Source organism: Geosporobacter subterraneus DSM 17957, assembly GCF_900142145.1.
Classification (GTDB): domain Bacteria; phylum Bacillota; class Clostridia; order Peptostreptococcales; family Thermotaleaceae; genus Geosporobacter; species Geosporobacter subterraneus.
Genome location: NZ_FQZV01000026.1, coordinates 1 through 57671 on the forward strand (window position 1 = coordinate 1; position 57671 = coordinate 57671).

Genomic DNA, 57671 nt, shown 5'->3' on the forward strand with positions numbered 1-57671 from the left:
AAAGGGTGATGCAATTAACCCTGTGTTGAGAAACTACTATCATAAAAAATGTGAAAACAAGAAGAAAAAAGTGGCTCTTGTAGCCGTTATGCACAAGCTTCTCCATTATATCTTCGCGGTTCTCCGTGATGAAAAGCCATTTGTATTTAGGAGCCCTGAAGATCATCAAGCATGGAGAAAAGACAAAAACTCACATCGAAGCATCGCTGCTTAGGTAGATAAAACTCAACTCTTTAGAGAAGCCATTGTTCGGCTTTTACCAATGGTTAGCTTTGCTGTACACTTTTTAGAAAAACTACTTTTTTAAAAAAATTAAACTAACCTATTGACTTTTATTAGCTGGTCTTTTTGAGGTTGTTTTCTACTGTTAATTCAATTATAATAGGCTCATAATAATAAACATACAATCTATATCACAAATTCCTGTGATTTGTATCACCTTTATATGTATTTTGTGCCAACAAAGGTTGTTTATCCTAAACGGAAATGAGGAATACTATGGTTAAGAATATTGAGCTCATCAAGCATGTACCACTATTTTCACAATTAGATCAAGAGTCCTTAGAAAAAATATCGTCCATCACCCAAGAAAAAAGATATAGAAAGGGAGCCATTATCTTCATGGAAGGAGATAAGGGTGAAGCATTGTATTTTATTAAGTCAGGCAAGGTCAAAATATCAAAACTGTCTAATGACGGAAGAGAACTAATTTTAAATATTTATGGCAGTGGAGATGTATTTGCAGAGGTAACCCTCTTTAATAATGTCATGTACCCTGCAACAGCTGAGGTGATGGAAGATGCTGTAGTAGGTGTTATTATGAATGGGGATTTAGAAGAGTTAGTGAGACAAAACGCTGATCTGGCCTTGCAGATCATTAAGATATTAAACAAGAGGCTATATATGTCTCAAATGAAGCTCAAGCAAATGGCATTAAGTGACACCTATGTAAGAACGGCTCAAATACTGGTCAAGCTGGCCGATGATCACGGAGTAGAGAAGAATGGAGCGATTGATTTAAAGCTAGATTTGTCACGGCAAGAGTTGGCTAACATGATTGGGACAGCTAGGGAAACGGTTAGCCGGGCCCTGAGTCAATTCAAAAAGGAAGGCTCTATTGAAATCAGCGGAAAGAAAATTATCATAAAGAACATGGAGAAGCTAAAGTCATGGCTTCAGTCTTAAGTTGAAATAAACAAAAATCCCTCACAATTGTAACGGTACAATTGTGAGGGATTTTTGTTTAGTATCTGTTATTTACAGGACGAAGCAATGATGCTATAATTGAATTAAAGCAATAGATAACGATACAATTAGAAGGGGGTGCGATACAATTATGAAATTTAGTGTTAGAAAATTAGTCATGACGGGATTAGTAGCTGCTCTTGTAATGGTAGGTACGATGCTGATTCAGGTTCCTACGCCTACAGGGGGATTCATTCATATAGGAGATAGCATGGTTTATCTTAGTGGTATATTATTAGGGCCTCTGGCAGGAAGCATCGCAGCAGCCATGGGATCCATGCTTGCAGATTTATTTTCCGGTTATGGAGTCTATGCTCCCGCTACCTTTGTTATTAAAGGGCTGGATGCCTTAGTAGTAGGCTATATTTATCATAAGCTTTTAACTCAGGAGTCTGCTGTAGTAAAGAAAATGGCAGTATTTGGTGTTGCAGTATTTTTAGGCGGACTCATTATGATTTTTGGTTACCTTGCCTACGAAACAATACTTCGCGGCTTTGCAGCTGCCGTTACAGGGATTCCGGGGAATATCACTCAAGCAGTAGGAGGAGGCGTGCTGGCTGCACCATTGGTATTGGCATTAGAACGTGTAAAGGTATTTGAACATTTTAAAAGTACGATTCATAAGGTATAGACTTTCATTCTGAGAGTCTATTTTTTTTCATATTGCTTAAACTATTATTAATGATACAATGAAAATAAAGGAAGGTGGGGAAAATATGCAGCTAACGATTTTAGGGAATTGGGGACCTTACCCGAATGCCGGCGGTGCATGTTCCGGGTATTTATTTGAAGGGGAAGGTATAAAAATTTTGATCGATTGCGGAAATGGAACCCTAAGCAGATTGCAGCAGCGATTAACTACTTTAGAGGAATTAGATTTGATTATACTAAGTCATCTACATAGTGACCATATATCAGATGCAATGATTTTAAGGTATGCGGTAGGCATTAATAAAATGAAGGGACTTTTTCATAAAACTATACCTTTATATGCACCGGCAACGCCTGAAGAGGATTTTCAAAAGCTCCAATATGAGAATGCTTTTGTATTACAGCCCATTGACGAAAATCTCGTGATTTATGAAAAAGGTTTGAAGATTTGTTTTCGGAAGATGGATCATCCCGTAGAAGCTTATGCGGTTGCTATAGAAAATGATGAGAAAAAATTTGTTTTTTCTGCCGATACCAGGTATTGTTCGCAGCTTGTTGATTTTTCAAAAAATGCAGACCTATTATTGTGTGAGGCAGGTGTACTGGAGCGGGATAAAGCAACTACCACGCCTCATTTATCAGCATTGGAAGCAGGACAGATTGCAACACAAGCACAGGTCAAAAAGCTCGTACTTACCCATTTTTGGCCGGGATATCATTTACAGGAAGTTTTGGAAGAAGCCAGAAATGCATATGATGGAGAGTTGATATTATCAGAAGAGATGCAAAGCTATGAACTCTAATAGGCCATGTTATATAATGGCAGGAGACCCATGGTAAGCTTTCTATCTTCCTGGATATACTAAGAATAAGCGCGTTATAAGGAAGACTTGAAAGGAAGTGTGCCTATGATTGATATTTTGAGTGAACGAAGGGTTAAGCTTGCCGATAAATATAAGTTGTATATTGAAGTGCCGGAAAAAGAGTATCTTATCGCCTATGAAAACAATGTAAATGTAGAAAACGCCAGGGACATCCTATGGCAGTATCTTGACTATTATCAGGATGATGCCAGGATTGAAAATGTGGAGATCAATTATGACAGGGGCAATCACAGCATTAATATAGAAGCAGACTTGATTTATGCAGGAAACGATCATACCTCGACACGATATCGTGCCAATTATTTGAGAGACGAAAAAGAGCTCATGGAATAGACTGTAAGCAGAGGAGGATCTTTAGATATTAAAAGATCCTTCTTTTATTTTCTTCTTTTAGGGCTCCATGTTATAATAGTTGGGGGAGGAGATACAGATGAAAAAAGTTATATTGTTAATATGTATGCTTACATTTTTGATGGCAATTCCTTTAGCCAGTTTTGCAGATGGCATGAACAGTTATACGGAAACAGCTGTCGTAATAGGCGTCGAAGACATGGAGAATTCATCCGATGCCCTATCTGGCTTTGAACACATACAAATCGTACAAGTGAAAATTACCAGTGGGAAATATAAGGGTGAGGTTTTTGAGATTTACAATAATCTCTCAGGCAGTTTTGTTTATGATATTCCAGTAAAGACTGGAGATAAGATTGTAGTGATGGTTGAAGAGTTAGAAAACGGAGAAATTGACGTGTTTATTGCTGACTATATGAGACAGGACTATATTCTCTATCTTTATTTAATTTTTGTCATTCTACTTTTGCTGATTGGAAGAATGAAAGGTTTGAAATCAGTTATCAGTCTGACCATTACGATCCTTGCTGTACTTAAAATTTTGCTTCCACTGATTTTATCAGGTAAAAATCCTGTACCTGTAACCGTATTTGTTTCTATTGCAATAACCATTGTCACCATTTTTATTGTTGCGGGAATCAATAGCAAAAGTATTGCGGCGATTATTGGAACCACTACCGGTGTTATCGTAGCGGGGCTGTTGGCCTATTTTATCGGCAGCAAAATCAGGCTGACGGGGCTTAGCAGCGAAGAAGCAACCATGCTTATGTATATTCCCCAGGGTGTGACCTTTGATTTTAGGGGTCTTCTGTTTTCCGGGATTATCATGGGTGCGCTAGGGGCTGTAATGGATATCGGTATGTCCATTGCTTCTGCTATGGATGAAATCTATCGGGCAAATCCCATGCTTCGAAGAAAAGAGTTATTTATGGCCGGAATGAATGTAGGCAGAGATGTAATGGGTACCATGACCAATACATTGATTCTAGCCTATACAGGCAGTTCAATTCCATTGCTGCTGCTTTTTATGGCTTATGAGACTTCATTAGTTAAGATATTAAATTTAGATATCATTGCAACCGAGGTAGTCCGGGCCTTATCCGGAAGTACGGGTCTGATCCTTACGATCCCCATCACCGCAGCGGTTTCAAGTATGCTGTTAAAGAGGGAAGCCTTGAAGAAGGAAAAAGCATAGACCTATTGAACAGGGATGTATTTCTTTTAAGATATACATTCCTATTTTATTACAAAAAATGACTGTATAAAAAAGGAAACTATGGAAATTTTGTAGAATGTTTTTGAAAACCTGCAAAAGAGGATAGTTTTATGAAAAGACCAATGTTTTGGATGGCTAACTTATATATTGGCGGCATTATCCTGCAGCACTGCAGCGATAACAGCTTTCGTATATTGCTTTTTGCTATCTTTATGATGTTTTTATTGGGGGCATTAACAAAAAAAGTAAGCCTTTATGGGGTCGTGGGACTATTTCTAATTGTAGCCTTCCTAGGAAGTCTAAATTATAGAAGTCATTATGAATATGAAGGAAAATTAGCGGCCTTTGACAATCATGAAATTTATATTATTGGAGATATACTGGAGCAATCTGCTGGAACATCGACTCAGTATACCCTTTTGACACGACAAATTCACTTCGAAGGGAAAAATATAGCTGTAAAAGAAAAGATGCTGATTCGCGTATATACGGAGGAAGAGGCAGCGCTTCCCCAAATAGGCGACCGGATTGCAGCAGCAGGCACTTTACGCATACCGGAGTTGCAAAGGAATCCGAAAATGTTTGATTACCGCTTATACCTAAAGTCAAAGAATATCCAACGAATGATGTATTTAAAGCCTCAGCAGATTCAAAGACTTGGCAAGGCAGATATTCCATTGCATATAAAATGTGCGGCCAAGATAAAAGCTTCTGTAAAAGAAAAATTGCAACAGGTATTTCTGCAGGAAGAAGGGAATATGCTATTAGCTGTTTTGCTAGGCGAAAAAGATCTGTTAGAGGACGAGCAGCAGAGAATCTATAGAAATACAGGGATCGCTCATATTTTTGCGGTTTCCGGTCTGCATGTGGGAATTATCTTTATTTTTTTGAACAAGATTTTTAATGGGCTTAGAACCGCTTTTAGGACACCGATCATTCTGTGCTTACTATGGGGTTATGCTGCTATTACGGGATTTTCACCTTCAGTGATGCGGGCCACGGTGCTCATAGCTGTATTGGCTGCTGCCCCCATTTTAAATAGAAAGTACGATTCCCTATCAGCCATTGGAACGGCTGCTTTTCTATTTCTTGCAGTGAATCCTATCCTTTTGATGCATGTTGGTTTTCAACTTTCTTTCGCAGCAGCGCTATCTATTGCCTTGCTGTATTTGCCGATCTATAAAAGAATCAACAGAATTCCCGAGGTTCCCCGACAACTTTTGGTTGCTTCTGTGGCGGCACAGCTAGGGACTATGCCGGTCATTGCATACCATTTTAATCTAGTTTCTCCTGTAGCCCTCCTATTGAATATTCCAATTGTATGGATTATAGGCTATTTAGTACCCTTTGGATTTGTTGCAATCATTTTATCCTATATCAGTATGCCTATTGCAAGGCTTGCAGGAAAATTCATCCTGTTATTCATAGACTGCATAAACTGCTTATCCCAGTGGGCTCATCAAATTCCTCATGCTTATCTGCAGGTGGTATCTCCCAGTATATTCTTTATGCTTATATACTATTTATTGCTTTATATTTCTGCTGTGAACAGCACTTATTTTTCGAAGGAAAATCATTACATACGAAAAAAAGCCATGCTTCTTCTCATAGGCATCTATATAAGCGGCAGCTTGTTGATAGCTGTGATTCCTAAAGATAAGGAGATTATTTTTGTGGATGTTGGTCAGGGAGACTGTACCTTGATTCGGACTGCACAGGGAAAAAACATTTTGATTGATGGAGGAGGAAATTTCGGAAGAATGATAGAAGGGGAGGAACCAGTAGATCGGTTTCTGGTAGAATTCCTGCTAAAGAATCGTATCTCAAAGATTCATATGATGATCCTATCCCATCCCCATGGGGATCACATGGGTGGTTTAATAGAGGTTGTTAGAAAAATGCCTGTGGAGACTCTAGTGGTCAGCAAGGATGTGCTGCAGCGTAAGGAGTGGATACCTTTGCAAAAAAGTGCACAGGAAAAGCGCATACAAGTAGTTTACGCAGAGCGGGGGGATCAGATGAGGGTTGGAGATGCAGTATTGTTTCATGTTCTTAGCCCAGGTAAAGCGTTGCTTCATGGCAGCAGGGATGACACCAATAACAATTCCCTTGTGGTCATGTTAGAATATGAAGGAAGGAGAATTCTTTTTACGGGGGATATTGAAGAGGCTATGGAAGGGCTTATCCTGCAGCAATACCCGGTTACACCTATAGATGTACTAAAAATAGCTCATCATGGAAGCCGATTTTCTACTACTGAGGATTTTTTGGATCATTTTCTGCCGAAAATCGCTGTGATTCAAGTAGGGAAAAATAGTTTCGGTCATCCTCATCCACTGGTCATAGAAAGATTAAGAAATAGAAATATTGAGATTTACAGAAATGATTGGCAGGGAGCAATAAAGATGAAAATCAAAAAAGGCAGTATAGATATTAAAACCATGCTGGATTAAAATATAGCATTCATAAACTTTGAGAAAAAAATAGCGTACTTATGATAAAATAGTAGGGACAGGGATAGGAGGCGCAGAGATGAACTACAAGGATGTATTAGCGGATTTAAAAAATAAAAATCTATCCAACCTATATTTATTTTGGGGAACAGAGCATTATCTAATGGAAAATACCATTGCCCTTATTCGGGAACAGATGGTCAATCCCTCATTTCAGGATTTAAACTACCAAATACTGGATGGCCGGGAGCTTAGGATTGACGAGATTATCAATGCCTGTGAGACCGTACCCTTTATGGATGAAAAGAGGGTGGTGCTGGTAAGGGAATTGGAATGCTTTTCAACGAAGCGAAAGAATATTACTGAGGAGGAAGAAGAAAGGTTAATCGCCTATCTTTCAAACCTGCCTTCCAGTACGCTGTTAATGTTTTCTATGAGCGATGGTATTGATAAAAGAAAAAAAATCGTTAAAGAAATTGGAAAATCAGGACAGATCGTAGAGTTTGGACGATTAACGGGGAAGGATATTCACAAGTGGGTAACAAAGGTTTTTAACAAGTATAGGAAGAAAATTGGTGAAGCAGAAATCAATGAGCTATTGGAGCTCATTGGATATTCTGATAGAAATTCTGTAAAGACCCTTAAGGATCTGGAAAATGAAATTATCAAGCTGGTGAACTATGTAGGTGAAAGAAGTACCGTTACAAAACAGGATATTGAGTTGCTTGCCCCAAGGTCCTTAGAAAATGATATTTTCAGGCTGGTAGAATCCATAGGGGAAAAAAATGGAAACCAGGCGCTGCAGATTTTAAATGATATGCTGGTAGAGGGGGAACCGGAAATAAGGATTCTACATATGATCACCAGGCAGTTTCGACTTCTTTATCAGGTTAAGCTGATGGAAAACCAGGGTTATACTGCCACAGCCATCGCGCCAAAACTGGGTATTCAACAATTCGTCGTAAAGAAGTATCTGAAGCAGGCAGTTAATTTTGATCTGAAGGTTCTTCGGAAAGCATTAGAAAAATGCCTTCAGACCGATGAAAGCATAAAAAAAGGAACCATGAACCAGAGGTTAGCAGTAGAACTGTTAATCAGCCATTTTACTTGTGCGGTTTAATTAGGTCAAAAAAGCGGAAAAGCGTACCATGTACGCTTTTTATATTTATGGGGAATTTATGACGGTTGTTAATTAAAAATACTATACAGCTTGATTTGTGGCATTGTGAAGCATTTTTGCTAATCTTGCAACTTTTCTAGAAGCAGCATTTTTATGGAATGTTCCTTTTGCTGCAGCTTGGAAGATCTTTTTCTCTGCATAACGGAACTTATCATTTGCTTCTGCAAAATTACCAGCAGCGATTGCTTCCTCAAATCTTCTGATCGCAGTCTTTACGATAGATTTGATTTTTCTGTTTCTAACAGTTTTTACTTGAATTACTTTAATTCTTTTCTTTGCGGATTTAATATTTGCCAACCAATTCACCCCCTTATATCCTGTTCGACAAAAGATATTTTATCATGTCTCATATAAAAAAGCAAGGAAAAAAGTACTACTTCTTTTATTCCCTTTAATTTTCACATTTATACATCAACAAATGAAATACTTCTGAGTATGTTTTCCTATATTATATCAAAAAATAAAAGTAATATGGAGAAAAAAGGAGGATTTTTGATGTTAAAGATTCGTACGGATTTAGCTTTGGAGGCAAGAGAGTTATATCAAGAGAACAATCCTCAGGAGATTCCCGGTGTAGAAGTAGAGCAGAAGGAAGAGGATTTTGCTTTAGTAACACGGGTTAAGGTTTTAGATCAGCAGGGAAGTCGGATCATGGGGAAGGCGGAGGGCAGTTACATTACTATAGAAGCTTCTGGCTTAAAAAAAGCGGATGCTGACCTGAAAGATAGTATCAGTCAATTGCTGGCAAAAGAGTTGGTTCATCTGCTGCCTCAAAAAAAGGATTTAAAAACATTGATTGTTGGTCTCGGAAATTGGGATATAACACCGGATGCTTTGGGGCCCCAAGTAGTATCAAAGGTTCTGGTCACTCGCCAATATTTTGAAACCTATAATAAAACAGAAGATGCAACCATGACATCTGTCAGTGCTATTTCTCCTGGTGTAATGGGGACTACAGGGATAGAGACAGGAGAAATCATCCGGGGAATTGTAGAAAAAACTAAACCAGATTTAATCATTGCCATTGATGCCTTAGCATCAAGAAGGATGGAGAGGGTTCATACAACCATTCAGATATCTACTACGGGGATTAATCCGGGGTCAGGGGTAGGAAATAAGCGCAGAAGCTTAAATCAGGAGACCTTAGGTGTCCCTGTATTGGCGATCGGTGTACCTACAGTAGTTGATGCAGCAACTTTGGCCAATGACACCATTGGGTTAGTTGTTGAAAACCTGTCTAAGCAGGCTACCAAAGGATCAGATTTTTATAAAATGCTTCAGCGAATGTCTGATGAGGATAAATATGGCCTTATTCGTGAAGTGCTAGATCCTTATGGTGCCAATGTAATCGTGACAACAAAGGATATTGATATAATTATTAAAGATGTTTCCCAAATCATTGCCAACGGCATCAACATTGCATTACATCCAGGAATTGAGCTAAAGGATGTAAACCGATACCTTCAATAGTCCTTAAATCTTTTATCATAGTTAACATGTACCCCTCATATAATTTTATAGTATAGTTTTACGACAGCAAAAAGGAGAGAGGTGCATGTTTTGTTTAATATACGGGTAATTTCATTAAGAAAGTATTATAAATATATATCAGCTTTTATTACCTTGCTAATGTGTGTTTACGCACTAAAAATACTGGCATTGGATAATATAGATTTTACAGTACAGGCCAAAGGAATACAAATTCCATCTATGGTGGTACAAGCAGATACACAGGTAAATATTCAGGAGAATCTGTTTGTGCTGGTATTGAATAAAACGATTCCGGTAATGGAAGTGAATTATAAACAACACCAAGGCAACAGCTCCTACACAGAAGTGCTGAAAATAGCTATAAACCGCCTGTTAAATTTTGACTATCAGGATCCAAAAACACTGTTTCGGGCAGAGCTGTCTATATTGAGTGAATTGGATGATATGGCTCTCCATGTAAATGATCCGCATCAGAATGAAGATATGGATACACGGGAAATTCATTTCGTTGGAGGTGTTGAAAATAATATTGATAATGCTATGAAAAACGCATTGGTAGGTGGTGAGGCGGAACAAGGGCTGCCAGCCCTCTCGACAGATGTAACCAAAGAGACAAACGATGCTGCGCTCCCCTCAGTTGCGGGACAGCTTGCAGAGACTATTGAAGTAGTCAGTTCACCTGTACAGGTGCCTAATAAGGTTAAGCTTGATCTAAAAAAACCTGTTATCTTTATATACCATACCCACGGCACAGAATCCTATAGACCTGAGAGCGTTGGAAATTACCATTCTCTAAATAGAAAATATACGGTTGTTAACGTTGGAGAAAAGTTGAAGGATCACCTCACCAGCAAAGGTTATCAGGTAATTCATGACGAAACGATCCATGACCATCCATCCTTTCAGGGATCTTATGTTAGGTCTTTAGAAACCCTCAATCAGAATCTGAAAAAAAATGATTCTTTGAAAATCGTTTTTGATATTCACCGGGATGGAATCGACAGAATCGAGTCTCTTCCAAACTATAACGCACTAAAAGAGGATAGTGTAGTGACAATTAATGGAGAAAGAGTTGCTAAGTTCCTATTTGTCGTCGGAGGCCAAAATGAGAATTATGACAAATTGCTAAAGCTGGCAGAATATATTCGCATTCGAAGTGATGAGATGTATCCTGGATTGGCAAAGAAGACGATCGTAAAGGATTATGCCAAATTTAATCAGTATAAGTCCGACTTTAGCCTGTTGATAGAAGTGGGAAGTAATGCCAATCATATCGATGAAGCCATAAGAACAACAAAATACTTAGCTGAGATCATGGACAGTGTCATCAAAGATATAAAAGAATAGAATCTGTAGGTTATGATGGGACTTTCCTGATACTGTATAAAGCGTTTTTAAGTTGTCAAAAATACCTGTAGGTGATGCCGATGGGTAGAGTGGAAAGGAAAGAACAAGAAAAAAAAGAAAGAAAGCACCCTGTATATCGATATTTTATGATCATCTGTATACTTATTATTATCTTTTATGGAATTATGATTGTAGATGAGGCTGTTCGGTCAATGCTAATGACGGAAGAACCTAGGGCTTTTGGCTATACAAAAATTAACGCCGACGTACATCAAATCTATTTTTGCGGTCAGAAGGTTTTGATTGATGAAAGGAAAGTCCGTACGCAATATAGTCAGTGGAGGAATGATGTACAGGTTTTATGGCAGCAATTCAAAGAACTAACAGAGCAATTTGTGATGAATAATCTATAGGAGCCGAGCGATTCGCTCGGCTTGTTCCAATTATGCCATAGACGCTATATACTAAAAAAGCGAATTATGATATAATGTTTTAGATTACGACAGAGAAGGATATGAGGAGGATGTAGTAGATGACCAGTAATCGACAAAAAAAGATACGGAATTTTTGTATCATTGCTCATATTGATCACGGAAAATCTACCCTTGCTGATAGATTGATTGAAAAAACCGGCCTATTAACGTCAAGAGAGATGAAAGATCAGATACTGGACAGCATGGATTTAGAGCGGGAAAGAGGGATTACCATAAAGCTCCAGACAACGCGTTTGGTTTATAAAGCAAAGGATGGAGAAGAATATATCCTTAATCTGATTGATACACCGGGACATGTAGACTTTACCTATGAAGTATCCAGAAGCTTAGCAGCCTGTGAAGGTGCCATTCTGGTTGTAGATGCAGCCCAGGGGGTAGAAGCGCAGACTTTGGCCAATGTATATCTGGCCATTGATCAAAATCTGGAGGTAGTTCCTGTCATTAATAAAATAGACCTTCCCAGTGCGAGACCAGATGAAATAAAGGCAGAAATCGAAGACATCATCGGCATTGATGCCAGTGATGCGCCATTGATATCAGCAAAGGAAGGCTTGAACATTGAGGATGTACTGGAAGCGGTTGTAAAGCATGTACCGCCCCCCAGTGGAGATGAAGAGACTTCTCTAAAAGCACTGATCTTTGATTCCTATTATGACAGCTACAGAGGGGTTGTAGCTTACGTTCGCGTAAAGGAAGGAACCATTAAGCCCGGAGATAAGATCTTAATGATGGCTACGGGGAAGAAGTTTGAAGTCAACGAAGTAGGCATATTTATTCCGAATCCAATGCAGATAAGTGAGTTAAAGGCTGGTGATGTAGGCTATGTCACAGCGAGTATAAAAAATGTAAAGGACACACGGGTGGGTGATACGATTACCAGTGCCGCTAATCCCGCTGCTGCTCCGCTGCCTGGGTATAAGAAGGTTGTACCTATGGTATATTGTGGGGTCTATCCGGCAGAGGGTGAGAAGTATGAAAACGTACGGGATGCACTGGAGAAGCTTCAAGTAAATGATGCGGCTTTAGAATTTGAACCGGAAACCTCCGTAGCTTTAGGTTTTGGTTTCCGATGTGGTTTCTTAGGACTTCTTCATATGGAAATCATTCAGGAAAGATTAGAAAGAGAGTTCAATTTGGACTTAATTACTACTTCTCCTAGCGTTATTTACAAGGTTGTAAAAACCGATGGAGAGGTTCAGATGATTCAAAATCCGACGAATCTTCCTCCTGCCACAGAGATTGCCTATATGGAGGAGCCTATTGTGAATGCCAATATTATGCTTCCAAATGAGTACGTGGGAAGTGTAATGGAGCTGTGTCAGGAAAGGCGGGGAACCATGAAACATATGGAATATCTTGATGCAAAGCGAGTAGTACTGCATTATGATCTTCCATTAAATGAAGTGATTTATGACTTCTTTGATGCCCTAAAATCCAGGACAAGAGGCTATGGCTCTTTAGATTATGAGTTTAAGGAATATCAGCGGTCTAAGCTGGTAAAGATGGACATTCTCCTGAATAAAGAACTTATTGACGCTTTTTCTATGATCGTCCATGAAAGCAAGGCAGAATCCAGAGGCCGTGCAATCTGTGAGAAGTTGAGAGAAGTAATCCCAAGGCATATGTTTGCAATACCCATACAGGCGGCTATTGGATCAAAGGTTATTGCACGAGAAAATATCAGTGCACTGCGTAAGGATGTACTGGCAAAATGCTACGGCGGTGATATTACCCGAAAGAAAAAGCTTTTAGAGAAACAGAAGGAAGGCAAGAAGAGAATGAGACAGTTAGGCTCCGTAGAAGTTCCTCAGGAGGCCTTCATGGCAGTATTAAAATATGACGACAAATAGTCACCGAAGGGTGGCTATTTTCATAGAGGTGAAAAAGGTGAAAGAGATTGGCATGTATATTCATATTCCCTTTTGTAAGCAAAAATGTGCTTACTGTGATTTTCCATCCTTTGAAGGAAGAGAAGCTGAACTAGATGACTATGTTGCTGCCCTGCTGGTGGAGCTAAAGGAGTGGTACATACCTCTGAAGGACTATCAAATTAAGTCAGTTTTTCTAGGTGGAGGAACGCCTTCCTTGCTAAGTATTTCTCAGCTGAATGCTATCCTTGAAGGAATCTACCGGTGGTTTAGTCTGAAGTCCGCAGCAGAAATCAGTATTGAAGCCAACCCGGGAACCCTGGATAGGGTAAAGCTAGAATATTATCATCATCATGGCATCAATCGTCTAAGTATAGGACTGCAAGCGTGGCAGAATCAACTGTTGAAAGTCTTGGGCAGAATACACACACAGCAGGAATTTATAGATAACTATTATGCTGCAAGGGCGGCCGGATTTAAAAACATTAGCGTAGACTTAATGTTTGGACTCCCTGACCAGACTTTTGAGGATTGGAAAGAAACACTACATCAGGTACTTCAATTAAAACCTGATCATGTCTCCGCATACAGCTTAAAAATCGAAGAGGGGACCCCTTTTGACCGGCTGTATGGACAAGGGAAGCTAATACTGCCGGAAGAAGATCTTGAGCGAGATATGTATCATTATGCCTTGGATTTATTAGAACAGCATAAATACCGGCACTATGAAATTTCTAATTTTGCTTTAGCGGATAAGGAATCGACTCATAACAAGATTTATTGGAACAATGAAGAGTATATTGGCCTTGGTGTAGGAGCTCATTCTTTTTTGAATAAGGTTCGGTTTTCAAACGTAGTCGACATTCGTCAGTATAATGAGCGCTTGCAGCGGCAAAAGTCTCCTGTGGTTGAGCGGCATCAGATTTCTGTTGAGGAAGAAATTTCTGAAACGATATTTTTAGGTTTGCGCATGATGGAAGGAATCGATCGGAACCAATTTTTAAGACGTTTTCAAGTAGATCCTATGGTCAAATATAAAAATCAGATCTTAGAATTTACGGGGCAAGGCCTACTGGTTATAAATGGAGATAGACTGTGTCTTACAAAGAAAGGAATCGATGTATCCAATAGAGTATTCGCTTCCTTTTTACCGGAGTAGAAAATTTTTAAAATCATATTGACAAAATATTTCATTAGTGATAATTTAAAAACATAATAGATTAGCACTCAACGCCATAGAGTGCTAACAAATAGGAGTGGGATTATGGATCTGGCAGACAGAAAAATGAAGATTCTACAGGCCATAATAAGGGATTTTATTACAACCGCCGAGCCTGTAGGATCAAGAACGATAGCAAAAAAATATGACCTAGGCATTAGTTCAGCAACCATTCGTAATGAAATGGCTGATTTGGAGGAGTTGGGTTATCTGCAGCAGCCCCATACTTCTGCAGGAAGAGTCCCGTCAGATAAAGCCTACCGATTGTATGTAGACCGTATCATGATGATGAAGAAGATTGCCCAAATAGAGAAAAATATTATTCAAAAAAGCCTGGCAGAGAAAATCGGAGAACTAGAACAGTTGATTTCTAGTACAGCAAAGATTCTTTCTCAGGTCACAAAGCTTACTTCTGTAGTAATTTCTCCGCAATATCGACATAATAGATTAAAGCATATACAACTCATTCCTATAGACAATCGAAGCATATTGCTAGTGATTGTATTGGATTCTGGGATTGTGAAAAATGCAGTTCTAAGAGTTGCAGAGGAGATGAGTGTGGAGCACCTGGATAAGGTTTCTAAAATGCTGAATCATAGGCTTCAGGGATTGACGGTGGCTGATATCTCAAATAAGCTGATTCAGAGTGTTAAGGATGAAATGCAGATGTTTAGTTCTGTTATATCCGTGATCATGCCTACGGTGATGTCTACCTTAGAGGAAATAGAAGATGTTCACTTATATTTAGATGGTTTAATCAATATGCTAAACCTACCGGAATACAATGATATTCATAAAGCAAGAGAGTTCATCAGTATGCTTGATCAAAAAGATTTGTTAAAGGATCTGCTGATTAATGCACAGGATGATGTAAGCATTACCATTGGGAAAGAAAACAAGCATGAAAATCTTCAGGAATGCAGTATTATTACCGCAACCTACAAATTAAACGGTAGGACTGTTGGGAAAATTGGGGTAATTGGACCCACCAGAATGGATTATGATAATATTGTTTCCGTAGTTGATTTTATGAAAAACAATTTGACCCAGCTTCTGACAGATCATCAAGGAGAGTAATGATTATAGTGCAAAATACAAACAACGTATTTTGCACTATATATATGTCTTTTAGGAATACCTTAAGCATCAGGAAAGGAGAAGAATATTGAATCACATACAGGCTGAAGAAGAAAAAACAATGGAAAAGTATTCGGCACTTGAAAACAATATTCAGGCAATCAAAGCCCTCGTGTCTGCTGTAGAAGGAACCCTGGGTCCCAAGGGAATGGACTGTATGATTGTCAATGAGCAGGGGGATTTTATTATTACAAATGATGGGGTTACGATTCTAACGGAAATGGATGTAAGCCATCCTGCAGCGATTATGCTGATTAACGGTGGGTTTGCCCAGCAAAAAGAAATCGGAGACGGCACGACTACGATGACTATTTTAGCTGGACAATTGCTTGAATCCGCTCTTCATTATATCCAGAAAGGGGTATCCGTCCACCAGATTATTCAGGGGATAAGAACAGGTATCCAAAAATCAGTTCAACATATTCAACAGGCTAAAGTTTCGATTAAAGAGGAAAACTGGGAACTGCTAAGATCCATTGTTAGGATTGCAGGGAGGAATGATGAGACCCTCATCGATTTACTCTATGATGCAGCTGCATACATAGGAAAAGAAAGACTGTTGGCAAAGGATTTTCGGTTTGCAGACATTATTGAAGGAATTGAAGGAATGGAAAATGAATTGGTCAAGGGAGTTGTCATCCATAGGGCTCCAGTAGGGGAGATAGAGGATGTTTGTATTCATGATGGAAAAATACTAATCCTTGACGATGAACTGCGGCCTGAAGTTTTGGCTGATGAACTGATGGGAACTGAGAGTGGATTTAATCAATATATAGAGAATCGGAAGGTGTTTGAGGACGGAATCCAGCGGATTATTGATAAAGAGGTAAATGTTTTATTCACAGCGGGCAGCATAGATCCCTATGGTGAGCAGCGTTTAGCCGATGCAGGTGTTGTTGTTATGTCCAATATATTGAGAGAGCAGCTGAACCGATTGGCCCGATGCACTGGTGCGAAGCTGGTAAAAAAAAGTGTACTGCATAAAAAACACCAGGAGTTGGAGATATATTGCGGCAAAGCTGGGCAAATTATATATGATGCAAAGCTTGACGGTCTAAAGGTGACGAATGGATCAGGTATATTAACGGCTACGCTTTTGGTAAGTGCAGCTACAGGCATTGTTACAAGAGAAAAAGAACGGATAGCCCGTGATGCAGCTGCTGCACTGCAGGCAGCAGTAAAGGAAGGTATCGTTGCAGGCGGCGGTGCTGTGGAATTATCCTGTGCCCTTATGCTGGAGGATCTGAAGTATCATACCGACAGCATGGAGAAGTACGGTATAGATTGCGTGATCGATGCACTAAAAAAACCTATTTACAATATTATTAAGAATGCAGGCTTTAATCCTCTAGAAAAACTGGAACAAACATCTGCGGCTATGAAAAACACAAATTGTCAGAGTCTAGGGGTTTGCTGTGATACGGGATCCATAAGGGATTTACTGCAAGCCCAAGTCATAGATCCTGCAGTCGTTAAGATATATGCCTTAAAAACAGCAGGAGAAATTGCCGAGGCAATTTTAAAGATACATCTAATACTAAAGGGAAGATCATACCAATAAAATATGAATTAGGGCAGGTGAAGAAGATGGAACAAAACTATTCAGAAAAAAATGAGAAGGACTTTACAAAGGATGAAACAGCTGAGAGTGATCTTGAGGCCACAAGAGAAGAACTAAAAGAACAGCAGCAAGCGTATCAGGATGAGGAGTTGAGGGACTTATTGGAGAAAAAAAACGAAGAGATTGAGGAAATCAATAATAAATATTTACGTATTTCTGCAGATTTTCAAAACTACAAAAGAAGAGTTGAAAAAGAAAAAAGTGATATATACAGCTTTGCCAACGAGAAGTTAATCCTAGAACTGCTTCCGGCAGTGGACAATTTGGAGAGGGCTGTAGGTGTCATCGCAGAAGAAGGAAATAAAGATGCAGCGTTGACGAAGGGGATAGAAATGATTCTCCAGCAGTTATTGGATACAATGAAGAATAATGGTCTGGAGGAGATAAAAGCCTTAGGTCAGGATTTTGACCCTAATCTGCATCATGCAGTGATGCAGGAAGCTAGTGATACAGAAGAAGGAAATAAGGTATTAGAGGTTTATCAAAAAGGATATACCTTAAATGGAAAAGTGATCCGTCCAAGCATGGTTAAGGTATCTCATTAAATATTATAGTGTATATAAAGGAGGAAAAGTTTACTATGGGTAAAGTTATCGGTATTGACTTAGGAACAACCAATTCATGTGTTTCAGTTTTAGAAGGTGGAGAACCAGTAGTTATTCCAAATGCAGAAGGTAATAGAACTACGCCTTCTATCGTAGCATTTACAAAAAATGGAGAAAGATTAGTAGGAGAGACTGCCAAGCGACAAGCGATTACAAATCCAGATAGAACGATCATATCCATCAAGCGATATATGGGAACAGATCACAAGGTTTCAATTGATGGTAAAGATTATACCCCTCAGGATATTTCTGCAATGATTCTTATGAAGTTAAAGGCTGATGCAGAGGCTTACCTGGGAGAAAAGGTTACAGAGGCAGTCATTACTGTGCCTGCGTATTTTACAGACAGCCAAAGGCAAGCAACAAAGGATGCCGGAAAAATTGCTGGGTTAGAAGTAAAAAGAATCATCAATGAGCCTACGGCGGCTTCTTTGGCCTATGGCTTGGATAAAGATACAGAGCACCACAAAATTATGGTATTTGACTTAGGAGGAGGTACCTTCGACGTATCCATTCTAGAATTGGGGGATGGAGTATTCGAAGTACTTGCAACAAACGGAAATAACCATCTTGGAGGAGATGACTTTGATCAAGTGGTTATGGACTATTTGGCAGAGGCCTTTAAAAAAGAAAATGGGGTAGATCTAAGACAGGATAAAATGTCACTGCAGCGATTAAAGGAAGCAGCTGAGAAAGCAAAGAAAGAGCTCTCCAGTATGCAGACGACCAACATCAATCTGCCTTTTATTACGGCAACAGCTAACGGACCACTGCACTTAAACATGGATCTTACAAGAGCAAAATTTGACCAGTTAACAGCTCATTTAGTGGAAGCAACAATGGGGCCCTCTAGAAAAGCATTGGAGGATGCAAAGCTAACAGCTGCAGACATTCATAAGGTGATCCTGGTAGGGGGTTCTACAAGAATTCCTGCTGTGCAAGAGGCTGTAAAAAAATTGACAGGTAAAGATCCCCATAAGGGAGTAAACCCAGATGAGTGTGTTGCTATCGGGGCAGCGATCCAAGCAGGCGTATTAACTGGGGAAGTAAAAGACATCCTGTTGTTGGATGTAACACCCCTTTCATTGGGAATAGAAACCTTAGGTGGTGTGTTTACAAAGCTGATCGAGAGAAACACAACCATTCCTACAAGAAAGAGCCAAGTGTTTTCAACAGCTGCTGACAATCAAACAGCGGTTGATATTCATGTGCTGCAGGGTGAAAGACAGATGGCAGCCGACAATATTACATTAGGAAGGTTCCAGTTGGGAGGAATTCTGCCTGCACCAAGAGGAATTCCTCAAATCGAAGTAACCTTTGATATTGATGCAAACGGCATTGTACATGTTAGTGCAAAGGATAAAGGTACAGGCAAAGAGCAAAGCATCGCCATTACTGCATCTACAAACCTTTCAGATGATGAGATCCAGCGAAAGGTTAAAGAAGCAGAACAGTTTGCAGAAGAAGACAAAAAGAAGAAGGAAGCTATAGAGACTAGAAACAAGGCAGATTCCATGGTTTATGAAACGGAAAAAGCACTAAAAGAAGTAGGAGACAAGGTTAGCCCAGAGGATAAAGCTAAGGTGGAATCAGCATTAGAGGCGTTAAAGAAAACCCTTGAAGGTAACGATACAGAGCAGATGAAAAAAGCAACTGAGGATTTGACAAACGCCTTCCATGTATTGTCTCAAAAAATGTATGAGCAGGCAGCACAGCAAGAGGCACCCCATGGCCAGGAACCTCAGGGAGCAGGCAATGCAAACAAGGACAATGTGGTTGATGCCGATTATGAAGTAGTAGACGAAGATAAATAAACTATAGGCACCCCTTTGGGTGCCTTGTAATTGTGAAGAATGGTTGCATATTATCCAAGGATTTCTTATAATAGATAAGGTATGCAACTTTACGCGAATCTTGACTGGAAAGGCGGTGAAAAGAATGGCAAAAAGAGACTACTATGAGGTCTTGGGCCTGGAAAAAGGTGCAAATGAACAGGCTGTTAAAAAGGCCTATAGAAAGCTGGCGATGCAATATCACCCAGATAAGAATCCAGGCAATAAAGAAGCGGAAGAGAAATTTAAAGAAATTAATGAAGCCTATGAAGTATTGAGTGATGCCAATAAAAGATCAAGGTATGACCAATTTGGGCATGCGGGAGTAGGCGGCAATGGTGATGGCGGTTTTGAGGGCTTCTCAGGATACGGTGGATTTGACGATATTTTCGGGGATATTTTTGATATGTTCGGTGGTGGAGGTTTTTCAGGTGGTCGTAGGAGAAATGGACCTCAGAAGGGTGCTGATTTAAAATATGAATTGGGCATTACCTTTGAGGAGGCTGCTTTTGGGGTAGAAAAGGACATTAATGTATCTCGGCATGAGAGTTGTGGTACTTGCGGGGGTACAGGTGCTAAGCCGGGCACTTCCAAAAAGACCTGTTCAAAATGTAATGGGTCCGGTGAAGTTCGTTATGCCCAAAGAACACCCTTGGGACAGTTTGTCAATGTAAAAACCTGTGATGTCTGTCATGGAGAGGGGAGTATTATCGAAACCCCCTGTAAGGATTGTAGCGGTACAGGAAAGGTAATGAAGGACAAGAAAATTCACATAAAAATACCTGCAGGAGTGGATACGGGTTCAGTTATACCACTGAGGGGTCAAGGTGAACCAGGTATCAAGGGTGGCCCAACGGGAGACCTCTATATTGTACTGCGGGTGAAACCTCACGAAATCTTTCAAAGAGATGGTAATGATGTAATCTGTGAGATGCCGATTACTTTTGTTCAGGCAGCCTTAGGAGATGAATTAGTTGTACCTACATTAGATGGGAAGATTAAATACAAAATACCGGAAGGAACACAAAGCGGTACGATTTTTAGGATGAAAGGAAAGGGTATCCCAAGTTTGCGAGGTTATGGCAGAGGAGATCACTATGTTAAAGTAATCGTGGAGATACCGAAAAAGCTAAATGATAAGCAGAAAGAGCTGTTAAAGCGATTCGCCGATGAAATGGGCGAGGATGTACACGAGCAAAGAAAAACATTTTTTGATAAGGTAAAGGATGTTTTCGGCATATAGTTTAAAAGCACCCAGTTATAACTGGGTGCTTACTAGTAGTGAGAGATTGCGAATATACTGGTAAATTTTATTAGGTTAGGGTATAATATATGGGATAAAAAGGTCAAAGCTACGGAGGGTATGGTAATGAAATGGATTGAGGTAAAAATTAAGACAACCACGGAGGCAGTCGAAGCTGTGTCAAACATTCTATATGATGTTGGCGTGGGCGGCGTTGTCATTGAGGACCCTAGTGATCCTATCTTTAAAGAAAAGGATGCAGGGGACTGGGACTATGTAGACGAGTCACTGCTGCAAAATGTATTGGAGGGTGCAATTGTTAAAGGGTATCTTCCTGAAAGTGAAGATCTTATTGACAAAATTGAATGGATAAGGCAAAGTGTGGAAATGATTCCCCAATATAATCTGGATAAAGGCCTTGGAGAGGTGACAACTACTGAAGTCTATGAAGAAGACTGGGCAAATGCATGGAAAAAATATTATAAACCAAAGAAGATTGGCAGTAAGATTGTCATTAAACCTACCTGGGAGCCTTACACACCTCAAGCAGAAGAGATTATCGTAGAACTTGATCCTGGCATGGCCTTTGGAACCGGAACTCATGAGACCACAATGATGTGTGTTCAAAATCTAGAAAAATATGTGACTCCTGAGAGTCTTGTCTTTGATATCGGCTGTGGCAGCGGCATACTGTCCATTACTGCCGCAAAGCTGGGAGCTAAAAAAATTGTAGGCATCGATTTGGACGAGGTTGCAGTAAAGGTATCAAGAAAAAATGTTGAAGACAATCATGTAACAGAACAAGTAGAGATTCGACATGGAAATCTGCTGGATACCTTACATGAGAGAGCCGATGTCATCGTAGCCAATATCATTGCGGACGTAATCATTATCCTGGCCGATGAACTCCGACAATTCCTAAAGGAGGAAAGCATATTTATTGCTTCAGGAATCATATTGGATAAGATTGAGGAAGTTACGGCGGCATTAAGAAAAAACAGATTTGAAATTGTACAGATTGAAACAATGGGAGAATGGGCTGCAATTGTGTCAAAACCAGAAGGTGATCAGAAGGATGAATAGATTTTTCGCAGACAGAAAAAATATCATAGAAGATCAACAGCGGATTTTTATAGATGATCCCGAGGACGTCAAACATATAGGGAAGGTTCTTAGACTTGCGGAAAAAGATATTATTGAGATCTGTGATGGAGAAAATGGGATCTACATAGGAGAGATTTCAACTATCTCTAAAGGGAAAGTAGAAGTGAAAATACAGGAAAAGAAGATTTCTGATACAGAACCCCCTATAGAAGTGACGCTTTTTCAGGGGATTCCAAAGGGTGCTAAAATGGAGATGATCATACAGAAATGTACAGAATTAGGCATTCACAGCATCATTCCATTGAATACAAGCCGTACGGTAGTTCAGTTAAAAGATAGAAAAGATGAAATAAAAAAAATAGAACGATGGCAAAAAATAGCCCAAGAGGCCGCAAAGCAGTCTAAAAGAGGCGTCATACCGAATGTTGGACAGCCTATAGAATTTTCAGATTTGGAAGAGACATTGGCTGCATTTGATTTTGCCATTATTCCCTATGAAAAAGAAACCAGGATTGGGTTAAAGTCTTTATTAAAAAACAAAATAGGACAAAGAAAAATCGCAGTAATTATTGGTCCGGAAGGCGGTTTTGAAGAGGCGGAGATCGAAAAAGCCAAAGAATTTGGAAGCGTGCCCATAACCCTTGGAAAAAGAATCCTCCGGACAGAGACTGCCGGATTCGTGGTGTTAAGTACCCTCATGTATGAACTAGGGGATTTAGGAGGTATATAGGTGAAAAAAGTAGCATTTTATACTCTCGGGTGCAAAGTAAACCAATATGAGACGGAAGCTATGGGGGAATTGTTTGAAAAGGCTGGTTATCAGGTGGTAGACAATGAGACAGGTGCCGATGTCTATGTGATCAATACCTGTACGGTGACTAGTTTGGGAGATAGAAAATCACGACAGCTTATTCGTAGAGCAAAAAAAGAGAATCCCAATGCAATTATCGCTGTAGTTGGGTGTTATTCCCAGACTGCACCTGAGGAAGTTTCAAACATTGAGGGTGTAAATATTATATTAGGTACCAATGATCGAAACATGATTGTAGAATATGTTGAGAAATTTCGGGATGCCAATGAAAGAATCTATGCAGTAAAAGATATTATGCAGATTCGAGAATTTGAAGAAATGACGATTGGTGAAATTAAGGGCAAGACCCGGGCATTTTTAAAGATACAGGAAGGCTGTAACCAGTATTGCACCTATTGCATCATACCCTACGCCAGAGGGCCTATCCGAAGCAGAAAACCTGAGGATATTGTTAAGGAGGTTCACAGATTAGCAGAGAATGGTTTTAAGGAAGTAGTATTAACGGGTATCCATGTAGCTTCCTATGGAAAGGATTTGGACGAGGGATCTCTGCTGGAGGTGCTCAAGGCCATTCACCCTATTGAAGGTATTGAACGGATACGGTTAAGCTCCCTGGAACCTACTTTAATCAGTGAAGATTTTGTGATAGAAATTTCAAAGCTTCGCAAAATGTGTCCACATTTTCATCTTTCACTGCAAAGCGGCTGTGATGAGACGTTAAAGCGTATGAACCGAAAATATACAACCGCAGAGTATAGAGAAAAAGTAGCACTTCTTAGGAAACACCTTCCCGATGTCTCCATAACCACTGATGTTATGGTTGGTTTTCCTGGGGAGACAGGGGAAGAATTTGAAAAAACCTATGAATTTGTAAAAGAAATCTCTTTTAGTCAAATTCATGTGTTTAAATATTCTCCAAGGAAGGGAACTCCAGCTGCAAAATATAAACAGCAGGTTAGGGCAGAAGTAAAAAATCAGAGAAGTGAGAAGCTGATAGCATTAGCTTCTGAGGATGCTCGGAAATATAATGAAAGATTCATAAATACACGGCGACAGGTACTTTTTGAGGTAGCAAGTCATGAATATGAGGAATATTATGAAGGGCTGACAGAGAATTATATCCGTGTATTTTGTAAATTTGAAGAAAGTCCCGAAGGCAAGATAAAGTCAGTTTTACTCACAGAGGTAATGGGAGATGGCTTAAGAGGTTCCTTTGTTGGCGAAAAAGAGAGCTTATAGATAAGAAAAGCAGGATTTTTTCTATTTCTGTTGAATATGTATTTGAACCTATGAGAAAGCTTATTGAAGGAGGTGAACCGCGTGTCTGACTGTATTTTTTGTAAAATTAATTCCAAGGAGATTCCAGCAAAGATTGTGTATGAGGATGAGAGGGTGTTGGCTTTCTATGATATAAGTCCTGCTGCTCCGGTCCATATACTCATCATTCCCAAGGAACATATTGCTTCTATTGATGATGTAGGAGAAGCTCACCGGGATCTTTTGGGACACATTCACCTGATTATAAAGAGAATTGCAGAGGACTTGAATATCAATAGGGATGGGTATCGAATTGTAAATAACTGCGGCGATGCCGGGGGACAGACAGTTCATCACTTACATTTTCACTTATTGGGTGGACGTCAAATGAAATGGCCTCCAGGTTAAAAAAAAGTTGCAGAAATAACAAATTTAATGTATAATGACATAGTATTATACACATTTTCGATCTCTATAGTTGTGTATTTTGCTATAGATACAGCACAAGATTGCTAGCGGAGGGAGGGAGAATTATATGTCACAAATTAAAGTTGGGGAAAATGAAACTCTTGAGAGTGCTCTTCGTAGATTTAAGCGTTCATGTGCCAAAGCTGGTGTTTTATCAGAGGTTAGAAAAAGAGAGCATTATGAGAAGCCAAGTGTAAGACGTAAGAAAAAAGCAGAGGCGGCGAGAAGAAAAAACGCTAAGAAATTTCTAAAAGAGGTGAAATCATGTCCCTCAAAGATAAGTTAATGGAAGATCTAAAAATAGCCATGAAAGAGAAAGACCAACTGAAAAAGTCTGTTATCACATTGGTGAGAGCTTCGATTAAACAGTATGAAGTTGATCATAGAGTAGAACTTGATGATGATGCTGTTTTGGAAATTATGTCCAAGCAGGTGAAGCAGAAAAAGGACGCTATTGAAGAGTTTTCTAAAGGTGGAAGAGAAGACCTGGTCAATGAAGCAAAAGCAGAAATTGAAGTTTTGCTGACCTACTTACCAAAGCAGCTAACAGAAGAAGAAATCTCGGAGATTGTTATTCAGGTACTCAATGAGACCGGTGCAACCACTACCAAGGATATGGGAAAGGTTATGGCTGCTCTCATGCCTAAGGTAAAGGGGCGTGCTGATGGAAAACTGGTAAATCAAGTGGTTAAAAAACATTTACAATAAAAAAAAAAGACCGAAGGGTCTTTTTTTTATTGTAAATGTTTTGCTGCCTGTACAAGAATGCTTTTCGATTTGTAAAAATTATCAACTAAACAAAGGGGGAGGGAATATGGTATAATATAGTCAGAATATTTCAAAAAGGGGGATCTCGATGAAAAAAATTGCTGCAGTTCTGATATTGGCATTGTTGTTTCTGCTAGGATTCTCCTTTTCGGCTACTGTATTTTCTGAAGAGGAAATAGAGATGAGAGTTATTCAGGGCGACGGTGATCATTCTTTAATTAAAATATACACACCTACGAATATTGAGAGCATTTATTTGGAAATCTATCATATGGAGAGTAGATTTTTAGCGGGGATTCATCTAAACTATCATACAGTTGAAAAATCGGATGAGAGTACAAAAAATGTATTTTTGCTGAATACAGGGGTACTAAGTGGCAAAAAACAAATTCATTTTAAACTATTTCCCGGGACACAGAGGGAAGAAATTTTCCGGTTAAGGGATTTAGAAGTGATTGAAGCTGCTGCTGAAGCAGCAATGATACTACAGGAAAGCAAGGGTACGCAAGTGGAGGAGATGAATCGACTCAAGGTAATGAGCTTTAATATTCATCATGGTAGAAGCAGGTTTGGAGCATATAATATCAATGATGTCATAAAAACCATAAGAGACCATGAAATAGATATCGTGGGTCTTCAGGAAGTCGATAGAAATGTGTATCGTTCCCGATTTGAGGATCAGATAAAAAAGCTGTCAGTAGAACTGGATATGTATTATGTTTATGGGCCCAACATCAGAATTCTTGGAGCAGAGTACGGCAATGCAATTCTCAGCAAATATCCGATCGAGGATTTTGAGAATGTTACTTTACCGGGAAACAGAAGAGAAAAAAGGGGATTGCTGATGAGTAAGATCCGTGTAAACGGAGAAGAAATCAGATTTTTAGTTACCCATTTGGGCCTAAATCGAGAAGAAAGAAAAAAGCAAATGCACGCTATTGATCAGTTTGTACGGTTCTTAGGAAAGCGGGTGGTTTTAGTAGGGGATTTTAATACTACTGACAGCAGCATTGATTTCTATGATTTTAAGAAGTATTTAATAGATGCTGCAGAAGTTTTTGAAAATCAGCATCAGCATACTTATGATGGTATTGTCTTTAAATCCAGGATTGATTATATTCTTACGACACAAGACTTTAAAACCATGCACTACGAGGTACTGGATACAGATATATCCGATCATTTTCCTGTGATTGCCCATATAGAGCTAAGTGAATAGGATAAAGGAATGGTCAAATCAGTCTATCTAATAGGATAGACTGATTATTTTTTTGAAAATTTTTTAGTAAAATAAGAAAGTGTTTTAAATAACTGGAGAAAGTGTATTATACTAATATATAGAGGAGGTGAATCATTTGCTAAGACAAAAGGGAAAAATACTGCTGCTTCTTCTAGTATTATTGACGATACTGCCCTATGGACAAGGGAAGGCTGCAGAAGGTGCTACTGTATATGTTATACCGGTTAAAGGAGAGATCGGTCCTGCCACTACCCAGTTTATAAAGAGCAGTATCGCAAGAGCAGAAGCTGATCCAAACTCTGTAGCCATCCTATTTGAAATTGATACATTAGGCGGAAGGGTGGATCAAGCTACTAAGATTAGAGATTTAATCTTTACAACACCCTTGCAGACTATTGCCCTTGTAAATAACAAGGCTGAATCTGCCGGTGTTTTAATTACAATTTCTGCCGAAAATATAGTCATGGCACCAGGGGCGACCATCGGATCTGCAGAAACGATTCCCTACAATGAGAAAAATATATCTTATTGGCGGGGAGAATTGAGGACAACAGCCGAACGCAGGGGAAGAGACGCCAGGCTGGTGGAATCGATGGCAGACAGGAGGATTGCTATTCCTGATCCAAATGATCCTGACAAATTCATTGTACAAGAAGGGGAACTGCTGAACTTAACGACGAAGGAAGCAGAAAATCTTGGATTTACAGATTTTACATCAAATGATTATGATGAGATATTATCTTTTTTTCAAATTGACTACGATGAAATCATCCCCGTACAACAGGATTATAAGATAAGGGTTGCCCAGGCAGTAACAAGCTCAGTGGTCTTACCGATCATTCTAAGCGTAGCCTTTATTGGATTGGTAATAGAAGTGCTGACGCCAGGTTTTGGTTTTGGAGGAACCGTGAGTCTCATTGGCTTCGTCATATTTTTTGGAGGAAGCGTATTGGCGGGTAACGCGGGATTAGCAGTCATTGCATTATTTGTTACAGGAATTGTCTTATTGCTCATCGAAGCGATGATTCCCGGTTTTGGTGCTCCGGGAATTGGCGGTGTGGTTTGCATTATCTTAAGCATTATTTTAGCATCGGATTCTATTGCCCTAGGATTGACCTCACTTTTTATTGCCTTCGTCATGACGGTGATTGTTGCAATACTGCTATTAAAGTATGCTCCGCGGAACAAATATTTCGATAGGATCATATTAGGAACCGAGCTTAATAAGGATGGGGGCTTCTCTTCTAATATTACCAGAGAAGATCTGCTAGGGGCTGAAGGCGTTGCAGCAACCCTGTTAAGGCCTTCTGGAACAGTAGAGATTAATGGGATCAAATATGATGTGACTGCAGATGGTGCGTTTATTGAGCAGGGAGCAAAAGTAAAAGTTATCAAGGTCGAGGGAAGAAGGATCGTTGTAAACAAAATTGATTAGGAGGGTATAGGCATGGAGATTGTAGTATTAGGTATTATGATGATTGTTGTTTTGGTTGTATTGGGAATACTTTTTAGCTTTGTACCAGTTGGTTTGTGGATTACAGCATATTTTTCAGGTGTAAAAATTGGAATCTTTACCTTAATTGGAATGAGATTTAGAAGAGTTGCACCTTCAAGAATCGTTAACCCTTTGATAAAAGCAACAAAAGCGGGTTTGAATCTTAATATTGATAAATTAGAAGCTCATTACCTGGCTGGTGGTAATGTAAATAGTGTTGTGGATGCTCTTATCGCTGCACAAAGAGCTGAAATAGCCCTCGAATTTGAGAGGGCTGCTGCGATTGACTTAGCTGGACGTGAGGTATTAAGTGCTGTTCAAGTAAGTGTAAATCCAAAGGTAATTGAAACGCCGAAGATTTCAGCAGTAGCTAAAGATGGTATAGAAGTTGTAGCAAGAGCAAGAGTAACTGTAAGGGCCAACATTGAGCGGTTGGTAGGTGGTGCAGGTGAGGAAACAATTATCGCTAGGGTTGGAGAAGGTATCGTTACAACTGTCGGCTCTGCAAACAGCCACAAAGCAGTTTTAGAAAATCCTGATATGATCTCAAGAACCGTATTGGCAAAAGGACTAGATGCAGGAACAGCCTTCGAAATCCTATCCATAGATATTGCCGATGTAGACGTAGGCAGAAATATTGGAGCACAGCTGCAGACGGATCAGGCAGAAGCCGATAAGCGAATAGCCCAGGCTAAAGCTGAAGAAAGAAGAGCCATGGCCGTTGCCAAAGAACAGGAAATGATAGCTTCTGTACAAGAAATGCGTGCAAAGGTTGTGGAAGCTGAAGCGGAGATACCAAAGGCTATGGCACAAGCACTGCGGGAAGGCAAAATTGGCGTTATGGATTATTATAATCTGCAGAATATCAATGCAGATACTGATATGAGAAAATCAATCTCAAAAATGGGCAAAGAGGACGATCCCACTGGGTCAGGCAAAAAATAGACGTAAATATTGATTTTGCCAATCAAAAGGATGTGATATCGTGGAGTTCTTAGGGAATATCCTACCATTTATAATTTTTGTTCTCCTAGCCATAAACAAAACAAAAAAAACGGCTCAGAAAAATAAGCCGGCTGAGAAAGGTACCTTAGCACCGGAAACCTACCCGAGGCCTGTTGAGCAGAAGATGAGAAAACCAGCAATAGGTAAAGATTTTAAGAGTATTGGTGAAATGCTACGAAGAGAAATCAACACAGCTATTGATGAGATGATGGAAGGGAAAAAAATTTCTCGCCATAACAAAGGGCAGCTCCATAAGACTGAGAGGGAGTTGGAAAATGAAACTGCAGCGGAGCAATATATTGGAGCAGAGAAGGAAAAGTTCCGCAAGGTAATAGAAACTCCAGGAGCTCAGATAAAGGGGGAAATTGGAGATCATATCTATAAAGACGAAATAGGCAGTAAACATACACCTATCCGTAAGCAGGAATTAGTAAGAGGTATTATTTTATCAGAGGTATTGGGAAAGCCGAAAGTATTAAAAAGATAAATAGAAGGGACCGAAGGACATGAGCTTTCGGTCTCTTTGCTTTATTTAGCCTCTGAAAATCCTGTACTATGGAAAAAATCCCTTGCATAAACTGTATATAGATAAGGGGGGATTGTTTCATGCAAAGCAGGACTGCGGCAATCAAGGAAAGCATTTCAGAACTACTGGAACTTCCAAAGGATATTGTATTAGATCTTCCCAGAATTACACTGATTGGAAACTTACAGATATATATTGAAAACCACAAAGGGATTGTAGAATACTCTAAAACGAGAATTCGAATTAAAACGAAAAGTGGCATACTAAGAATTACAGGCAAGGAACTTATGATAAAAAACATTGCAGCGGAAGAAATCGTTGTTTGCGGCAGTTTTGAAAGTATAGAATTTATGATGTAAGGGGGAGAGTCTATTGTCATTTGGAAGGCTATGGAATTTCTTTAGAGGATATGTCGTAATCAGAATAGAAGGTCTTTCTCTAGAAAAATTTATAAACTATGCAATCGCCCGGGGCATTTATATTTGGGATATTGTGCGTCTTGACTATACTACACTAGAAGCCAAAACGGGATTAAGATCGTACAAAAATCTGCGTTCTGTCATCAAAAAGTCTGGCTGCAGGATAAGGATTTATGAGAAAATCGGATATCCTTTTTTTATGCACAAAATTAAGACCCGAAGAATGATGTTTCTAGGAGCTGTTCTTTCTCTGTTTTTAATTTTTGCAGCCAGCTCCTTTGTATGGGATATTGAAATTTTAGGTAGGGAGACCATATCAAGGAGAGAGATTGAGACTTATCTAGATAAAATGGGGCTCCGTGTAGGGGCATATAAACATCAGTTAGATCTTGAAAACATAGAAAACGGAATGATGGTACATATGGATAAACTGGCATGGGTTGGAATTGAGATGAAAGGAACAAAGGCGATCGTACAGATCGTAGAAAAAGTAAGTCCCCCGCCCATCATTGCCCTAAACATGCCTTGCAATATTGTGGCAAGAAAAAATGGTGTGATAGAAAAAGTGATCGCCAAAATCGGTGAAGGCAAGGCAAAAAAAGGAGATATTGTTAAAGAAGGGGACACACTGATATCCGGAATTATAGCAAAGGAAGGTCAGGAGATTAGATATGTGCATGCTCTAGGGGAAGTATATGCTAGAACTTATTATGAAGAAACAGATGAAATGGATACGGTGGTTACAAGAAAAATCAGAACAGGGAATGTTTTTAAAAGAAAAATCTTTCGCCTTTATACTAATGAACTAATACTAAGCAATAAGCCCATTCCTTTTGAAAACTACCTGTTGGATACAAGAAAGAAAAGCCTGCCAAGTTGGAGGAATATTCAATTGCCTGTCGAAATTATATTTGAGGAGTATTATGAGGTTTTTAATGAAGTTGAAGTAATCGATAAGGAAATCGTGAAACAGGCATTAAGGGAGAAAATTTTGGTAAAAATACTGAATAAAATTCCTGAGGATATCCCAATCCTAAATCAAATCCTGGAATACGAGGAACAAAATAGTAAAATCAAAGCTAAAATGATGATAGAGACTTTGGAAGAGATCGGAGTACAGCGGAAATTATGGTAGACAAATAATAAAAAGTAATAAATTTTCATGCTAAGGAGGATGCTGTTTGGAACAACAGACAATGGAAAGACGCATTAAAATGGATGAGATGGATTATACGAAAGAGCTGTTTGGCAGTTATGATGCCAATATAAAGATTATTGAGGATAGATTTCATGTAGATATTGTATCCAGGCAAGGAGAGATTGTCATCATAGGTGCTCCTTTAGCCGTAGAGACTGTTGAAAAGGTTATCAATAAGCTTATTAAGATGCTTCAGTCAGGCGAAACACTGGATCATCAAAAAATAAATTATGCGATTACATTATTTGAGGAGAAAAAGGAAGATCAAATAGAGCAGCTGTTAGAGGGTGTAATTTGCATCAGTGCAAAAGGAAAACAAATCAAGCCTAAAACTTTGGGACAAAAGAAATATACCCAGGCCATTAAGACAAATGATATTGTTTTTGGCATCGGTCCGGCTGGGACAGGTAAGACCTACCTAGCTATGGCAATGGCGGTAAACGCCTTCAAAAACAAGGACGTGAGCCGAATTATTCTAACAAGACCAGCGGTAGAAGCTGGGGAAAGCTTAGGCTTTCTGCCTGGAGATTTGCAGGAAAAGGTAGATCCATATTTAAGACCCCTCTACGATGCCCTCTACGATATTTTAGGAGGTGAAGCTTTCCTAAAGTATAGGGAAAGAGGTATGATTGAGGTAGCACCTCTGGCATATATGCGGGGAAGAACCTTGGATGACTCCTTTATCATATTAGATGAAGCACAAAATACAACGCGAGAGCAAATGAAAATGTTTTTGACAAGGCTGGGATTTGGGTCTAAGGCTATTGTTACCGGAGATATTACACAAATTGACTTGCCAAAAGGGAAGGAATCAGGCTTAAAACAGGCGGTGGAAGTGCTGACGGATGTGAAAGGGATTGAATTTGTATTTTTAAATGAAAGTGATGTAGTAAGACATGAGCTGGTGCAGAGAATTGTCAGGGCTTATGACAAATATGAAAAACGCAAGGAGAGCAAGCCTAGAGAAATCAAACATAGGACAAGGTAGTGAGTATAGGGGGAGATAAGATGTTTTTTCTAAAGCATATCAAAGAAAAAATGAAACAGAGCTTTTTGGTTCGTTTTCTCGGAAAAAAATGGATGAGTTATAGTCTATTAACAGGGATTTTCTTTTTAGTTGTTTTTTTAAGTACAATCTCCTCCCTCTCACCGGAAAAATATGAATTACAACCTGGCCAAAAAGCGCCTGCAGACCTTAGAGCTCCTAGAGATATTGAAGATAAGGCTGCTACTGAAAAACTAATGAAAAAGGCGATTGAATCAGTAGAGCCAAGAGAAAAAATTGATCCGACGATTCAAATCGATATTAAGAAAAAAGTAGAAAGATATTTTGTGCATTTGTATCAGGTAAGAGGACTTCCTGAGATCACTGAAGATGAAAAGCTTGCACTGTTGAAGGAAGATAATGTCCTTGAACTGGAAGATGAACAGCTGATTATCATGCTTAATGCCTCAGAGCAAGAGCTAAAGAGCATGGAAAGCTATATCTACGAAGTGATTACCCAGGTAATGTCAACGGGTATCAAGAGCGAAGAGATTGAAAAAGAGAGAATCAATATTACCAACTATTTTATGAGCATTAAGGAATTTAGAGAGCCTATTCGTCGGATAGGTATTTATATCGTCAATTCTTCTATTCAAGCTAACCGGTTTCTAGATATTGAAACGACGCAGCAAAAAATAGAGGAAGCGAAGAAAAATGTAGAAAAAGTAATTATTCGCAGAGACAGTATTATTGCAAGCAGCGGGGATATTATTACGGAGGACAAGTATGATCTGCTGAAAGAGGCTGGACTAACCAAAGAGGATGGTAAAAAGGATTTCCCTTTATATACAGGAATCGGACTTTTGGTTATGCTCAGCCAGGTTCTATTGATTTCCTATTTATTTGCCTTCCATAAAGATATTTTCCAAACACAGTCAAAGCTATATTTGATACTCATTATATTTCTATCGACCTATTTGATTGCTAAAACCATGTACATCATTTCAGCATATCTAGTGCCTATTGCAGCTTCTGCCATGCTATTGGGTATTTTGATTGATACGAGATTTGCGATCTTAGTAAATTTGGTGCTTACAGTTTTATTAGGGCTTATTACGGGAAACAATTGGGGGTTCCTGATCAGTGCCCTGCTTGCCGGGACCGTAGGTGCCTTCTCCGTTAGCCATACACATCAACGGTCCAATATCTTTTTTGCTGGTCTGATGGTAAGTCTTAGCAATATGATCGTAATTTTTAGTATTGGTCTCATCAATAATACGGAAATGTCTAAGTTATTGATGGAAAGCTTCTATGGAATTCTAAATGGTATTTTTTGTGCAATCCTTACGATCGGTACTCTTCCCTTGTGGGAATCAGTATTTCATATATTAACACCTCTAAAGCTTTTGGAGTTATCTAACCCGAATCAGCCGGCTTTAAAAAAGCTCCTGTTAGAAGCACCTGGCACCTACCACCACAGCATCATTGTAGGAAATCTCAGTGAGGCTGCGGCCGATGCCATTGGGGCCAATGGATTAATGACACGAGTCAGTGCTTATTATCATGATATCGGAAAGCTGAAACGGCCTTATTTTTTCAAGGAAAATCAATTAACCAGCGAAAATCCTCACGATAAGCTTACACCCAGTCTGAGCACATTGATTATTACAAGTCATGTTAAGGACGGGGTCGAAATTGCACGAAAATATAATTTACCGTCAGAGATCATTGAAATGATTGAGCAGCATCACGGCAGCACTCTTGTAAAGTATTTTTATCATAAGGCTGTGACCGATGAAGAACAAGAGAACGTGGAGGAAGAAAGCTTCCGCTATGATGGTGTAAAACCACAAACCAAGGAAGCAGCGATTCTTATGTTGGCTGACTCTGTTGAGGCGGCAGTAAGAAGTATGTCTGATGCAACAGGTGAAAAGATTAAAATATTGATTGATAAGATTATTAAAGATAAGCTGGATGATCATCAATTGGATGCATGTCCCCTCACACTGAGAGATTTAGATAAAATTGCCCAATCTTTTCAAACTGTATTAATGGGCATATTCCACGAAAGAATCGAGTATCCTGAAATCAATAGAAAAGAAGTGGAGGTTGCCAAGTAAATATGAATATTTATTTTGATCATCGGCAGGAGGAGATCGCATTATCAGAAGCATTGGAGGAATTTTTAGAGAAAATAGTTTCCTTTACGTTAGATCAGGAAGGCGTAAATCCTCAGGCGGAAATAAGTATATCCTTTGTTGACAATGAAGAGATTCATCGGCTCAACCGCATCTATAGGGGAGTAGATAAACCCACAGATGTTTTATCCTTTCCACAATACGAGGATTTTTCAGATTTGGAACAGCTAGTGTGTCTTGGGGATGTTGTGATTTCCATAGAAAAAGCCCGAGAGCAGGCGATTGAGTATGGTCATTCCTTTGAGCGGGAGATGGCATATTTAACAATACACAGCATATATCACTTATTGGGCTATGATCACGATACTGAAGAAAATACCAAAAAGATGAGAGGAAAGGAAGAAAAAGTTTTACAGGCTTTGGGTATAATAAGGGAGTAAGAGAGGAAATGGAATGAAAGTAAGAAAATTGTTAGATAGCTTCAATTTTGCAATAGATGGCATTCTGTATACGCTAAAAACTCAGAGAAACATGAGAATCCATTTCACTGCAGCAATCTTGGTACTCTTTTTAAGTCTTTTTTTCGATATCTCAAAATTAGAAATGCTGATATTGTTTTTCACGATTGCTCTCGTAATTATTGCAGAAATGATCAATACGTCCATTGAAGCAACCATAGATTTAATTACCAATCAATATCATGAGCTTGCCAAGATAGCTAAAAATGTGGCTGCTGGTGCAGTTTTTATCGCCGCACTGAATGCAATCATTGTGGCTTATGTTATTTTCTTTAATAAATTAGATCAAGTAACAGAGATTGTTTTGCATAAGGTTAGACATGTGCCTATGCATATAACCTTTATCAGCTTTATCATTGTTGGTTTAATCGTCATCAGCTTAAAGGCCTTTTTAGGGGGGGGAACTCCGTTTCGGGGCGGAATGCCAAGTGGTCATACAGCGATCGCTTTTTCCATATTGACTTCTGTCGCGTGGATTTCCGAGAATACATTCATTATTACACTATGCTTTATCATGGCCCTGCTGGTAGCAGAAAGCAGGTTTGAGACCAGGATTCACAGCTTGTTTCAAGTAATCATAGGTGCTCTTCTCGGCGTGTTTATCACCTTAATGATTTTTCAGATGATACAATAAAGGGGAGTAGTAAATGCTACTTCCTTTTTATGACACAAAAACTATGTACTTTCATTGTACAATTCTTCATTTTTGGTAAATATATAAGTTATAGTATAATTTTAAAATCATCTATAAAGCTCTCTGCTATCATTGTGCTAATATAGTACTAGGAGGAATTATTTTGTTTGCAAATGAGGATTGGTTAAGATTCCTGGCACTTTTGATCTTGCTGATGTTTTCTGCACTATTTTCAAGTGCTGAAACATCTTTAACCTCAATGAGTGTAATTAAAGTAAAGCAGCTGAAAAATCGGGGAGTACATCAGGCTGTCATTATTGAAAGGTTAATGGAAAAATCCCATAAGATATTGGCTACCATACTTATTGGTAATAATATCGTAAATATAGCAGCAACGGCGATTGCTACGGAGTTGACCTTTAAATATTTCTCAGGAAAGAATGTTACATTTTTAGTTACTGTAATGATGACCTTTATGATATTGATATTTGGGGAAATTACACCTAAAACTTTTTCTTCCTACTATCCGGAAGCTGTGGCTGTTAGACTTGGAAGACCTATTGAAATACTATCTTATATACTTTATCCTGTACTGCAGATTCTTAACGGGATTACCAGTGTAACGATTCGTTTATTGGGAGGCAATATAAATCAGAATAAGTCTCTGGTATCGGAGGATGAAATCAAAACTTTAGTAGATGTAGGTGAGGAAGCGGGAATTATTGAAAGCAAGGAAAAGGAAATGATCAACAGCATTTTCGCTATTGGGGATATCGAGGCTACAGAGGTGATGGTTCCGAGGATCGACATGGTATATTTAGAAGAGGATTCCAGCCTGGAAGAATCTCTCAATGTTGTTATTGATTTTGGTTATTCAAGAATTCCTGTGATTAAGGATACCATAGACAATGTGGTAGGAATTTTATATGCAAAAGACTTATTGGCTTATGCCAGGCAGCCGGGAAGTAATAAGGATTTTGATATTAAAAAAATTATTCGGGCTGCTTACTATGTACCAGAGAGTAAAAAAGTCAGTGACTTGTTAAGAGAGATGCAAAAAGAAAAGGTTCATATCGCCATTGTACTAGACGAATATGGGGGAACCTTAGGCTTAGTAACCATAGAAGATATATTAGAGGAGATTGTAGGAGAAATCTTGGATGAATATGATGATGAGTTGGATCTCATAGAACAAATGAATGAGAATTCTCTCATTGTAAGCTCGAAAGCTTCTATTGAGGAAATCAATGAAGTACTGGGGATATCTCTTCCGGAAGATGAATATGAATCCATTGGAGGATTTGTTTTTAATTTATTAGGTAGAGTACCCCTAAAAGATGATATAATTGAATTTGACGATGCAAAAATTAGGGTAATAAGTGTTCAGAATCGCAGAATCAAGCAGGTGGAAATCCAAAAAAAGCCATTGCAGGAGTAAACATTATTGATGAGAGGATGAGGGGGACATGAGGAAAAAATTCGGCGCAGTTATACTTTGGATGATGATTTGTGTACTTATTTTTACGACAGGATGTGGAAAAAACAAGCCTGCAGTATCAGAACCGGATGATGTGGTAGTCATTGAAACACCTGAAAGCCCAAGTGATGTTGTAGATACGAGAGAGAATTTAGAAGGAAAAGTACCTTCTCCGATTAGTGGAATCTATGTGGAGAAGGAAAGAATAGAGAGAAGGCCTTTTGCAGTAATGTTTGATAACATGGTTAAGGCCAGGCCTCAGGCTGGACTGGATCAGGCGGAGGTAGTCTATGAGTTTTTAGCCGAGGGTTTAATCACCCGCTATATGGGTATTTTCTTAATTAATGAGCCAGAGACTATCGGTTCTGTACGAAGTGCAAGACCCTATTTTATAGATCGTGCATTAGAGTATGATGCTCTCTATGTCCATGTGGGCGGCAGTGAACAGGCAAAAAGTGATATTAAGGCCCTAAAAATGGCAGATATCGATGCTCTGTCCAGAAACAGTACGATTTTCTGGAGAAAGAACCATAAGCAAGCACCCCATAATATGTACACCAGTTCCCAGGCGATTCGAAAGGCTGCCAGTGAAAGCAAGTACAATACGGAGGGTGTATTTGAAAGCTTAAAGTTTCATGCCAATGCTGCAAAACCAAATGGTATTGAAACCTTAAAAGTGAGTCTTCCTTACAGTAAAAACTATACAGCCTCTTTTACGTACAATCAAGAGGAAGAGATTTATTATCGGGAGATCAATGGAAAGCCCCATCAAGATGAAATTTCTAAGCAGCAACTGAAGGCTATGAATATTATCATACAAAAAGCGGCAACAAAGGTTATTGACAGTGAAGGGCGTTTAGAAATTGAAATGGTTGGAAAGGGTGAAGGCTACTATCTGACACAGGGAGAGATGGTAGAGATTGCCTGGGAGAAGAAGTCAAGAAAAGGTATAACACGGTTCTTTGAAAAAAATGGAAAAGAAATTCAGTTCAATCCTGGTATTACATGGATCCAAGTGGTGCCGAAAACCATGAATCCAATTTTTGAGTAGTTTAGGAGGCGGATGTTTTGAAGGATTTGGAATTAATACATCAAGCTAAGGAAGCAATGAAGCATGCTTATGTGCCTTATTCTCAGTTTCGGGTAGGGGCTGCGGTGCTGACGAAGGACGGGAAGGTTTATACGGGCTGTAATATAGAGTGTGCTTCCTTCGGAGGAACCAATTGTGCGGAGAGAACAGCACTTTTTAAGGCAATCTCTGAAGGGAATCGTTCCTTTGAAGCGATAGCTGTTGTGAGTGATAATGAGGGATATACCTTTCCCTGTGGTATTTGCAGACAGGTGATTGTAGAATTTGGCAAAGATACCAGGATCATTGTAAGTACTAAGGAAGGAAAAATAGAAACCTTTACTGCAGCAGAGCTGCTGCCCCACAGCTTTTCCAGTATAGATCTTGAAAAATAAAAACGAAGAATAGGGAACGGCCACTGTGCTGTTCTACAGTATATCAAGCTACATAGTATTTTACCAAAAAACATTGTATACTAAAGAGTATTTCAATACAGCTTAGATGAGAAAGAAGGGTTTGTGATGAAGTTCAAATCAGGATTTGTAACCATCGTAGGTAGACCCAATGTAGGAAAATCTACCTTGATGAATAGGATGGTGGGTGAAAAAATTGCCATTATGTCTGATAAACCCCAGACAACGAGAAATAAAATTCAATCGATCTACACACAGGAGAATTATCAAATTATTTTTTTAGATACGCCTGGAATCCATAAGCCCAAAAACAAACTTGGAGAGTATATGGTGAGGTCTGCGCAACAGACCTTAAATGAAGTAGATGTGGTACTATTTTTAATTGATGATACCGCCAATATGGGTGGAGGAGATCAGTTTATACTAGAATCACTTAAAGGAATAAAAACACCGATTATCCTTGTAATCAACAAGATCGATAAGATTCCGCCAGATGCTTACGAAAAAATGTATCATCTCTATAATGAGACAGGAATCTTCGAGGAGATCATCGGAATATCCGCATTAGAGGATATAAACATCCAGAAACTACTCAATAAAATTATTGCCTTTCTTCCGGAGGGGCCACAGTATTTCCCGGCAGACATGATTACAGATCAGCCGGAACGGGTGATTGTTTCTGAAATCATTCGGGAGAAACTGCTGCACTATCTGCAGGATGAAGTTCCCCATGGAGTAGCTGTACAAATCGACTCTATGAAAAAAAGGAAAGACAAGGATATCCTGGATATACAGGCAACCATCCTTTGTGAACGAAAATCTCATAAGGGGATTATCATCGGCAAGAATGGGAGAAAACTGAAGGGGATCGGTAAAAGTGCCCGGGAAGATATTGAAAGACTTATGGGAACGAAGATTTTTCTTGAGCTATGGGTTAAGATTAAGGAAGATTGGCGGGATCACGAGGCAACATTAAATCAACTGGGGTACAAATAGAAAAAAGTTAAGGTATGACAGATTTTTCATTGTATAGGAACCCCCAATCATTGAAAACCATAATATATGATACGATTTCATATGAAAGGGATGGTAGGGTGGTACAAAATACATTATGGAAGCTATTTGAAAGCACTGGCAGTATTCAAGCATATCTATATTATAAAAATATAGAACGTGCATTATCTACAAAGACAAAGGAAAATATAGAAGGTTCAAAGAAGCATGCATTCTTGAGGTGATGAAATGCTAATAAAGACCGACGCGGTGGTCTTGAAACAAAACAAATTTGGAGAAGGAGATCGGATTATAACCCTCTTTACAAAAAAACTTGGTAAGGTGCAGGCGGTTTCAAAGGCCTCTGGAAGACATAAAGGAAAATATGCCGTGGGAACTCAGTTGTTCTCCTATGGCGAATTTGTTTTGTTTAAGGGACGTGATCTATTTCAGATCACGCAGGTAGATTTAAGAGATTCCTTTTATTCAATTCGTGAAGAGGTTACGAAGCTGGCCTATGGAGCTTATTTATTGGAGCTGACCTTAGCTGCTATTGAAGAGGGACAAACGAACAATCGGTTATTTGAGCTTTTAGTTGATCTCCTGCAGCTTTTCTCCAAAAGCAAAAAAAATATGGAGACCCTGATTAAAGCCTATGAGATGAAACTATTATATTATTCTGGGTATAAGCCAGAACTGGAGCATTGTGTATATTGCGGTACATCAGAATTAGGCAATCCCCGATTCAGCTCATCGGAGGGGGGGATTCTATGCAAAAATTGCTTTCAACAGGATCCTTACGCAATGAAAATATCTCCGGTAACCATACGGGTAATGCAGTATCTCATTACCCAAGATTTAGGACAGATTGCTAAGCTAATGATCCGCACAGAGGTCATAGAGGAGCTAAACAAGATTACAAGACATTATATTGGGACCCATTTAGAAAAAAATGCTTTCAAAAGTTTAGAGTTTTTAAATCATATAAAATAAAAAGGGTGGTGTATTTATGGAGATTACTTTAGAAAAAATCGATCAGGTGAGAGAAAGAACTGGAGTAACCTATAAGGAAGCAAAGGAAGCACTAGAGGCAACAGCGGGAAATGTGGTAGATGCAATCGTGCATATTGAGGAAAGACAAAATATCCGGTGGACCGATAACTTAACGGGTGCCGGGAACGAGATTCTAGAGAAGCTGAAAGCTGTAGTAAAGAAGGGAAATGTAACAAAGATCTTATTAAAGCGTGATGGAGAGGTGATTATGAATATTCCGGTAACTGCCGGTGCGATAGGGGCTATTTTATCACCACCTATTGCTATGGTTGGCGTATTCACTGCCTTTGCTACCAAATGCAAAATAGAGATTGTCAAGGATACCGGAGAGGTATTAGATCTCAACGAAATTGCAGATGATACTTACAATACAGTACGCAGTAAGGTAGATGAATTTAAGACAAAGGTAAATCCAACAGAAAAAGAAGAAAAGAAAGATGAAGAATAATCTATGGGTTTAGACTAATAAATATGAAAAAGATTAAAAAAATAGCTAAGAATATCTTTACAGGCCTAGAGCAATATGATAGAATCGTAAAAAAGTATATGGCATGTGCTATGAGAGAGAAGAGTAGTCAATAACCATTATCCAAGAGAGTCGGTGGGGCTGAGATACCGATATAATGACTTGATGAAGGGAGCTCTGGAGCGAGGATATTAAAGTGGGTACCAGATACCAATTAGGGTGGAACCGCGGAAGTTTAGCCTTTCGTCCCTTGTATTTACAAGGGATGAAGGGCTTTTTATTTTTTATTCAAATTTGTGAAGGAGGATTAAATATGGCAACGGAAAAAACAATGGATAAGATTGTTGCCCTGGCAAAATCCAGAGGATTTGTATTTCCAGGCTCAGAGGTATATGGAGGGTTGGCAAACACTTGGGATTATGGCCCACTTGGTGTAGAGTTAAAAAATAATGTGAAACGTGCATGGTGGAAAAAATTTATTCAAGAATCACCCTATAATGTGGGGTTAGATGCAGCTATTTTAATGAATCCGCAGGCATGGGTAGCTTCAGGCCACGTAGGGGGCTTTAATGATCCTTTATTGGATTGTAAAGCCTGCAAAGCTAGGTTCAGGGCAGATAAGCTGATAGAGGATTATTTGAAAAATGCTGGGGAAGAAGTAACCGTAGACGGTTGGTCCAATGATAAAATGCAGGATTATATTGAAGAGAAGAAAATTGCCTGTCCTGAGTGCGGGGCTGTCAACTACACGAAAATTAGACAGTTTAATTTGATGTTTAAGACTTATCAAGGGGTAACTGAGGATTCAAAGGCAGAAATCTACCTTCGTCCTGAAACGGCACAAGGGATTTTTGTAAACTTTAAAAATGTATTGCGTACATCTAGAAAGAAGGTTCCCTTCGGCATTGGACAAATTGGTAAATCCTTTAGAAATGAAATCACACCAGGCAATTTTACTTTCAGAACCCGTGAATTTGAACAAATGGAGCTTGAGTTTTTCTGCAAACCGGGAGAGGATATCGAATGGTTTAACTACTGGAAGTCCTTCTGTAATCAATGGCTGTTAGATCTAAATATGAACCCAGAGAATATTCGACTAAGAGATCATGAAAAAGAAGAATTATCCCATTACAGTAACGCAACCACAGACATTGAGTATAAGTTTCCTTTTGGATGGGGAGAGCTTTGGGGTATTGCCGATAGAACAGACTTTGACTTAAAGCAGCACAGCGAACACTCTGGTGTTGACTTTACTTATCAGGATCCTGTTACCAACGAGAAATATATTCCCTACTGTATAGAGCCTTCCTTAGGTGCAGACCGGGTTACTTTGGCATTCCTAATCGATGCATATGAGGAAGAACAATTGGAAGATGGCAGTGATCGTATTGTATTAAAATTCCATCCGGCTCTTGCTCCTTTTAAGGCAGCTGTATTTCCATTAACAAAAAAACTTAGTGAAGGAGCAAGTGCTCTGTATCAACAATTAGCGAAAAAATTTATGGTGGATTATGATGAAGCAGGCAGCATTGGTAAGCGATATAGAAGACACGATGAAATAGGAACACCTCTTTGTATTACATTTGACTTTGATTCTTTAGAAGATCATGCCGTAACTGTCCGGGATCGGGATACAATGACCCAGCAAAGAGTTAAGATTGAAGATTTAGAGAAGTTTATTGAAGCAAAAATCCAGCTTTAGAATTGGATGGTGCTTTTCATAAGGCACATTTCATATTATAAAAATAGGCACAAAGGTAGACAATAGTGATGAATGATTTTTAATTTCATCTCTATTGTCTCTTTTTTTAAAAAAAGTATAGCAAAAGAACCGAAGCTTTGCTACAATATAATATAGCACAATATAAAATAGTATAACACATATAATCTATCTTCGAAGAGAGGTGATTATTTTGGAGCTTTCAGAAAGACAACAAAGAATCGTAGAGATCGTAAAGGAAAATGAACCCATCACCAGTGAGCAAATTGCAGCGCTGTTAAAGGTTACACGAGCGACTCTGCGTCCGGATCTGGCTATTTTGACGATGTCAGGAATATTAGATGCAAGACCAAAGGTAGGGTACCTCTATTCAGGAAATAACGGGGTTAATATTATTTCTGAGCAGATTCGAAAAACCCGTGTTAGTGATATTAAATCAATCCCTGTGATTGTAGACGAGCAGACCAGCCTTTATGATGGAATCGTTGCATTATTCCTGGAGGACGTAGGCTCAATTTATGTGGTGTCTAAAGGATATCTAACCGGAGTAGTATCTAGAAAAGATTTTTTAAAAAGTATTATGGGTGGAATGGAGATCCATAAGGTTCCTGTAGGGTTGATAATGACCCGGATGCCAAATATTGTTTTAACTTATCCCCATGAAACAGCCTTAGAGGCAGCTATAAAAATTATCGAACATGAGGTAGACAGTCTGCCTGTAGTAGAGAAGGAAATTATCGGAGGAAAAGAACTATTTAAAGTGGTTGGTAAGATATCTAAAACCAACATTGCCAGATTATTTGTGGAACTAGGAAGACAATAATGCAGATGGAGGGATAGAGTATATGAATCGCAGATTGGTCGTTTATGTAATCTCCGACTCAATAGGTGAAACAGCGGAACAGGTGGTTAAGGCTGCTGTGAGTCAGTTTGAATGTAATGATTACGATATTCGAAGGTTTCCTTACATATCAGAAGCAGAACAAATTCGGGAGGTATTTAGCGAGGCAGTAAATGAAAATTGTGTTATTGTGTTTACCATGGTTGTACCTGCCCTTCGCAGTCTAATGATCGAAATGGCAGCATCGAACAATATTCCTGCTATTGATATTATGACGCCTATCATTGACTCGATTCAAACCATCATCAAGAGTGAACCTAAGAATGAGCCGGGGTTGATACGAAAGCTGGATGAGAAGTATTTTAGAAAGGTTGAAGCTATCGAGTTTGCAGTAAAATATGACGATGGAAAAGACCCTAGAGGCTTAAAAAAGGCAGATATCATTTTAATCGGTGTTTCAAGAACCTCTAAGACACCTTTAAGCATGTATCTTGCCCATAAAAATATAAAGGTTGCCAATGTACCTCTTGTACCGGAGGTACCCGTTCCAGAAGAGCTGTTCGAGATACCGTCTAAGAAAATCATTGGACTGACTACAAATCCAATCAAGCTTAACGAGATTCGCCAAGAAAGATTAAAGGCTTTGGGATTGAGTAATGAAGCAAGCTATGCTAACATGGACAGAATTCTTGAGGAACTGGAATATGCGGATGGGCTGATGAAAAGATTAAGATGTCCAGTCATTGATGTTTCTACAAAAGCAGTAGAAGAGAGCGCGAATATTATACTGGAAATTATGAAACAAAATAACCATCTGAAATAATGGGTGAGAGGAGTGGAATCATGAATAAAAAATATGTATATTTTTTTGATGAGGGAAGCAAGGAAATGAAATCCCTTCTTGGCGGAAAGGGTGCCAATCTTGCAGAAATGGTTAAGATCGGACTGCCTGTTCCCCCAGGGTTTACAGTGACCACGGAAGCATGTAACCGTTATTATGAGGATCAAAAGCAAATTAACTCTCTTATTATCGAAGAAATCTTTCAAGCCCTTGAAGAACTGGAAAACAGGACGGATAAGAGATTTGGCAATGTGCAAAATCCGCTGCTGGTATCTGTCCGTTCAGGTTCTGTATTCTCTATGCCTGGTATGATGGATACGATTCTAAACTTAGGCTTAAATGATGAAACAGTCGTTGGAATGGCTTTGGCAACAGGCAATGAGCGTTTTGCATTTGACAGCTATAGACGGTTTATCCAGATGTTTGGAGACGTGGTGCTCAATATACCAAAATTTAAATTTGAGCATATCCTAGACCGTGAGAAGGAAGAAAATAATATCACTTTAGATACCGATTTAACTGCAAATCAATTAAAAAATATTATTAAAGCCTATAAGCAGTTGGTACAAAAGGAGACGAGAAAGGAATTTCCACAGGAACCAAGAGAGCAGCTTCTTATGGCAGTAACTGCTGTATTTGATTCATGGAATAATCCGAGAGCTGTAGTATACCGGGATCTTCATGATATACCGGGGCACCTAGGTACTGCAGTGAATATACAATCCATGGTGTTTGGAAACATGGGGGATACATCCGGTACTGGAGTTGCATTTACACGGAATCCGTCCACGGGTGAAAAGAAGATTTTCGGGGAGTTCCTGATGAATGCTCAAGGAGAAGATGTTGTGGCAGGAATTAGAACACCTCAATCCATAGAGCAGCTGCGAGGGTATATGCCGGAGGTTTATAAACAATTTGTTAACCTTGCTAATTTACTGGAGAATCATTATAAGGATATGCAGGATATCGAGTTCACCATTGAAAATGGAAAGCTGTTTCTGCTTCAAACAAGAAATGGAAAAAGAACAGCCGCTGCAGCAATTAATGTCGCAGTAGATATGGTAGAGGAAGGAATTATTGACAAAGAAACTGCACTCATGCGTGTAGAGCCTATGCAGCTGGATCAACTGCTGCACCCAACCTTTGAGGAAAAGGCCTTAAAAGAAGCTGAGAAAATTGCCCAGGGCCTGCCTGCATCTCCCGGCGCTGCTACGGGAAGAATCTATTTTAGTGCTCAAGATGTAGTGGCCGCTGTTAACGAAGGAGAAAAGGCAATTCTGGTGCGATTGGAAACCTCTCCGGAGGATATAGAAGGAATGGTGGCTGCAGAAGGAATTCTAACTGCCAGAGGAGGTATGACTTCCCATGCAGCGGTTGTAGCTAGAGGAATGGGCAAATGCTGTGTAGCAGGCTGCGGCGAAATACGAATCGATGAAGCTAACAAGACATTTAAGACGAAGGACCAGCTGTTTAAAGAAGGGGACTACATTTCATTAGATGGCAATACGGGGATTGTATATGCAGGCAGTATCCCAACAATGGAGCCTGAGCTCTCAGGAAAGTTTAGCATTTTGATGAAATGGGCCGATGATACTCGTTCGCTAAAAATTCGAACCAATGCAGATACCCCTAGAGATGCTGCTATAGCTGTAAAGTTTGGGGCAGAGGGAATTGGTCTGTGCAGAACAGAGCATATGTTCTTTGAAGAGAACAGGATTCCAGCGGTACGGCAAATGATTATCTCGAAAACTAAAGAGGAGAGAATGACTGCATTAAACAAGCTGTTGCCTTTCCAGAAAGAGGATTTCGCAGGTATTTTTGAAGAAATGGGTGAAAGACCGGTTACCATTCGTTTGTTAGATCCGCCATTGCACGAATTCTTACCTCATCATGAAGAGGATATCAAGGCCTTGGCTGCTCAGCTGGGCATGGAGTATGCCCAATTGCAGGAGACAGTAGAAGAACTTAAAGAATTCAATCCGATGCTGGGTCATCGTGGATGCCGACTGGCCATCACATATCCTGAGATCTATGAAATGCAGGTCAGAGCCATTATTATGGCGGCTTTAGAAGTGAAAAAAGAAAAAGGATTGGATGTTAAGCCGGAAATCATGGTGCCATTGATTGCTCATGAAAAAGAATTAGCAATCGTCAAAAAGTTGATTGTAGATACGGCGAAGGATATCATGGAGCAGTATCAGGAAAGCATTGATTATCTCATCGGAACGATGATAGAAGTACCGAGGGCAGCTTTAACTGCAGATGCGATTGCAGAGCAGGCAGAATTCTTCTCCTTCGGAACCAATGATTTAACACAGATGACCTATGCGTTTTCCAGGGATGATGCAGGCAAATTCATTGGAGAATATCGAAAAAAAGAAATTTTTGAAAAGGACCCATTCCAGAGATTGGATCAAATTGGTGTCGGCAGGCTGATGGAAATTGCCATAGAGCTGGGTAGAAGGTCAAGGCCGGATATTAAGTTGGGTATTTGCGGAGAGCATGGTGGCGATCCCGATTCCATAGAATTCTGCCACCGTATCGGATTACAGTATGTATCCTGTTCCCCCTATCGTGTGCCTATTGCACGACTGGCTGCTGCAAGAGCAGCAATTAAAAACAGATAATTCTAAGGGTATGGTAAAAAGCCATACCCTATTTTATCGAAAAAATGTTCGCCCTATAAGAAGGAATAAAGGCATTATTGTGGTATATATAATAAGATAACAAATATAAGTGAAAATACTTTTGACGAAGCAAAGAACAAACTCCTATCAATAGATGCTGTTTAAATTGAATACTGTCAAAGATCTATTATATGTGAGGGAAAACATATGCTGTTTCGTGAAATCACTGAAAAATATGAGAAAGAGAGATTTTCACCTTATGCCACATTATCAGAAAACACCAGGGGAAGAATGTTTCATGAGCCTCCTTGTGAAGTAAGAACTGAGTTTCAAAGAGACCGGGATCGGATACTCCATGCAAAAGCCTTTCGCCGCCTTAAGCATAAGACCCAGGTATTTTTGTCTCCTGAGGGAGATCACTATCGCACGAGGCTGACCCATACCTTAGAAGTTGCTCAGATATCCAGGACTGTAGCAAGAGCATTGCAGCTAAACGAGGATTTGACAGAGGCCATTGCATTAGGACATGACCTGGGCCATACTCCCTTTGGACACAGCGGAGAAAGAGTACTCAACGAAGTGCATCCAACGGGATTTCATCACAATGTACAGAGCCTGAGGGTAGTAGATCATCTGGAAAAGGGAAAAAGAGGCTATGGGTTGAATCTAACCTTTGAGGTAAGGAATGGGATTTTACACCATACAGGGTCGGAGAGTCCTGCTACATTAGAAGCACAAATTGTGAAGATCAGCGATAGAATCGCCTATATTAATCATGATATTGATGATGCGATTCGTGCAGGTGTTTTAAAATATGAGGATCTGCCAAAGGATTGTTTGGAAAATCTGGGATTTACCCACAGTGATCGAATCAATGCCATGATTATGGATGTGATTTACCAAAGTCAACATCAAACAATGATCACGCAAAGCCAGGAGAAATTGTTTTATATTGACAAGCTTAGATCCTTTATGTTTGATAATGTATATCTAAATAAAAAAGCAAAAAGAGAAGAAGAAAAGGCCCAGCATATTATCCAAGAATTGTATCATTATTTTCTAAGAAAATATGATAAGCTTCCTGATGAAATGAGACAAAGAATCCAGGAGTTTGGAGTTCAAGAAACAGTAAAGGACTATATTGCTGGAATGACAGACAGATATGCGATACAAAAATATTTGGATATTTTTGTGCCAACTGTTTGGAAATAGAGTTAAGAAAATTCTGCACTTATTTTTTTGAGTTTTTTAGAAGGATTCATCGTGATATATGTCGAATAATGAGAATCGCTAAAGATTAAGGATGATATTATGTTCATTTATGTCGATGGGGATGCTTGCCCCGTAAAAAGAGAAATCGTTGAAATTTCATCAAAGTACCAATTAAAGGTAATCATCGTATTAAGTATTTGTCATCTAACAAAATCCGACGGCTTTTCAGAGTATGTTGTGGTGGATCACAGGAATCAATCGGCAGATATGGAGATCATTAACAGAGTCAAAGGCGGAGATATCGTCATTACCGACGACTATGGCTTAGCGTCAATTGTACTGATGAAGAGGGCCCTATGTATGTCCAGCCGAGGGATGCAATATACTGCGGATAATATGGATTTACTATTATATAAAAGACACATGAATCAAAAAATCATGAGGGCCGGAGGAAAGGTGAAAGGACCTTCAAAACGTTCTAGCAGCGAGAATCGCTTGTTCGTGATGAACTTCGAAAATATGCTGAAAAAGTCACTATATAATTCTCAATGATAGCTGGGCTTTTATTTGCCGCTAAGAAGGAAATTTGCTAAAAGTGGAGAAACATTACTAAAAGGATTATATGGGTGATAGCTATGGGTATCAATATACATGAAGGATTAATTGAAGAAGTTAGAAATAGAAGCGACATCGTAGAAACTGTATCGAAATATGTAGCGTTAAAGAAAGCTGGCAGTAATTATAAAGGGTTATGCCCTTTTCATCATGAGAAAACCCCCTCATTCATTGTATCTGAGGAGAAACAGTTATATCATTGTTTTGGCTGTGGACAGGGCGGAGATGTCATAAATTTCGTCATGAAAATGGAAAATCTTGATTTTATCGATGCGGTGACTGCATTAGGTGAAAAGGCAGGCATTCGCATTGAAGAGACTTCCTCAAAGGAAGAAAAAAAAGAATTTGAGAATAGAAATCTTATTTTCGAGATCAATCGGGAGGCTGCACTTTACTTTTATAATAATCTTATTGGAAAAGATAATCCCGGGCTAAGATATCTTAAAGAAAGAAAGGTTGAGCTGAATACCATTAAGAAATTTGGCTTGGGCTATGCTGAGAATCGATGGGAGGCTTTAAACAGTCATCTTTTAAAAAAAGGATATAGGCAGGAACAAATCCTTTCAGCTGGATTGGTATTAAAAAGAAGTCAAAAAGACGGCTGTTATGACCGCTTCCGCAATCGAATCATATTTCCTATTATTAATACTACCGGAAAGGTAATCGGTTTTGGAGGAAGGGCACTGGAGGATGAACAACAGCCTAAGTATCTTAACTCTCCAGAAACATCTGTATTTAGTAAAGGAAAAAATCTCTATGGACTAAATATTGCCAAAAAGCTTCTGGGAAAAGAGAAGCGGGTAATTGTAGTTGAAGGGTATATGGATGTTATTTCCTTAAGTCAGCGTGGTATTGTTAATGCTGTAGCTTCTTTAGGAACCGCATTGACAAAAGAACAGGCGACACTTTTGAAGCGTTACGCCGATGAAGTATATGTTGCCTACGATGGAGATAGTGCAGGACAGACAGCTACTCTGAGAGGTTTAGAGGTATTGGGTGAAGTAGGATGTGATGTGAGGGTTGTTACATTCACCCAGGGTAAGGATCCTGACGAGATTATAACGAAAAAAGGGAAAAAAACTTTCTTGGATGAATTGGAAAGGGCACTCTCACTGATCGACTATAAAATTTCGTTAGTAAAAAAAGAGCATGATTTAACTACTATAGAGGGCAGAATTAAATTCACCAAAGCAATCTCAGCAGTCTTAAAGCAATTGAAAAGTCCTGTGGAGGTTGATGCCTATGTCAAGAAAATTTCAGTAGAGGTGCAAATATCAGAGGAAGCTATAAAAACGGAAATATATGGCAATAATAGGTATAATCAGCCAGCAAAAATGCATAAACCTATAGTAAGTGGAGAAAAGCATAGAAGTAGGTTTGAAAGGCATACTAATAAATATAATATTGAATCTTTACAACCTACGGAAAAGTTAGGTTATTTAGAAGCGGAAAGAGGCATTTTAAAATTGATGCTTGCCGATAAGCAGCACTTTGATCATGTTAAAACCATGTTAAAGACCTATCATTTTACTGATCCAGTTCATGAAAAGATCGCAGAGATGATTCATAAGGCTTATGAAAGCATGAATAGGATTGATATAGATCTAATTATGAATCAACTGGACATTGACGAAATTGCAATACTTCATAATATAAAAAAGGTAGTCATATCAGAGGACAATACCCAAAAGGCGCTGATTGATTTTGTCAATCAAATTGCAAAATTTGATCTTATGAAAAGGAAAAAAGATATTGAAACAGAATTAAAAGTAATGGAGAAGAAAGAAAATAAATCTCAAATGGAGATAGCGAGGATAAGGGAATTATGCATACAACTGGAAAAGATATTGAAGGAGCTCAAACACTTATAGAAAAGCAAGAAGGGAGGGGAATTTAATGAGTAAGAAGGTAGAAGAGCAAAAGGTTGAATCAGTAAAAACCTTGATTGACAAAGGTAAAAAAAGAGGCATATTAACATACAATGAAATTATGAACACCTTAGAAGAAATTGAGCTAGATAAAGAGCAAGTGGAAGAGGTCTATGACAACTTGGCTTCTATGGGTATTGATATCGTAGGAGATCGTGATGATGAAGATATTGATGATATACCCGAAGCAGAAGAAATTGATGACATACCGGAGACAGAAGAGATTGTTGACTTAGATATTTCTATACCTAAAGGTATTAATATAGATGATCCTGTAAGAATGTATCTTAAGGAAATTGGGAAAGTTCCCTTGCTTTCTGCTGAAGAGGAAATTGAACTGGCGAAAAAGATGGAGCAGGGTGATGACGAAGCGAAAAAGAGGTTATGTGAGGCAAATCTTCGATTAGTTGTCAGTATTGCAAAAAGATATGTTGGTAGAGGGATGCTTTTCCTAGATTTAATTCAAGAAGGGAATTTAGGATTAATTAAGGCCGTGGAAAAATTTGATTGGCGAAAAGGTTATAAGTTTAGTACTTATGCAACCTGGTGGATTAGACAAGCAATTACCAGAGCAATTGCCGACCAAGCGAGAACCATTAGAATCCCTGTACACATGGTGGAAACAATCAATAAGCTCATTCGAATATCCAGACAATTGCTGCAGGAGTTAGGAAGAGAGCCTAGACCGGAAGAAATTGCAAAAGAAATGGATCTACCGGTAGAAAAGGTTCGTGAAATATTAAAGATTGCCCAAGAACCAGTATCCTTAGAGACACCTATAGGCGAAGAAGAAGATAGTCATCTGGGGGACTTTATTCCTGATGATGATGCCCCTGCCCCTGCTGAAGCTGCTGCTTTCTCCATGCTGAAAGAGCAACTGATAGAAGTGTTGGATACCCTTACACCTCGTGAACAAAAGGTATTGCGTTTAAGATTTGGACTAGATGATGGCAGAGCACGTACCCTAGAAGAGGTAGGAAAGAAATTTGATGTTACAAGGGAACGAATTCGGCAGATAGAAGCCAAGGCCCTTCGTAAGCTGAGACATCCAAGCAGAAGCAAAAAATTAAAAGATTACTTAGAATAAAGATTCGCTCGAATAGAGCGAATCTTTATAACGCATAGGAAATAATGATTGATGATACACTGCAGTTTTCCTAATCTACATTAGGTATTTCTATAAAGCCTGCCTATGAGGTTTTTTAGAAGGCTTTTTTTAAACTGAGATGTTGGTTTACAATAACCATTTATGACACGCATTGAGCTGAAATAAACGAAGGCTACCAGTATTGTTTTTGTTCTGCATATTCTATCTTTTTCTTTTTTACAGCATCATCTTCTTTTACATCTAATTGATCCTGAAGACAATTCATCAGCTGATCTGCTTCTTCTTCCCATTCACTGGTTGTACCACCCCATTTGAAATGAACTAAACTAGGATTAGGTGCCATGGAATGAGATTGAATCTTCTTTTCATTCATCGAAATGACCTCCCTCCTAATATTTTATGCAACCAGATTTATTTTATGGTAGAGAATTATTGGCTGATAACGTAAAGAAAGTGAGGATGAAATCTTTGATCAATACCATATTATTTGATTTAGATGGAACGCTTTTGCCCATAGATCCTGATACATTTATGCATCATTATTTTAAGGTTCTTAGTGAAAGATGTGCTCATTTAGTAGATCCTAAAAAACTGCCTAAGATGATTTTAGATTCAACAGAGCTTATGGTTTGCAGCACAGACCCGGATAAAACCAATCAGGAAGTGTTTATGGCTGATTTTTCAAAAAAGGTGGAACCAGTATTTCAAGAACTGTTGCCTGTGCTAGATAAATTCTATGAAGAAGAGTTCCAAAATCTGAAATTTACTTCTCAACCCATTGAAATTGTCAGAGAGATCGTTAATATTTTAAAGGAAAAAGGCTATACGCTTGTGGTTGCTACAAATCCCTTATTTCCAAGACTGGCAATCCTTCACCGCATTCAGTGGACTGGTTTAGAGGTTGAAGACTTTTCCTTTATAACAGATTATGAAAATATGCATTTTTGTAAACCTAATTTGGACTTCTATAATGAAATCCTTCAGAAAATTAATAGGTCACCAGCGGAGTGTATGATGATCGGCAATGATGTACAGGAGGATTTGATCGCAGCAAACCTAGGTATGAAAACATTTTTAATTGAAGACAATATTATCAACAGGGAAAATAAGGAGCCTGCTCCAGATTATAGAGGAAGCTACCGGGATTTACTGGACTTTGTAATGTATCTCCCAAATTTGAAGCAGGAATAAATGATTGGATATGGAATATAAATAGTGAGGAATGAAAATGAAACTGAAGCCTAGGTTACTAGCAATTACAGAAATGATAGATAAGAATAGTGTTGTAGCTGATATTGGAACAGATCACGGGTATGTGCCTGTGTATTTGATCCAACATCAAATTGCCAGAAAGGTCATCGCTGCAGACGTAAACAAGGGACCGCTAAATAGTGCAGAAGCCGCAATAAAAGCTAACGGCTTGGAGAATTATATTGAAACCAGGTTAGGCAGTGGTCTGGAGGTTCTTTCTCCCGGGGAGGTAGATACGGTGATTATAGCAGGGATGGGCGGTCTTCTAATCCGTGATCTTCTGGCTGCCCGGCCGGATATCGTGCAAACGGTACAGACTTTTATTTTACAGCCGATGGTGGCGCAAGATGAATTGAGAAAATGGTTGATAAACAATAACTTTCAGATCATCGATGAAAGATTAGCAAAAGAAGAACATCGAATCTATGAAATTATTGTAGTACGTAAAGGACACCAGGTAATCAGCGACGAATTATATTACGATATCGGGTTTAAACTCATAGAGAATAAAGATCCCCTGCTTAGAGAATTTATTTTGAAACATATCAAAAAAAATAAAGTAATAATAGAAGGTTTGAAGTATCAGAGCAGTGCTGAGGATCATGAAAAGCGGTTAAGCTGTATGAAGAAGCTTGAAAAATTAGAAGAGGTGTTACAATGGCTGAATCAGGCAGAAAAATCATCGACCTAATCGAAAAGCAGGCACCCTTGTACTTAGCAGAATCATGGGACAATGTGGGACTGCAGCTGGGTAATCCCTATAAACCGGTACATAGGATCATGGTATGCCTGGAGGTTACAGACTCTGTTCTCCAGGAGGCAGAGGCACGACAGATAGATATGATCATAACTCATCATCCATTGATTTTTAAAGCATTAAAAAAAGTTACAACGGATGATGGTCTGGGTAAGATCATTTATTCTCTCATTCAAAAGGATATATTGCTCTATTGTGCCCATACCAACTTAGATATGGCCTATGGTGGGTTGAATGATTTATTGGCAGTGGAGCTTGGCTTATCAGCGATAAAACCCCTAACCAATACCTATCGGAAAAAGTATTATAAGATTGTTGTCTTTGTACCGGAGTCTCATGAAGAGGTTGTTCGCGGTGCTTTATGTAGTGAGGGTGCCGGATTTATTGGTAATTACAGCGAATGTTCATTTAAATTGGCTGGTGAAGGTACTTTTAAACCATTGAAAGGTGCAAATCCTTATATGGGCAGTATTGGAGATCTAAAACGGGTTAAAGAATCACGGTTAGAAACAATTATTCCCGAAGATCGGTTAAAAGCAGCCATTGAGAGAATGAAGGAAGCTCACCCTTATGAAGAAGTGGCCTATGATTTATATCTATTGGGAAATGTATATGAAGAAAACGGATTAGGGAGAGTAGGCCATTGGGAGAAACCGGAAACACTGTCCCAGCTATGCAGCAAGCTTAAACAGCTATTGGGGTTAGAAAGTATAAAAGTTGTAGGAGATCCAAATAAGATCGTCTACAAGATAGGACTTTGTACCGGAAGCGGAGCAGAGTATATTTATCATGCCTATCAGATAGGATGTGACTGCTTTATAACGGGAGATGTGAAGTATCATGATGGGCAATATGCTCACCAATTGGGTATGGCGGTGATTGATGCAGGACATTTTGATACAGAAAATTATGCATGTGGCTTATATGCAAAGAGCTTGGAACAGCTGTTAAAGAAGCATCACTGTTCAGTAGAGGTGTGTTTTTCTAGCACAAATATAAATCCCTTTTGCTTTATATAGAATAGGTTTATTTTGCCTATTCTTTTTTTATTGTCTAGGAAAGTATAAATTTGCTGGAGCCTCAATAAAAGTAATTTCAAAGTTTAAGGCATTTTATAACATTTTAAGACAATAAAAAAGCAGGGGTTGTAGGGGATGAAATCCCCTGCCGCAGTAAGAGGGGTGCTCAGACTGCCTTGCAGTCGTCGAAGGGGACTAGGTTCCCCTAGCGAAGCACACCCAGTGGGCCTTTTTTATGTTTATCATAGAAAGTATAGATTGAAGAGGATTAAAATAAGAGAAAGGTGGGTTATTATGAGACAGTTGGATCTACTATGGGAATTGCAAGAAATGGAGCAGCAGTTAATGGATAAGGAGAGACTCCTCAAAAGCCTTCAGCAGCCTAGGGAAATTGAAGAAAGCATTCAAGATCACAAGAAAATGAAACAGGGATATGAAATAATGAAAAAGCAGTTGGAAGATGCTCAAAAAGATATAAAAAAAATGGAACAAGATCTAAAAGAACTGGATTTCAAGAGAGAAGAGGTAAAAGAAAAGCTTTACAGTGGGAAAATCAATGATTTAAAGCAGTTGGGAAGTCTGCTGAAAGAGCAGGAGAAAGCAGAAGGAGAGTATACACGGGTAGAAGCAAAGCTGGTGGAAAAAATGGAAGAAACAGAGTCCTTAGAAGAAAAAGTTCAGGAAGAAGAAATTAGAGAAAAAAAGGCGGGCTCTAAAATCAAACATATGCTTAAAGAAAGAAAAATCAGCTTGGAAAAAGTACAGGCTGAAATAAGTGAATTGGCGGAAAAAATAAATTCCCATTTAAAAAATATAGAAAAAACTTATCTGGATGCTTACGAGGATGTAAAGCGGCGTAAAAGCAAGCCTGTTGCATTGGTGGAATTTGATATCTGTACAGGCTGCCATATGGATCTGCCCATTATGACTATATCAGATTTAAAAAACCACAAACTTGTAACCTGTAACAACTGCAGCAGAATATTATATGCACGGCTTAAGGGGTAGAGGGCGACACATATCTTACAATATTTGGATTTTGACAAAAGCAATTGTATATGATAATATATTCTTTGTCGTTAAAACTAAATAAAGCGAGTAAGTCAGATGGTCGCGTCAGTGAAGCAATTTACTGACGAGGAAAGTCCGAGCTCCGCAGGGCAAGGTGCTGGGTAATACCCAGTGGAGGCGACTCCAAGGATAGTGCAACAGAAATAGACCGCCTGGTATGTTGTTGAGAGTGCAACCCACTGTAGAAGGGGTTACCTTCTCGACAGCATACTAGGTAAGGATGGAAAGGTGAGGTAAGAGCTCACCAGCAACTAGGCGACTAGTTGGCTCTGTAAACCCCACCCGGAGCAAGACCAAGTAGGGACAAAAAAGCGGCTGCCCGTCGTGTCCCGTGGTAGGTTGCTTGAGCCTGCTGGCAACAGCAGGCCTAGATAGATGACTGTCGAATACAGAACTCGGCTTATAGACTTGCTCGCTTAAGTAAAAATCACCTTTTCTGAAGGTGGTTTTTTATTTTAAGGAGGCGATTGCGTGACAACATCAAAATTTATTATGTAAAGAATTGGGGATTACCCAATTCTATATTATTTAGCATCCTCTAATTCCTCCAAAAATTCCAAAATTGCAGAATATTATTACAAGCAATAGGAAGAAGAATAACAATGATGTGTTATCACCAATACCGCCAATTCCTCCAAACAATCCGCAATTACAGAATATTATTACGAGCAATAGGAAGAAGAATAACAATGATGTGTTATCACCGATACCGCCAATCCCTCCAAATAATCCTTTAGTTTCGCTCATGGGTTGCACCTCCAATCATTTTAATGTCCTTAGCCTTTTCCTTTGGCTAATATAAGTTATGCCAACATAGAGACAAGTGTGCATAAATTAAATAGTGTTTAACTCATAAAAAGAGCTATTGATTTACGCATCTACAACAAGATGTTGTTTTGTAGGGGCAGACCTGCGTGCCTGCCCGCTTTTTTCGGGACGACACATAGGTCGTCCCCTACGTGCGCCCAGCATGGGCGCAGTCTTAAAGGTGAAAGTCCTGAACACCGAAGGTGGTAGTAGGTGTTAGCTTAAGGCAAGGGTGTCCTTGGCGACAAGGAATCTGAAGGAAGCCAGCGGCAAACTTCCGGTCTGAGGAACACGAATCACATATGAGGCTGATATAGTTGGATGAGTTTGCGTAGCAAAACAAAATCCTTACCACCCAAGGCTATACCAGTATATGTGGCAGATAGATGGAAGGAAAGACTGCGTTCTTACCTGGGGAGATCTCATAGCAGGTCATAAAGACAACCCATATAGCGATATATGGCTGAGCTATGAGAAGTCAGCAGAGACCATAGTACCACGAGAGTGGGAAGGGTTGAACATTAAGTGGCAAGAACATTAATGGATTCATTGTTATACGATAACCACAGAAAATAAAGCTACCCAGTGGAAGTAGAGATAGATGCTCAAGATAAACTAGGGAGCGTGTAGTGTAACGAAGGCATTATTAAAAGGAGGAGCCAAGATGGAAACAACAGGACTACTAGAAAGCATTGTCCACCGGGATAACCTTAACTTAGCTTATCGACAAGTGAAAAGGAATAAAGGAAGTCATGGAGTAGACAACATGTCCATGGAAGATTCTTTTAACTACCTAAAAGAAAATGGTAGAGAACTGATTCAGGATCTACTAGAAGGTTAGTATAAACCAAAGCCAGTAAGAAGGGTAGAAATACCGAAGCCAAATGGCGGGAAGAGAGAGTTAGGGATACCAACAGTCATAGACCGAATCATCCAACAAGCAATTGTACAAATAATTACCCCATATTTTGAAGAAAACTTTAGTGAACATAGTTATGGA

General features: G+C 39.1%; 56 protein-coding genes, 1 other RNA gene and 2 pseudogenes (1 of these 59 running past the window's edge). 56 read left to right on the forward strand and 3 right to left on the reverse strand.

The annotated features are described in order from the left end of the window. The 8 genes and pseudogenes from BUB56_RS10415 to holA form a co-directional block, all read left to right on the forward strand. Positions 1 to 214 (forward strand): annotated as a pseudogene (locus BUB56_RS10415) (hypothetical protein); the annotation flags it as partial. A 284-nt stretch (positions 215 to 498) separates the two neighbouring features. Then, positions 499 to 1185, forward strand: coding sequence for a Crp/Fnr family transcriptional regulator (locus BUB56_RS10420; RefSeq protein WP_110941260.1), 687 nt, complete (start codon positions 499 to 501; stop codon positions 1183 to 1185). 151 nt (positions 1186 to 1336) lie between these two features. Further along, positions 1337 to 1876: an ECF transporter S component gene (locus tag BUB56_RS10425; RefSeq protein ID WP_110941261.1), complete on the forward strand. Its 540-nt coding sequence runs from the start codon at positions 1337 to 1339 to the stop codon at positions 1874 to 1876. 85 nt (positions 1877 to 1961) lie between these two features. Next, entirely contained in the window at positions 1962 to 2699 is a 738-nt protein-coding gene (locus tag BUB56_RS10430; protein ID WP_110941262.1) for an MBL fold metallo-hydrolase, read from the forward strand. 105 nt (positions 2700 to 2804) lie between these two features. Then, positions 2805 to 3113, forward strand: a complete 309-nt coding sequence (locus BUB56_RS10435; RefSeq protein ID WP_110941263.1) for a hypothetical protein — start codon at positions 2805 to 2807, stop codon at positions 3111 to 3113. A gap of 97 nt (positions 3114 to 3210) precedes the next feature. Next, positions 3211 to 4326 (forward strand): YibE/F family protein, encoded by a 1116-nt coding sequence (locus BUB56_RS10440; protein WP_110941264.1) that lies wholly within the window; start codon positions 3211 to 3213, stop codon positions 4324 to 4326. Positions 4327 to 4457: 131 nt separating this feature from the next. Further along, positions 4458 to 6800, forward strand: coding sequence for a DNA internalization-related competence protein ComEC/Rec2 (locus BUB56_RS10445; RefSeq protein ID WP_110941265.1), 2343 nt, complete (start codon positions 4458 to 4460; stop codon positions 6798 to 6800). Positions 6801 to 6879: 79 nt separating this feature from the next. Further along, positions 6880 to 7920: a DNA polymerase III subunit delta gene (gene holA / locus BUB56_RS10450; protein WP_110941266.1), complete on the forward strand. Its 1041-nt coding sequence runs from the start codon at positions 6880 to 6882 to the stop codon at positions 7918 to 7920. 81 nt (positions 7921 to 8001) lie between these two features. Here holA and rpsT read toward each other — a convergent pair whose 3' ends face one another. Next, positions 8002 to 8277 (reverse strand): 30S ribosomal protein S20, encoded by a 276-nt coding sequence (rpsT, locus tag BUB56_RS10455; RefSeq protein WP_110941267.1) that lies wholly within the window; start codon positions 8275 to 8277, stop codon positions 8002 to 8004. A gap of 198 nt (positions 8278 to 8475) precedes the next feature. Here rpsT and gpr point away from each other — a divergent pair, with 198 nt between their 5' ends. From gpr to rpoD, 41 genes are all read left to right on the forward strand, one after another. Continuing rightward, positions 8476 to 9450 carry a GPR endopeptidase gene (gpr, locus tag BUB56_RS10460; RefSeq protein ID WP_110941268.1) on the forward strand — a complete coding sequence of 325 codons (975 nt, stop codon included), beginning with the start codon at positions 8476 to 8478 and terminating at the stop codon, positions 9448 to 9450. Positions 9451 to 9540: 90 nt separating this feature from the next. After that, entirely contained in the window at positions 9541 to 10818 is a 1278-nt protein-coding gene (spoIIP, locus tag BUB56_RS10465) for a stage II sporulation protein P (RefSeq protein WP_110941269.1), read from the forward strand. An 80-nt stretch (positions 10819 to 10898) separates the two neighbouring features. After that, on the forward strand, positions 10899 to 11231 hold the full coding sequence (locus BUB56_RS10470; RefSeq protein ID WP_110941270.1) for a hypothetical protein: 333 nt from the start codon (positions 10899 to 10901) through the stop codon (positions 11229 to 11231). A gap of 119 nt (positions 11232 to 11350) precedes the next feature. Beyond that, positions 11351 to 13162, forward strand: coding sequence for a translation elongation factor 4 (lepA, locus tag BUB56_RS10475; protein ID WP_110941271.1), 1812 nt, complete (start codon positions 11351 to 11353; stop codon positions 13160 to 13162). Further along, the gene (hemW, locus tag BUB56_RS10480) at positions 13149 to 14339 is read left to right on the forward strand and encodes a radical SAM family heme chaperone HemW (RefSeq protein WP_110941272.1); all 1191 of its coding nucleotides are present in this window, start codon (positions 13149 to 13151) and stop codon (positions 14337 to 14339) included. Before lepA ends, hemW begins: the two co-directional genes overlap by 14 nt. A gap of 105 nt (positions 14340 to 14444) precedes the next feature. Beyond that, positions 14445 to 15476, forward strand: coding sequence for a heat-inducible transcriptional repressor HrcA (hrcA, locus tag BUB56_RS10485; RefSeq protein ID WP_110941273.1), 1032 nt, complete (start codon positions 14445 to 14447; stop codon positions 15474 to 15476). A gap of 88 nt (positions 15477 to 15564) precedes the next feature. Continuing rightward, on the forward strand, positions 15565 to 17097 hold the full coding sequence (locus BUB56_RS10490) for a TCP-1/cpn60 chaperonin family protein (protein ID WP_110941274.1): 1533 nt from the start codon (positions 15565 to 15567) through the stop codon (positions 17095 to 17097). 26 nt (positions 17098 to 17123) lie between these two features. Next, positions 17124 to 17702 carry a nucleotide exchange factor GrpE gene (gene grpE, locus BUB56_RS10495; protein ID WP_110941275.1) on the forward strand — a complete coding sequence of 193 codons (579 nt, stop codon included), beginning with the start codon at positions 17124 to 17126 and terminating at the stop codon, positions 17700 to 17702. Between the two features lie 35 nt (positions 17703 to 17737). Then, positions 17738 to 19576 carry a molecular chaperone DnaK gene (dnaK, locus tag BUB56_RS10500; RefSeq protein ID WP_110941276.1) on the forward strand — a complete coding sequence of 613 codons (1839 nt, stop codon included), beginning with the start codon at positions 17738 to 17740 and terminating at the stop codon, positions 19574 to 19576. 124 nt (positions 19577 to 19700) lie between these two features. After that, entirely contained in the window at positions 19701 to 20837 is a 1137-nt protein-coding gene (gene dnaJ, locus BUB56_RS10505; RefSeq protein ID WP_110941277.1) for a molecular chaperone DnaJ, read from the forward strand. Between the two features lie 126 nt (positions 20838 to 20963). Then, positions 20964 to 21920: a 50S ribosomal protein L11 methyltransferase gene (prmA, locus tag BUB56_RS10510; protein WP_110941278.1), complete on the forward strand. Its 957-nt coding sequence runs from the start codon at positions 20964 to 20966 to the stop codon at positions 21918 to 21920. Next, positions 21913 to 22671 carry a 16S rRNA (uracil(1498)-N(3))-methyltransferase gene (locus BUB56_RS10515; RefSeq protein WP_110941279.1) on the forward strand — a complete coding sequence of 253 codons (759 nt, stop codon included), beginning with the start codon at positions 21913 to 21915 and terminating at the stop codon, positions 22669 to 22671. Before prmA ends, BUB56_RS10515 begins: the two co-directional genes overlap by 8 nt. Then, positions 22672 to 23991, forward strand: coding sequence for a tRNA (N(6)-L-threonylcarbamoyladenosine(37)-C(2))-methylthiotransferase MtaB (mtaB, locus tag BUB56_RS10520; RefSeq protein WP_110941280.1), 1320 nt, complete (start codon positions 22672 to 22674; stop codon positions 23989 to 23991). Positions 23992 to 24072: 81 nt separating this feature from the next. Next, complete coding sequence (locus BUB56_RS10525; protein ID WP_110941281.1) at positions 24073 to 24417, forward strand: histidine triad nucleotide-binding protein; 345 nt, start codon at positions 24073 to 24075, stop codon at positions 24415 to 24417. A 127-nt stretch (positions 24418 to 24544) separates the two neighbouring features. Beyond that, the gene (gene rpsU, locus BUB56_RS10530) at positions 24545 to 24763 is read left to right on the forward strand and encodes a 30S ribosomal protein S21 (RefSeq protein WP_110941282.1); all 219 of its coding nucleotides are present in this window, start codon (positions 24545 to 24547) and stop codon (positions 24761 to 24763) included. Then, positions 24742 to 25185: a GatB/YqeY domain-containing protein gene (locus BUB56_RS10535; protein ID WP_110941283.1), complete on the forward strand. Its 444-nt coding sequence runs from the start codon at positions 24742 to 24744 to the stop codon at positions 25183 to 25185. The genes rpsU and BUB56_RS10535 overlap by 22 nt, the downstream gene beginning before the upstream one ends. Before the next feature lie 148 nt (positions 25186 to 25333). Beyond that, on the forward strand, positions 25334 to 26464 hold the full coding sequence (locus BUB56_RS10540) for an endonuclease/exonuclease/phosphatase family protein (RefSeq protein WP_110941284.1): 1131 nt from the start codon (positions 25334 to 25336) through the stop codon (positions 26462 to 26464). 136 nt (positions 26465 to 26600) lie between these two features. Next, positions 26601 to 27920 (forward strand): NfeD family protein, encoded by a 1320-nt coding sequence (locus BUB56_RS10545; RefSeq protein ID WP_110941285.1) that lies wholly within the window; start codon positions 26601 to 26603, stop codon positions 27918 to 27920. A 12-nt stretch (positions 27921 to 27932) separates the two neighbouring features. Then, a complete protein-coding gene (floA, locus tag BUB56_RS10550; protein ID WP_110941286.1) occupies positions 27933 to 28925 on the forward strand; it encodes a flotillin-like protein FloA in 993 nt (330 codons plus the stop codon). Positions 28926 to 28965: 40 nt separating this feature from the next. Then, positions 28966 to 29472 carry a hypothetical protein gene (locus BUB56_RS10555; RefSeq protein WP_110941287.1) on the forward strand — a complete coding sequence of 169 codons (507 nt, stop codon included), beginning with the start codon at positions 28966 to 28968 and terminating at the stop codon, positions 29470 to 29472. Positions 29473 to 29591: 119 nt separating this feature from the next. Further along, positions 29592 to 29870: a sporulation protein YqfC gene (gene yqfC, locus BUB56_RS10560; RefSeq protein ID WP_110941288.1), complete on the forward strand. Its 279-nt coding sequence runs from the start codon at positions 29592 to 29594 to the stop codon at positions 29868 to 29870. A 13-nt stretch (positions 29871 to 29883) separates the two neighbouring features. Beyond that, entirely contained in the window at positions 29884 to 31065 is a 1182-nt protein-coding gene (gene yqfD, locus BUB56_RS10565; RefSeq protein WP_110941289.1) for a sporulation protein YqfD, read from the forward strand. Between the two features lie 61 nt (positions 31066 to 31126). Beyond that, entirely contained in the window at positions 31127 to 32116 is a 990-nt protein-coding gene (locus BUB56_RS10570) for a PhoH family protein (RefSeq protein ID WP_110941314.1), read from the forward strand. A gap of 20 nt (positions 32117 to 32136) precedes the next feature. Next, a complete protein-coding gene (locus BUB56_RS10575) occupies positions 32137 to 34233 on the forward strand; it encodes an HD family phosphohydrolase (protein WP_110941290.1) in 2097 nt (698 codons plus the stop codon). A 2-nt stretch (positions 34234 to 34235) separates the two neighbouring features. Beyond that, positions 34236 to 34691, forward strand: a complete 456-nt coding sequence (ybeY, locus tag BUB56_RS10580) for an rRNA maturation RNase YbeY (protein ID WP_110941291.1) — start codon at positions 34236 to 34238, stop codon at positions 34689 to 34691. Between the two features lie 13 nt (positions 34692 to 34704). Next, positions 34705 to 35403: a diacylglycerol kinase gene (locus BUB56_RS10585; protein WP_110941292.1), complete on the forward strand. Its 699-nt coding sequence runs from the start codon at positions 34705 to 34707 to the stop codon at positions 35401 to 35403. Positions 35404 to 35566: 163 nt separating this feature from the next. Further along, complete coding sequence (locus BUB56_RS10590; RefSeq protein ID WP_110941293.1) at positions 35567 to 36841, forward strand: hemolysin family protein; 1275 nt, start codon at positions 35567 to 35569, stop codon at positions 36839 to 36841. Positions 36842 to 36869: 28 nt separating this feature from the next. Next, positions 36870 to 37931, forward strand: coding sequence for a DUF3048 domain-containing protein (locus BUB56_RS10595; protein ID WP_110941294.1), 1062 nt, complete (start codon positions 36870 to 36872; stop codon positions 37929 to 37931). Positions 37932 to 37948: 17 nt separating this feature from the next. Next, the gene (locus BUB56_RS10600; protein ID WP_110941295.1) at positions 37949 to 38344 is read left to right on the forward strand and encodes a cytidine deaminase; all 396 of its coding nucleotides are present in this window, start codon (positions 37949 to 37951) and stop codon (positions 38342 to 38344) included. 126 nt (positions 38345 to 38470) lie between these two features. Then, positions 38471 to 39358: a GTPase Era gene (gene era / locus BUB56_RS10605; protein WP_110941296.1), complete on the forward strand. Its 888-nt coding sequence runs from the start codon at positions 38471 to 38473 to the stop codon at positions 39356 to 39358. A gap of 14 nt (positions 39359 to 39372) precedes the next feature. Next, positions 39373 to 39600 (forward strand): YqzL family protein, encoded by a 228-nt coding sequence (locus BUB56_RS20380; RefSeq protein ID WP_110941297.1) that lies wholly within the window; start codon positions 39373 to 39375, stop codon positions 39598 to 39600. Positions 39601 to 39604: 4 nt separating this feature from the next. Further along, complete coding sequence (recO, locus tag BUB56_RS10615; protein WP_110941298.1) at positions 39605 to 40348, forward strand: DNA repair protein RecO; 744 nt, start codon at positions 39605 to 39607, stop codon at positions 40346 to 40348. 16 nt (positions 40349 to 40364) lie between these two features. After that, a complete protein-coding gene (locus BUB56_RS10620) occupies positions 40365 to 40856 on the forward strand; it encodes a DUF4342 domain-containing protein (protein WP_110941299.1) in 492 nt (163 codons plus the stop codon). 331 nt (positions 40857 to 41187) lie between these two features. Continuing rightward, the gene (locus BUB56_RS10625; protein ID WP_110941300.1) at positions 41188 to 42576 is read left to right on the forward strand and encodes a glycine--tRNA ligase; all 1389 of its coding nucleotides are present in this window, start codon (positions 41188 to 41190) and stop codon (positions 42574 to 42576) included. A gap of 202 nt (positions 42577 to 42778) precedes the next feature. Continuing rightward, positions 42779 to 43417, forward strand: coding sequence for a helix-turn-helix transcriptional regulator (locus tag BUB56_RS10630; RefSeq protein WP_110941301.1), 639 nt, complete (start codon positions 42779 to 42781; stop codon positions 43415 to 43417). A 22-nt stretch (positions 43418 to 43439) separates the two neighbouring features. Beyond that, the gene (locus tag BUB56_RS10635; protein ID WP_110941302.1) at positions 43440 to 44258 is read left to right on the forward strand and encodes a pyruvate, water dikinase regulatory protein; all 819 of its coding nucleotides are present in this window, start codon (positions 43440 to 43442) and stop codon (positions 44256 to 44258) included. Positions 44259 to 44278: 20 nt separating this feature from the next. Continuing rightward, positions 44279 to 46903, forward strand: coding sequence for a pyruvate, phosphate dikinase (gene ppdK, locus BUB56_RS10640; protein ID WP_110941303.1), 2625 nt, complete (start codon positions 44279 to 44281; stop codon positions 46901 to 46903). Between the two features lie 207 nt (positions 46904 to 47110). Further along, complete coding sequence (locus BUB56_RS10645; protein ID WP_110941304.1) at positions 47111 to 48115, forward strand: deoxyguanosinetriphosphate triphosphohydrolase; 1005 nt, start codon at positions 47111 to 47113, stop codon at positions 48113 to 48115. 99 nt (positions 48116 to 48214) lie between these two features. Next, positions 48215 to 48667, forward strand: coding sequence for a YaiI/YqxD family protein (locus BUB56_RS10650; RefSeq protein WP_110941305.1), 453 nt, complete (start codon positions 48215 to 48217; stop codon positions 48665 to 48667). A gap of 83 nt (positions 48668 to 48750) precedes the next feature. Next, positions 48751 to 50601, forward strand: coding sequence for a DNA primase (gene dnaG, locus BUB56_RS10655; protein ID WP_110941306.1), 1851 nt, complete (start codon positions 48751 to 48753; stop codon positions 50599 to 50601). Between the two features lie 25 nt (positions 50602 to 50626). After that, the gene (gene rpoD / locus BUB56_RS10660) at positions 50627 to 51745 is read left to right on the forward strand and encodes an RNA polymerase sigma factor RpoD (RefSeq protein ID WP_110941307.1); all 1119 of its coding nucleotides are present in this window, start codon (positions 50627 to 50629) and stop codon (positions 51743 to 51745) included. A 193-nt stretch (positions 51746 to 51938) separates the two neighbouring features. On the opposite strand, the gene BUB56_RS10665 is transcribed toward rpoD, so the two are convergent. Then, the gene (locus BUB56_RS10665; RefSeq protein ID WP_110941308.1) at positions 51939 to 52139 is read right to left on the reverse strand and encodes a hypothetical protein; all 201 of its coding nucleotides are present in this window, start codon (positions 52137 to 52139) and stop codon (positions 51939 to 51941) included. 95 nt (positions 52140 to 52234) lie between these two features. Between BUB56_RS10665 and BUB56_RS10670 the strand changes: the two genes are divergently transcribed. The 5 genes from BUB56_RS10670 (at position 52235) to rnpB (ending at position 56283) form a co-directional block, all read left to right on the forward strand. Beyond that, positions 52235 to 52957 carry an HAD family hydrolase gene (locus tag BUB56_RS10670; protein WP_110941309.1) on the forward strand — a complete coding sequence of 241 codons (723 nt, stop codon included), beginning with the start codon at positions 52235 to 52237 and terminating at the stop codon, positions 52955 to 52957. Between the two features lie 37 nt (positions 52958 to 52994). After that, complete coding sequence (locus BUB56_RS10675; RefSeq protein ID WP_110941310.1) at positions 52995 to 53708, forward strand: tRNA (adenine(22)-N(1))-methyltransferase; 714 nt, start codon at positions 52995 to 52997, stop codon at positions 53706 to 53708. Continuing rightward, the gene (locus BUB56_RS10680) at positions 53675 to 54793 is read left to right on the forward strand and encodes a Nif3-like dinuclear metal center hexameric protein (RefSeq protein WP_110941311.1); all 1119 of its coding nucleotides are present in this window, start codon (positions 53675 to 53677) and stop codon (positions 54791 to 54793) included. The genes BUB56_RS10675 and BUB56_RS10680 overlap by 34 nt, the downstream gene beginning before the upstream one ends. A gap of 294 nt (positions 54794 to 55087) precedes the next feature. Further along, positions 55088 to 55801 (forward strand): zinc ribbon domain-containing protein, encoded by a 714-nt coding sequence (locus tag BUB56_RS10685; RefSeq protein WP_190014407.1) that lies wholly within the window; start codon positions 55088 to 55090, stop codon positions 55799 to 55801. Positions 55802 to 55888: 87 nt separating this feature from the next. Continuing rightward, an RNA gene (gene rnpB / locus BUB56_RS10690) (RNase P RNA component class A) lies at positions 55889 to 56283 on the forward strand. Between the two features lie 109 nt (positions 56284 to 56392). Here the strand turns inward: rnpB and BUB56_RS10695 are convergent. Then, on the reverse strand, positions 56393 to 56611 hold the full coding sequence (locus BUB56_RS10695) for a hypothetical protein (RefSeq protein ID WP_110941313.1): 219 nt from the start codon (positions 56609 to 56611) through the stop codon (positions 56393 to 56395). Between the two features lie 724 nt (positions 56612 to 57335). Between BUB56_RS10695 and BUB56_RS19670 the strand changes: the two genes are divergently transcribed. Beyond that, complete coding sequence (locus tag BUB56_RS19670) at positions 57336 to 57512, forward strand: hypothetical protein (RefSeq protein WP_207650428.1); 177 nt, start codon at positions 57336 to 57338, stop codon at positions 57510 to 57512. A 12-nt stretch (positions 57513 to 57524) separates the two neighbouring features. Then, positions 57525 to 57671 (forward strand): annotated as a pseudogene (gene ltrA / locus BUB56_RS19675) (group II intron reverse transcriptase/maturase) (its annotated part continues 471 nt past the right edge of the window); the annotation flags it as partial.

What these genes read in the sequence shown, in the direction of transcription:
- BUB56_RS10420 (WP_110941260.1), top strand. Translation starts at nt 499, where the DNA reads ATGGTTAAGAATATTGAGCTCATCAAGCATGTACCACTATTTTCACAA.
- BUB56_RS10425 (WP_110941261.1), top strand. Translation starts at nt 1,337, where the DNA reads ATGAAATTTAGTGTTAGAAAATTAGTCATGACGGGATTAGTAGCTGCT.
- BUB56_RS10430 (WP_110941262.1), top strand. Translation starts at nt 1,962, where the DNA reads ATGCAGCTAACGATTTTAGGGAATTGGGGACCTTACCCGAATGCCGGC.
- BUB56_RS10435 (WP_110941263.1), top strand. Translation starts at nt 2,805, where the DNA reads ATGATTGATATTTTGAGTGAACGAAGGGTTAAGCTTGCCGATAAATAT.
- BUB56_RS10440 (WP_110941264.1), top strand. Translation starts at nt 3,211, where the DNA reads ATGAAAAAAGTTATATTGTTAATATGTATGCTTACATTTTTGATGGCA.
- BUB56_RS10445 (WP_110941265.1), top strand. Translation starts at nt 4,458, where the DNA reads ATGAAAAGACCAATGTTTTGGATGGCTAACTTATATATTGGCGGCATT.
- holA (WP_110941266.1), top strand. Translation starts at nt 6,880, where the DNA reads ATGAACTACAAGGATGTATTAGCGGATTTAAAAAATAAAAATCTATCC.
- gpr (WP_110941268.1), top strand. Translation starts at nt 8,476, where the DNA reads ATGTTAAAGATTCGTACGGATTTAGCTTTGGAGGCAAGAGAGTTATAT.
- BUB56_RS10470 (WP_110941270.1), top strand. Translation starts at nt 10,899, where the DNA reads ATGGGTAGAGTGGAAAGGAAAGAACAAGAAAAAAAAGAAAGAAAGCAC.
- lepA (WP_110941271.1), top strand. Translation starts at nt 11,351, where the DNA reads ATGACCAGTAATCGACAAAAAAAGATACGGAATTTTTGTATCATTGCT.
- hemW (WP_110941272.1), top strand. Translation starts at nt 13,149, where the DNA reads ATGACGACAAATAGTCACCGAAGGGTGGCTATTTTCATAGAGGTGAAA.
- hrcA (WP_110941273.1), top strand. Translation starts at nt 14,445, where the DNA reads ATGGATCTGGCAGACAGAAAAATGAAGATTCTACAGGCCATAATAAGG.
- grpE (WP_110941275.1), top strand. Translation starts at nt 17,124, where the DNA reads ATGGAACAAAACTATTCAGAAAAAAATGAGAAGGACTTTACAAAGGAT.
- dnaK (WP_110941276.1), top strand. Translation starts at nt 17,738, where the DNA reads ATGGGTAAAGTTATCGGTATTGACTTAGGAACAACCAATTCATGTGTT.
- dnaJ (WP_110941277.1), top strand. Translation starts at nt 19,701, where the DNA reads ATGGCAAAAAGAGACTACTATGAGGTCTTGGGCCTGGAAAAAGGTGCA.
- prmA (WP_110941278.1), top strand. Translation starts at nt 20,964, where the DNA reads ATGAAATGGATTGAGGTAAAAATTAAGACAACCACGGAGGCAGTCGAA.
- BUB56_RS10515 (WP_110941279.1), top strand. Translation starts at nt 21,913, where the DNA reads ATGAATAGATTTTTCGCAGACAGAAAAAATATCATAGAAGATCAACAG.
- rpsU (WP_110941282.1), top strand. Translation starts at nt 24,545, where the DNA reads ATGTCACAAATTAAAGTTGGGGAAAATGAAACTCTTGAGAGTGCTCTT.
- BUB56_RS10535 (WP_110941283.1), top strand. Translation starts at nt 24,742, where the DNA reads ATGTCCCTCAAAGATAAGTTAATGGAAGATCTAAAAATAGCCATGAAA.
- BUB56_RS10540 (WP_110941284.1), top strand. Translation starts at nt 25,334, where the DNA reads ATGAAAAAAATTGCTGCAGTTCTGATATTGGCATTGTTGTTTCTGCTA.
- floA (WP_110941286.1), top strand. Translation starts at nt 27,933, where the DNA reads ATGGAGATTGTAGTATTAGGTATTATGATGATTGTTGTTTTGGTTGTA.
- yqfC (WP_110941288.1), top strand. Translation starts at nt 29,592, where the DNA reads ATGCAAAGCAGGACTGCGGCAATCAAGGAAAGCATTTCAGAACTACTG.
- BUB56_RS10570 (WP_110941314.1), top strand. Translation starts at nt 31,127, where the DNA reads ATGGAAAGACGCATTAAAATGGATGAGATGGATTATACGAAAGAGCTG.
- BUB56_RS10575 (WP_110941290.1), top strand. Translation starts at nt 32,137, where the DNA reads ATGTTTTTTCTAAAGCATATCAAAGAAAAAATGAAACAGAGCTTTTTG.
- ybeY (WP_110941291.1), top strand. Translation starts at nt 34,236, where the DNA reads ATGAATATTTATTTTGATCATCGGCAGGAGGAGATCGCATTATCAGAA.
- BUB56_RS10585 (WP_110941292.1), top strand. Translation starts at nt 34,705, where the DNA reads ATGAAAGTAAGAAAATTGTTAGATAGCTTCAATTTTGCAATAGATGGC.
- BUB56_RS10595 (WP_110941294.1), top strand. Translation starts at nt 36,870, where the DNA reads ATGAGGAAAAAATTCGGCGCAGTTATACTTTGGATGATGATTTGTGTA.
- era (WP_110941296.1), top strand. Translation starts at nt 38,471, where the DNA reads ATGAAGTTCAAATCAGGATTTGTAACCATCGTAGGTAGACCCAATGTA.
- BUB56_RS20380 (WP_110941297.1), top strand. Translation starts at nt 39,373, where the DNA reads ATGACAGATTTTTCATTGTATAGGAACCCCCAATCATTGAAAACCATA.
- recO (WP_110941298.1), top strand. Translation starts at nt 39,605, where the DNA reads ATGCTAATAAAGACCGACGCGGTGGTCTTGAAACAAAACAAATTTGGA.
- BUB56_RS10620 (WP_110941299.1), top strand. Translation starts at nt 40,365, where the DNA reads ATGGAGATTACTTTAGAAAAAATCGATCAGGTGAGAGAAAGAACTGGA.
- BUB56_RS10625 (WP_110941300.1), top strand. Translation starts at nt 41,188, where the DNA reads ATGGCAACGGAAAAAACAATGGATAAGATTGTTGCCCTGGCAAAATCC.
- BUB56_RS10635 (WP_110941302.1), top strand. Translation starts at nt 43,440, where the DNA reads ATGAATCGCAGATTGGTCGTTTATGTAATCTCCGACTCAATAGGTGAA.
- ppdK (WP_110941303.1), top strand. Translation starts at nt 44,279, where the DNA reads ATGAATAAAAAATATGTATATTTTTTTGATGAGGGAAGCAAGGAAATG.
- BUB56_RS10645 (WP_110941304.1), top strand. Translation starts at nt 47,111, where the DNA reads ATGCTGTTTCGTGAAATCACTGAAAAATATGAGAAAGAGAGATTTTCA.
- BUB56_RS10650 (WP_110941305.1), top strand. Translation starts at nt 48,215, where the DNA reads ATGTTCATTTATGTCGATGGGGATGCTTGCCCCGTAAAAAGAGAAATC.
- dnaG (WP_110941306.1), top strand. Translation starts at nt 48,751, where the DNA reads ATGGGTATCAATATACATGAAGGATTAATTGAAGAAGTTAGAAATAGA.
- rpoD (WP_110941307.1), top strand. Translation starts at nt 50,627, where the DNA reads ATGAGTAAGAAGGTAGAAGAGCAAAAGGTTGAATCAGTAAAAACCTTG.
- BUB56_RS10665 (WP_110941308.1), bottom strand. Translation starts at nt 52,139, where the DNA reads ATGAATGAAAAGAAGATTCAATCTCATTCCATGGCACCTAATCCTAGT.
- BUB56_RS10675 (WP_110941310.1), top strand. Translation starts at nt 52,995, where the DNA reads ATGAAACTGAAGCCTAGGTTACTAGCAATTACAGAAATGATAGATAAG.
- BUB56_RS10680 (WP_110941311.1), top strand. Translation starts at nt 53,675, where the DNA reads ATGGCTGAATCAGGCAGAAAAATCATCGACCTAATCGAAAAGCAGGCA.
- BUB56_RS10685 (WP_190014407.1), top strand. Translation starts at nt 55,088, where the DNA reads ATGAGACAGTTGGATCTACTATGGGAATTGCAAGAAATGGAGCAGCAG.
- BUB56_RS10695 (WP_110941313.1), bottom strand. Translation starts at nt 56,611, where the DNA reads ATGAGCGAAACTAAAGGATTATTTGGAGGGATTGGCGGTATCGGTGAT.
- BUB56_RS19670 (WP_207650428.1), top strand. Translation starts at nt 57,336, where the DNA reads ATGGAAACAACAGGACTACTAGAAAGCATTGTCCACCGGGATAACCTT.